The sequence below is a fragment of the Novosphingobium sp. FKTRR1 genome (assembly GCF_020404405.1).
GTDB lineage: Bacteria > Pseudomonadota > Alphaproteobacteria > Sphingomonadales > Sphingomonadaceae > Novosphingobium.
Genome location: NZ_JAIZDA010000001.1, coordinates 115,344 through 173,014, shown reverse-complemented (window position 1 = coordinate 173,014; position 57,671 = coordinate 115,344). Strand labels below are relative to the sequence as shown.

The 57,671-nt window shown below is 64.7% G+C and carries 46 protein-coding genes, 1 tRNA gene and 1 pseudogene (2 of these 48 cut by a window edge); 26 read left to right on the top strand and 22 right to left on the bottom strand.

The window, feature by feature from the left end:
• A protein-coding gene (locus LDN95_RS00720; RefSeq protein WP_226015703.1) for a patatin-like protein crosses the window boundary here: on the bottom strand, positions 1-894 show its 5' portion. It extends 1,431 nt beyond the left edge of the window; 894 of the gene's 2,325 nt are visible here — the first part of the coding sequence; it begins with the start codon at positions 892-894; its stop codon lies off the left edge, out of view.
• A 216-nt stretch (positions 895-1,110) separates the two neighbouring features.
• Between LDN95_RS00720 and LDN95_RS00715 the strand changes: the two genes are divergently transcribed.
• From LDN95_RS00715 to LDN95_RS00695, 6 genes and pseudogenes are all read left to right on the top strand, one after another.
• Positions 1,111-2,496 carry a TIGR03013 family XrtA/PEP-CTERM system glycosyltransferase gene (locus tag LDN95_RS00715; protein ID WP_226015702.1) on the top strand — a complete coding sequence of 462 codons (1,386 nt, stop codon included), beginning with the start codon at positions 1,111-1,113 and terminating at the stop codon, positions 2,494-2,496.
• Between the two features lie 28 nt (positions 2,497-2,524).
• Complete coding sequence (gene prsK, locus LDN95_RS00710) at positions 2,525-4,678, top strand: XrtA/PEP-CTERM system histidine kinase PrsK (RefSeq protein WP_226015701.1); 2,154 nt, start codon at positions 2,525-2,527, stop codon at positions 4,676-4,678.
• 1 nt (position 4,679) lies between these two features.
• Positions 4,680-6,044 (top strand): PEP-CTERM-box response regulator transcription factor, encoded by a 1,365-nt coding sequence (gene prsR / locus LDN95_RS00705; RefSeq protein ID WP_226015700.1) that lies wholly within the window; start codon positions 4,680-4,682, stop codon positions 6,042-6,044.
• Positions 5,938-6,786, top strand: a pseudogene (locus tag LDN95_RS23255) (tetratricopeptide repeat protein); the annotation flags it as partial. The gene prsR and the pseudogene LDN95_RS23255, both read left to right, overlap by 107 nt.
• 42 nt (positions 6,787-6,828) lie before the next feature.
• Positions 6,829-7,623 (top strand): tetratricopeptide repeat protein, encoded by a 795-nt coding sequence (locus tag LDN95_RS23250; protein ID WP_370631633.1) that lies wholly within the window; start codon positions 6,829-6,831, stop codon positions 7,621-7,623.
• A 92-nt stretch (positions 7,624-7,715) separates the two neighbouring features.
• Complete coding sequence (locus LDN95_RS00695; RefSeq protein WP_226015698.1) at positions 7,716-8,783, top strand: CaiB/BaiF CoA-transferase family protein; 1,068 nt, start codon at positions 7,716-7,718, stop codon at positions 8,781-8,783.
• A gap of 25 nt (positions 8,784-8,808) precedes the next feature.
• Here the strand turns inward: LDN95_RS00695 and LDN95_RS00690 are convergent, their stop codons facing one another.
• Positions 8,809-9,876, bottom strand: a complete 1,068-nt coding sequence (locus tag LDN95_RS00690; protein WP_226015697.1) for a DUF475 domain-containing protein — start codon at positions 9,874-9,876, stop codon at positions 8,809-8,811.
• Positions 9,877-9,950: 74 nt separating this feature from the next.
• On the bottom strand, positions 9,951-10,820 hold the full coding sequence (panB, locus tag LDN95_RS00685) for a 3-methyl-2-oxobutanoate hydroxymethyltransferase (RefSeq protein ID WP_226015696.1): 870 nt from the start codon (positions 10,818-10,820) through the stop codon (positions 9,951-9,953).
• 262 nt (positions 10,821-11,082) lie between these two features.
• Between panB and LDN95_RS00680 the strand changes: the two genes are divergently transcribed.
• A complete protein-coding gene (locus LDN95_RS00680) occupies positions 11,083-12,603 on the top strand; it encodes an amino acid permease (RefSeq protein WP_226015907.1) in 1,521 nt (506 codons plus the stop codon).
• An 80-nt stretch (positions 12,604-12,683) separates the two neighbouring features.
• Here LDN95_RS00680 and LDN95_RS00675 read toward each other — a convergent pair whose 3' ends face one another.
• On the bottom strand, positions 12,684-13,166 hold the full coding sequence (locus LDN95_RS00675; protein WP_226015695.1) for a pyridoxamine 5'-phosphate oxidase family protein: 483 nt from the start codon (positions 13,164-13,166) through the stop codon (positions 12,684-12,686).
• Positions 13,167-13,448: 282 nt separating this feature from the next.
• Here LDN95_RS00675 and LDN95_RS00670 point away from each other — a divergent pair, with 282 nt between their 5' ends.
• The 3 genes from LDN95_RS00670 to LDN95_RS00660 are packed head-to-tail and all read left to right on the top strand — an operon-like array spanning position 13,449 to position 19,166.
• On the top strand, positions 13,449-14,282 hold the full coding sequence (locus tag LDN95_RS00670; protein ID WP_226015694.1) for a hypothetical protein: 834 nt from the start codon (positions 13,449-13,451) through the stop codon (positions 14,280-14,282).
• The gene (locus LDN95_RS00665) at positions 14,221-15,750 is read left to right on the top strand and encodes a DNA polymerase Y family protein (RefSeq protein WP_226015906.1); all 1,530 of its coding nucleotides are present in this window, start codon (positions 14,221-14,223) and stop codon (positions 15,748-15,750) included. The genes LDN95_RS00670 and LDN95_RS00665 overlap by 62 nt, the downstream gene beginning before the upstream one ends.
• Positions 15,750-19,166: an error-prone DNA polymerase gene (locus LDN95_RS00660; protein WP_226015693.1), complete on the top strand. Its 3,417-nt coding sequence runs from the start codon at positions 15,750-15,752 to the stop codon at positions 19,164-19,166. Before LDN95_RS00665 ends, LDN95_RS00660 begins: the two co-directional genes overlap by 1 nt.
• Positions 19,167-19,168: 2 nt before the next feature.
• On the opposite strand, the gene LDN95_RS00655 is transcribed toward LDN95_RS00660, so the two are convergent.
• Positions 19,169-21,760: a hypothetical protein gene (locus tag LDN95_RS00655; protein WP_226015692.1), complete on the bottom strand. Its 2,592-nt coding sequence runs from the start codon at positions 21,758-21,760 to the stop codon at positions 19,169-19,171.
• 159 nt (positions 21,761-21,919) lie between these two features.
• Here LDN95_RS00655 and LDN95_RS00650 point away from each other — a divergent pair, with 159 nt between their 5' ends.
• From LDN95_RS00650 to LDN95_RS00635, 4 genes are all read left to right on the top strand, one after another.
• The gene (locus LDN95_RS00650) at positions 21,920-22,135 is read left to right on the top strand and encodes an Hpt domain-containing protein (RefSeq protein ID WP_370631627.1); all 216 of its coding nucleotides are present in this window, start codon (positions 21,920-21,922) and stop codon (positions 22,133-22,135) included.
• A 120-nt stretch (positions 22,136-22,255) separates the two neighbouring features.
• Complete coding sequence (locus LDN95_RS00645; protein ID WP_226015691.1) at positions 22,256-23,494, top strand: hypothetical protein; 1,239 nt, start codon at positions 22,256-22,258, stop codon at positions 23,492-23,494.
• 10 nt (positions 23,495-23,504) lie between these two features.
• Complete coding sequence (locus tag LDN95_RS00640; RefSeq protein WP_226015690.1) at positions 23,505-24,479, top strand: hypothetical protein; 975 nt, start codon at positions 23,505-23,507, stop codon at positions 24,477-24,479.
• A 1-nt stretch (position 24,480) separates the two neighbouring features.
• Positions 24,481-25,839, top strand: a complete 1,359-nt coding sequence (locus LDN95_RS00635) for a sensor histidine kinase KdpD (protein ID WP_226015689.1) — start codon at positions 24,481-24,483, stop codon at positions 25,837-25,839.
• Positions 25,840-25,888: 49 nt separating this feature from the next.
• Here LDN95_RS00635 and LDN95_RS00630 read toward each other — a convergent pair whose 3' ends face one another.
• The 3 genes from LDN95_RS00630 to gltX are packed head-to-tail and all read right to left on the bottom strand — an operon-like array spanning position 25,889 to position 28,908.
• Positions 25,889-26,077, bottom strand: coding sequence for a hypothetical protein (locus LDN95_RS00630; protein ID WP_226015688.1), 189 nt, complete (start codon positions 26,075-26,077; stop codon positions 25,889-25,891).
• A gap of 19 nt (positions 26,078-26,096) precedes the next feature.
• The gene (locus LDN95_RS00625; RefSeq protein ID WP_226015687.1) at positions 26,097-27,383 is read right to left on the bottom strand and encodes a citrate synthase; all 1,287 of its coding nucleotides are present in this window, start codon (positions 27,381-27,383) and stop codon (positions 26,097-26,099) included.
• A gap of 46 nt (positions 27,384-27,429) precedes the next feature.
• Positions 27,430-28,908 carry a glutamate--tRNA ligase gene (gene gltX, locus LDN95_RS00620; RefSeq protein WP_226015686.1) on the bottom strand — a complete coding sequence of 493 codons (1,479 nt, stop codon included), beginning with the start codon at positions 28,906-28,908 and terminating at the stop codon, positions 27,430-27,432.
• Positions 28,909-28,936: 28 nt separating this feature from the next.
• Between gltX and LDN95_RS00615 the strand changes: the two genes are divergently transcribed.
• The gene (locus tag LDN95_RS00615; RefSeq protein ID WP_226015685.1) at positions 28,937-31,237 is read left to right on the top strand and encodes a ComEC/Rec2 family competence protein; all 2,301 of its coding nucleotides are present in this window, start codon (positions 28,937-28,939) and stop codon (positions 31,235-31,237) included.
• Between the two features lie 1,133 nt (positions 31,238-32,370).
• Here the strand turns inward: LDN95_RS00615 and lexA are convergent.
• From lexA to moaC, 3 genes are all read right to left on the bottom strand, one after another.
• A complete protein-coding gene (lexA, locus tag LDN95_RS00610; RefSeq protein ID WP_226015684.1) occupies positions 32,371-33,084 on the bottom strand; it encodes a transcriptional repressor LexA in 714 nt (237 codons plus the stop codon).
• Between the two features lie 89 nt (positions 33,085-33,173).
• Positions 33,174-34,421, bottom strand: a complete 1,248-nt coding sequence (locus LDN95_RS00605) for a molybdopterin molybdotransferase MoeA (RefSeq protein WP_226015683.1) — start codon at positions 34,419-34,421, stop codon at positions 33,174-33,176.
• A complete protein-coding gene (gene moaC, locus LDN95_RS00600) occupies positions 34,402-34,887 on the bottom strand; it encodes a cyclic pyranopterin monophosphate synthase MoaC (protein ID WP_226015682.1) in 486 nt (161 codons plus the stop codon). The genes LDN95_RS00605 and moaC overlap by 20 nt, the downstream gene beginning before the upstream one ends.
• Before the next feature lie 150 nt (positions 34,888-35,037).
• On the opposite strand from moaC, the gene LDN95_RS00595 reads away from it, so the two are divergent.
• Positions 35,038-35,538, top strand: a complete 501-nt coding sequence (locus LDN95_RS00595; protein WP_226015681.1) for a cupin domain-containing protein — start codon at positions 35,038-35,040, stop codon at positions 35,536-35,538.
• 63 nt (positions 35,539-35,601) lie between these two features.
• On the opposite strand, the gene LDN95_RS00590 is transcribed toward LDN95_RS00595, so the two are convergent.
• The 7 genes from LDN95_RS00590 to LDN95_RS00560 all read right to left on the bottom strand — a co-directional run bounded on the left by LDN95_RS00590 (position 35,602) and on the right by LDN95_RS00560 (position 44,452).
• Positions 35,602-37,599 carry an SPFH domain-containing protein gene (locus LDN95_RS00590; protein ID WP_226015680.1) on the bottom strand — a complete coding sequence of 666 codons (1,998 nt, stop codon included), beginning with the start codon at positions 37,597-37,599 and terminating at the stop codon, positions 35,602-35,604.
• A gap of 206 nt (positions 37,600-37,805) precedes the next feature.
• On the bottom strand, positions 37,806-38,507 hold the full coding sequence (locus tag LDN95_RS00585) for an enoyl-CoA hydratase/isomerase family protein (protein WP_226015679.1): 702 nt from the start codon (positions 38,505-38,507) through the stop codon (positions 37,806-37,808).
• Between the two features lie 56 nt (positions 38,508-38,563).
• Positions 38,564-39,352 carry an indole-3-glycerol phosphate synthase TrpC gene (trpC, locus tag LDN95_RS00580; RefSeq protein ID WP_226015678.1) on the bottom strand — a complete coding sequence of 263 codons (789 nt, stop codon included), beginning with the start codon at positions 39,350-39,352 and terminating at the stop codon, positions 38,564-38,566.
• Between the two features lie 68 nt (positions 39,353-39,420).
• Positions 39,421-40,416, bottom strand: coding sequence for an anthranilate phosphoribosyltransferase (gene trpD / locus LDN95_RS00575; RefSeq protein WP_226015677.1), 996 nt, complete (start codon positions 40,414-40,416; stop codon positions 39,421-39,423).
• Complete coding sequence (locus LDN95_RS00570) at positions 40,413-40,997, bottom strand: aminodeoxychorismate/anthranilate synthase component II (RefSeq protein WP_226015676.1); 585 nt, start codon at positions 40,995-40,997, stop codon at positions 40,413-40,415. The genes trpD and LDN95_RS00570 overlap by 4 nt, the downstream gene beginning before the upstream one ends.
• A 6-nt stretch (positions 40,998-41,003) precedes the next feature.
• The gene (locus LDN95_RS00565) at positions 41,004-42,515 is read right to left on the bottom strand and encodes an anthranilate synthase component I family protein (protein ID WP_226015905.1); all 1,512 of its coding nucleotides are present in this window, start codon (positions 42,513-42,515) and stop codon (positions 41,004-41,006) included.
• A 2-nt stretch (positions 42,516-42,517) separates the two neighbouring features.
• A complete protein-coding gene (locus tag LDN95_RS00560; protein WP_226015675.1) occupies positions 42,518-44,452 on the bottom strand; it encodes a peptidylprolyl isomerase in 1,935 nt (644 codons plus the stop codon).
• Positions 44,453-44,698: 246 nt separating this feature from the next.
• Here LDN95_RS00560 and tpiA point away from each other — a divergent pair, with 246 nt between their 5' ends.
• The 3 genes from tpiA (at position 44,699) to LDN95_RS00545 (ending at position 47,868) form a co-directional block, all read left to right on the top strand.
• Positions 44,699-45,469: a triose-phosphate isomerase gene (gene tpiA / locus LDN95_RS00555; protein WP_226015674.1), complete on the top strand. Its 771-nt coding sequence runs from the start codon at positions 44,699-44,701 to the stop codon at positions 45,467-45,469.
• Positions 45,470-45,587: 118 nt separating this feature from the next.
• Positions 45,588-46,010: a preprotein translocase subunit SecG gene (gene secG, locus LDN95_RS00550; protein WP_226015673.1), complete on the top strand. Its 423-nt coding sequence runs from the start codon at positions 45,588-45,590 to the stop codon at positions 46,008-46,010.
• Positions 46,011-46,236: 226 nt separating this feature from the next.
• Positions 46,237-47,868, top strand: coding sequence for a CTP synthase (locus tag LDN95_RS00545; protein WP_226015672.1), 1,632 nt, complete (start codon positions 46,237-46,239; stop codon positions 47,866-47,868).
• Between the two features lie 63 nt (positions 47,869-47,931).
• On the opposite strand, the gene LDN95_RS00540 is transcribed toward LDN95_RS00545, so the two are convergent.
• Entirely contained in the window at positions 47,932-48,396 is a 465-nt protein-coding gene (locus LDN95_RS00540) for an Hsp20 family protein (RefSeq protein ID WP_226015671.1), read from the bottom strand.
• A gap of 151 nt (positions 48,397-48,547) precedes the next feature.
• Here LDN95_RS00540 and grxC point away from each other — a divergent pair, with 151 nt between their 5' ends.
• From grxC to LDN95_RS00520, 4 genes are all read left to right on the top strand, one after another.
• Positions 48,548-48,835, top strand: coding sequence for a glutaredoxin 3 (gene grxC, locus LDN95_RS00535; RefSeq protein WP_226015670.1), 288 nt, complete (start codon positions 48,548-48,550; stop codon positions 48,833-48,835).
• Complete coding sequence (locus LDN95_RS00530) at positions 48,832-49,692, top strand: carbon-nitrogen hydrolase family protein (protein WP_370631626.1); 861 nt, start codon at positions 48,832-48,834, stop codon at positions 49,690-49,692. Before grxC ends, LDN95_RS00530 begins: the two co-directional genes overlap by 4 nt.
• Entirely contained in the window at positions 49,689-50,198 is a 510-nt protein-coding gene (locus tag LDN95_RS00525; RefSeq protein ID WP_226015669.1) for a DUF1178 family protein, read from the top strand. The genes LDN95_RS00530 and LDN95_RS00525 overlap by 4 nt, the downstream gene beginning before the upstream one ends.
• A 75-nt stretch (positions 50,199-50,273) precedes the next feature.
• Positions 50,274-50,350: transfer RNA gene (locus LDN95_RS00520), tRNA-Arg, on the top strand.
• Between the two features lie 109 nt (positions 50,351-50,459).
• Here LDN95_RS00520 and LDN95_RS00515 read toward each other — a convergent pair.
• Positions 50,460-51,461 (bottom strand): TauD/TfdA family dioxygenase, encoded by a 1,002-nt coding sequence (locus LDN95_RS00515; RefSeq protein ID WP_226015668.1) that lies wholly within the window; start codon positions 51,459-51,461, stop codon positions 50,460-50,462.
• Between the two features lie 319 nt (positions 51,462-51,780).
• On the opposite strand from LDN95_RS00515, the gene LDN95_RS00510 reads away from it, so the two are divergent.
• Positions 51,781-52,221: a rhodanese-like domain-containing protein gene (locus LDN95_RS00510; protein ID WP_226015667.1), complete on the top strand. Its 441-nt coding sequence runs from the start codon at positions 51,781-51,783 to the stop codon at positions 52,219-52,221.
• A gap of 84 nt (positions 52,222-52,305) precedes the next feature.
• Positions 52,306-52,767 carry an Rrf2 family transcriptional regulator gene (locus tag LDN95_RS00505; protein ID WP_226015666.1) on the top strand — a complete coding sequence of 154 codons (462 nt, stop codon included), beginning with the start codon at positions 52,306-52,308 and terminating at the stop codon, positions 52,765-52,767.
• A 24-nt stretch (positions 52,768-52,791) separates the two neighbouring features.
• Here the strand turns inward: LDN95_RS00505 and LDN95_RS00500 are convergent, their stop codons facing one another.
• Positions 52,792-53,640: a TauD/TfdA family dioxygenase gene (locus tag LDN95_RS00500; RefSeq protein ID WP_226015665.1), complete on the bottom strand. Its 849-nt coding sequence runs from the start codon at positions 53,638-53,640 to the stop codon at positions 52,792-52,794.
• Positions 53,641-53,722: 82 nt separating this feature from the next.
• Positions 53,723-54,679 carry a TauD/TfdA family dioxygenase gene (locus LDN95_RS00495; RefSeq protein ID WP_226015664.1) on the bottom strand — a complete coding sequence of 319 codons (957 nt, stop codon included), beginning with the start codon at positions 54,677-54,679 and terminating at the stop codon, positions 53,723-53,725.
• Between the two features lie 727 nt (positions 54,680-55,406).
• On the opposite strand from LDN95_RS00495, the gene LDN95_RS00490 reads away from it, so the two are divergent.
• On the top strand, positions 55,407-57,671 hold the 5' portion of the coding sequence (locus LDN95_RS00490) for a TonB-dependent receptor (protein ID WP_226015663.1). 198 nt of this gene lie beyond the right edge of the window; 2,265 of the gene's 2,463 nt are visible here — the first part of the coding sequence; its start codon is at positions 55,407-55,409; its stop codon lies off the right edge, out of view.

Below are 57,671 nucleotides of genomic sequence, written 5' to 3'. Positions count from 1 at the left end.
TGTCGGCCAGTTCTTTTGCCGCTCGGCCACCAGCTGGTCGATCTCGGCCACTTGCAACGGCGGGAAAGCGCCCGGAAAGCTGGCGGTGGCGCGCGCCGCCAGCACCAGCTCGGCATCGGGCGCGATGACCGCAGATTGGCCCGCCACGGCGCGAAAGCCGATGGCGAGGCGGTGCTCGCTCTCTTCGACCACGGGCGGGCTGTTGAGCTGCAATTCCTCGGGGTGGCCGTTGAAATCAGTCGTGGTCACGAGCAGGTCAAGCGGATGGCCGGGTGGCAAAAGCGCCTCACCATCGCTGCCCGCTTGCGCCATCGCGGCCAGCGCATCGGCCAGAAGCCGCGAAAAGCCGATGCCGCTGAACGGCGGAGCAAACCAGCGCGCACGGATCAGGCGCGAAACCTTCAGGCGTACTTCGGCGCGGGTTTCGGCTGGCACGGTGCGCGAGACGACGTTGCCGGGCCGCTTGAGCAGGAACCAGACCAGCGGCTGCGCCCAGATCTTGGCAAAACGGCTCCATGGCTTGGCATCAGGATCGAGCAGCACATCGACATCGGCCTTCTCAAGCCAGAGGCGGGTGAGCGGCTCAAGACTTTGTCCGCTGATCAGGGCTTGCGCCAGGAATACGCCGTTGACGCCACCGGCGCTGGCCCCGGCGATGATGTCGGGCAACAGGCGCAGTTTCAGACCGCGTTCCTGCCCCAGCAGATCGAACAGATGGCGGTAAACGGTTTGCACGCCACAAGCGTCGCCTGCAGCGGTCGGGGGATCGCCCCGGTGCATCGCCCGGCTGGCGCGTGCGGCGTGCCAGATTTCCTTGGTCACGCCGTGCATGTATACCGCGAGGCTGATGCCGCCGTAGCAGACCAGCGCAACGCGCAGTTCCTTCTGCCGCATGGTGGCACCATGGCACCGGCCAGACCTGGCCGCCAGCCCCGTTGGCACAATGATGCATCGGCATCGGTTGTAGCCTGAGTTGCAACTTGGCCTGCTACTTGTCAGAAATACTGACAGGGTATAGGCGGTTTTCTGTCAGATTTACCGACAGTTTACGGCTCGTCGCTAAAGGCTGGGCCATGTGGGCGCTCATCGCCCTGGGGATTGGCTCAAGACATGATCCGCCTGTTCAAGCTTTATATCCCCAATGCGGTGCTGCTTCTGGCGCTGCTCGACTTCGTTTTGCTCGTGACCGCGGGCGAATTGGGCTTTCTGCTGAGGGCCCAGCAGATCGGCATCGATGCGGGCCAGATCTATTCGCGCAAGACCCCGCTGCTGGTGTTCGCGGTGCTGGTGCAAACCGCGATGATCGCGGTCGGGGTCTATGGGTCGGATGCGCTGCGCTCGATGCGCTATGCCACGGCACGGTTGCTGGTGGCGATCAGTCTGGGCATCATCGCGCTTTCGGTGGTCTATTTCCTGCTGCCGGGGCACACCTTGTGGCGCTCAAACCTGTTCTACGCGATGTTCATCGCCATGGCGCTGCTTGTGCTGATCCGGCTGATGCTGGGCGGTTTGCTCGGCTCTGCCGCATTCCGGCGGCGTGTGCTGGTGCTTGGCGCCGGGCGACGTGCCCTGCGGCTAAAGACGCTGGGCGAGCGACCCGAGGCCGGGTTCATGATCGTCGGCTATGTCGGCATGAGCGACAATCCCCCGGTGATCGAAGAAGCGATCAATCGCAAGGCGCTTCACAATCTTACCCGCCATGTCGAAAATCTGGGGGTAAGCGAGGTTGTGCTGGCGCTGGAGGAGCGGCGCAACGCGTTGCCGCTCAAGGATCTGCTGCGGATCAAGACCACCGGCGTCCATGTCAGCGATTTCTCGACGTTTCTGGAGCGCGAGACCGGTCGCGTTGATCTTGATACGGTAAATCCCAGTTGGCTGATCTTTTCGGACGGGTTCTCGTCGGGACGGATGATTTCCAGCGCGGTGAAACGGGTGTTCGATGTCTGCGCAAGCTTGTTGCTGCTGACCCTGACCGCGCCGGTGATCGTGCTGTTCGCGCTTCTGGTGAAGCTCGACAGCCGGGGCCCCGCCTTTTTCCGCCAGACCCGCGTCGGGCTGTACGGCGAGAACTTCAAGCTGATCAAGCTGCGCTCGATGCGGACCGATGCCGAAGCCAATGGCGCACAGTGGGCGGCCAAGGAAGACCCGCGCGTCACCCGCATCGGGCGCCTGATCCGCAAGTTGCGGATCGACGAACTGCCGCAGGCATGGACAGTGCTGCGCGGCGACATGAGCTTCGTCGGCCCACGCCCCGAGCGGCCCGAATTCGTGGCCGATCTGGAAGAGCACCTGCCGTTTTATGCCGAACGCCACATGGTGAAGCCGGGCATCACCGGCTGGGCCCAGATCAACTATCCCTATGGCGCATCGATCGAGGATTCGCGCCACAAGCTGGAATACGACCTCTACTACGCCAAGAACTATTCGCCGTTCCTCGATCTGCTGATCCTGCTGCAGACCTTGCGGGTAGTGCTGTGGAATGAGGGCGCCCGGTGACGAGGCCTGCAGTTCCGCAAGGTGCCGCATGATCGGCTCTTTCGGCTGGGCTGATCTGGGCCACGATGCCTTTCTGGTAGCTGCATTTGCGGCGATGCTGCTCAGCGTCTGGCTGTGGGAGCGGCACCGCCGAGGCGCGCTGTCGAGCCGGGCGGAGGCGCTGGCGCTGGGCATTGCGGCGCTGTGGTGCCTGATGCATGCGGCGCTGGGGCCGAATGCGATCGTCACCCAGCTGGCCGAAGTGCCGCGCAACATCGGCTGGCTGGTGGTGGTCTATTCGCTGTTCCGGCGCGACAACCGGCACGAAACCGTGGCGCCGGTGCGACCGGTACTGCTGGTGCTGGGCTGTGTCGAGCTGTTGCAGGTCGCGCTCGCGGTCCTGCAAGCCCGGCTTGGCTGGCTGCCGCACGCCACGACCACGATTTTTCAGGTTTCGGTACTGTTCCGCCTGTTGCTGGCGACTGGCGCGCTGGTGCTGGTCCACAACCTTTATGCCGGAGCTATGACCGCCCAGCGCGCTGCGGTGCGGCGTACCTGCATGGCGCTGGCACTGATGTGGGGCTTCGATCTGAATTACTACACGATCGCCTATCTGGGTGGCACCTGGCCGGTCGGCATGGTCGCGCTGCGCGGTGTGGCACAAGTGCTGACCGTTGTGCTGGCGGCGTTCGGAACGGCACGCGGAGCCTCGGTGGCGCGGTTCTCGCCTTCACGTTCGGTGGCGTTCCAGTCGCTGTCGCTGCTGGTGATCGGAACGTACCTGATCATCATGGTAGGCGCGGCGCAGTCGCTGGCGTGGATGGGCGGAAACGCCAGCCAGTTGGCGCAACTGGGCTTTGCCTTTGCCACGACCATCGTGATCCTGGCGCTGGTCCCTTCCGGACGATTGCGCGGCTGGATCAACGTGATGGTGGCCAAGCACTTGTTCCAGCATCGTTATGACTACCGCGCTGAATGGCAACGCTTTACCCGCACGATCGGGCGGGCCAATGCCCAGCCATTCCATACCCGCGTGGTGCAGGCGATGGCCGACATCACCGACAGCGCGCGCGGCTTGCTGCTGGTTCCCGGTGAAGGCGGCGATCTGGTGCTGGCGGCCCGCTGGCAATGGCCAACGCTGCAAGTGCCCGCCACCGCGCTGTCCGCTGGTGCCGCGCAGTTCTTTGAGCAGCGTTTTTTCGTGGTCGATCTGGATGAAGCGCGCACCGGCACCGATCATCATGGCGAACTGGCGATCATCCCCAAGTGGCTGATGATCGAGGAGTCGGCGTGGGCACTGGTCCCACTGGTGCATTTCGACCGGCTGGTCGGGCTGGTCGTGCTGGGGCGTCCGCCGCTGGCGCGCAAGCTGGACTGGGAGGACTTCGACCTGCTGCGGGTGGTAGGGCAGCAGCTTGCCAGCTATCTGGCCGAACAAAACGGGCAGGCGGCGCTGCTCGAAGCCAGCCGGTTCGATGAGTTCAACAGGCGCATGGCTTTCGTCATGCACGATATCAAGAATCTGGCCAGCCAACTTGCGCTGCTCTCGCGCAATGCCGAGCGCCATGCCGACAATCCGGAATTCCGCAAGGACATGCTGGTCACTTTGCGCAACTCGGCCGACAAGCTGAACGCGCTGCTGGCTCGCCTGTCCCGCTATGGCGCGGGCAATGTCGAGCGGATCGAGCCGGTCGATGCCGCGCAAGTGATTGCGGCAGTCGCTGCGCGCTATCGTACCGGAACCGAAACTCCGCCGGTCGATGCACTGGCATCGACGCCCTGCGTGGTGATGGCCAACCGCGAGACGTTGGAACAAGTGCTGCTCCATCTCGTGCAGAACGCGCTCGACGCCAGTCTGCCGGGGATGGTGGTGCTGCTCCAGACCCGGATCGAGGCGCTTGGCGGAGTGATCGAGGTCATCGATTCCGGCAGCGGGATGAGCGCCGATTTCGTGCGCACCCGTCTGTTCACTCCGTTCGTTTCGACCAAGGCTGGGGGGTTCGGCATCGGCGCGTTCGAGGCACGCGAACTGGTCCGGGCGATGCGTGGCCGACTGGATGTCGAAAGCCGGGAAGGGCTGGGCAGCCGCTTTGCCATTCGTCTGCCGCTGGCGATCTCGGGGCAGCTTGAGGGGAGCGGCCCCGCCTCAAACTCCGCCAATGCCGCCGGAACACCCACCGAGAATTCCAAGAAGGTTGCCTGACATGACCGATATCCGCCCCAAACTGCTGATCGTGGAAGACGATCCCGGGCTTCAGGCACAGTTGAAGTGGGCCTATGACGACTTCCAGGTGTTCATCGCCGGGGATCGCGCAGCGGCTATCGCGCTGTTGCGGGCGGAGGAACCGCCGGTGGTGACGCTCGATCTGGGCCTGCCGCCCGATCCAGACGGAACGAGCGAGGGTTTTGCCGTCCTGTCCGAGATCATGGCGTTGCGTCCAGAGACCAAGGTTATCGTCGCCTCAGGGCATGGCGCGCGGGAATCGGCACTGCGCGCTATCGCGCTGGGAGCCTACGATTTCTATCAGAAGCCGGTCGACATCGACGCATTGGGGCTGATCGTGCGGCGGGCGCTGCAGCTTTACAAGCTTGAGGTCGAGAACCGCATTCTGGCGCAGCGGGCACCGGCCGACAACCGCGTGCTTGGTCGGATGATCACCGCCGCACCCGAAATGGTCAAGGTTGCCCGCACGATCGAGCGCGTCGCCAACACCCGCGTTTCGGTGATGCTGCTGGGCGCCAGCGGCACCGGCAAGGAACTGTTGGCGCGCGGGCTGCACGATGCCTCGAACCGCGCCAAGGGCAACTTCATCGCCATCAATTGCGCCGCGATCCCTGAAAACCTGCTCGAAAGCGAGTTGTTCGGCCATGAAAAGGGGGCCTTCACCGGTGCGGTAAAGACCACCGAGGGAAAGATCGAGCAAGCCAGCGGCGGCACCCTGTTTCTGGACGAAGTGGGCGACATTCCGATCCAGTTGCAGGTGAAGTTGCTGCGCTTTTTGCAGGAGCGGACGATCGAGCGCATCGGCGGCCGACGCTCGATCGAGGTCGATACCCGCATCGTCTGCGCTACGCACCAGAACCTTGAGGCGATGATCGCCGATGGTCGCTTCCGCGAGGATCTGTACTATCGCCTTGCCGAAATCGTCGTGCGCATTCCGACGCTGGCCGAGCGTCCGGGTGATGCCACGCTGCTCGCCAAAGTGTTCCTGACGCGGTTTGCCGGTGAAATGAACCCGCAGGTCAAGGGCTTCGCGCCCGACGCGCTTGGAGCGATCGATGGCTGGTCGTGGCCGGGCAACGTGCGGGAGCTGGAGAACCGGGTGAAGCGCGCGGTGATCATGGCCGATGGCAAGCTGATCAACGCCGCCGATCTCGATTTGGCCAATGGCGGTGAAGCCGGTGAAGCGCCGCTCAACCTCAAGACCGCGCGCGAAGCGACCGACCGCAAGATCATCCGCCATGCACTGGCGCGCAGCGAAGGCAACATTTCAAGCACCGCGCGGCTGCTGGGGATCAGCCGCCCGACCCTGTATGACCTGCTCAAGCAATACGACCTGCCTTATTAAGCGGCGTGGACGCCTTGGTCTGGCCCTTGTGGCGCTGCTTGTCGGCGTTCCACTGGCGGCGGGCGATGGTCGGGTCGCGAGCTTGCGCAAGCGCGCCGATGCCGCGCTGGACAAGCGCGATCCGATTGCCGCCGAAGTGGCGCTGCGCGCAGGCATCCGCGCGGGGCTGCCCGCGGACGCGGTACGCGCATGGCTGGCGCAGGCGCTGATCGCGCGCGGAGAGCGCGGCGAGGCGCGCCGGGTGCTGGGCGAGGGTGGCTTCACTCCTGATAGCGCGGAACGCGGCTGGCGGGTCCGTGGGCAACTTGAATTGATCGAGGGGCATTTGCCTGCCGCCGCGCAAGCCTTCGATCAGGCGCTCAGGATCGATCCCAAGGACGCCGACTTGTGGGTGCAGATCGCCTCGCTGCGGTTTACCGGCGGCGAACAGGCGCAAGCGATCGAGGCGGCCGAGCGGGCGGTGACGCTCGATCCGGCCAACCCGCGCGCGCTGACGCTGCGCGGGCTGCTGATCCGCGAGCAGTATGGCCTGCAAGCGGCACTGCCGTGGTTCGAGGAAGCGCTGCGGGCCCAGCCGAACGATCCGGCATTGCTGGGCGAATATGCCGCGACGCTTGGCGACATGGGCAAATATCGCGCGATGTTGACGGTGTGTCGCAAACTCGCCGAAGTCGATCCAAAGAACCCCCGTCCGCTGTTTCTGCAGGCTGTGCTGGCCGCGCGGGCCGGACAGACCGACCTTGCGCGCGAGCTTTTGCTGCGGACCGGCAACGCCTTTCGCGACATGCCCGCCGCCATTCTGCTCAACGGTGTACTCGAATACCGCGCGGGCAACGTCAACCTGGCGGTTGAGAACCTTGACCGACTGGTGCGGATGCAGCCCGATAATCTCCAAGCTCGACAACTGCTGGCGCGCGCGCTGGTCCGGCAGGGTGACTGGCTGCGCGTCGCGCGCGATTTCGATGGTGATGCCCGCCAGCCGAATGCCTCTCCCTATCTGCTCACTCTGGTCGGTAAGGCGGCCACGCGGATGGGCGACAGGGCGCGCGGTGCGGCCTATGCCTTGCGCGCGGCGCATCCGGTGCGGCACGGCGCGATCCCGATAGCCGTAGCCACACCGCTGGGCGTGCTGGCGTCGCAATATCAGGACAAGCCGAACTACGCCGCGATGGCGGTTCCTTATGTGCGTGGGCTGCTGCTGGCCGGACAGCGAGAGGACGCGCAAGTCGTCGCCGACCGGCTGCGCGATGCCAATCCGGGCGCGGCCGAGGCCAATCTGCTGGCCGGCGACGTCCGGCTGCTGCGCGGCGATGCACGCGGCGCGCTGATCGATTACGGCAACGGCGCGTCGATCCGTTTCAACGAACCGGTGCTGCGGCGGATGGACGCTGCCTTGCGCGCACTGGGGCGGAACCGTGATGCCGATGCCATGGCCTCGCGCTATCTGGCGCAGAACCCCGGCAGCGTCTTGGCGATGAAGCTGCTGGCGGCAAGCTGGGCCGGACCGCCAGCCAACCCGGCGCGCGCGGCGCTGGTAAAGGCGCTTGGCGCCAGAGGTCAGCAGGCGCCGCAGCGATAGCGCGCTTTTCGCCGACGATGCTCTGGACAGCGGCGGCTCGAACAGGCAAACCCCCGATTCAATCGATCGATTAAATTGGTGGAGGGGATACGATGCCGGGTGCGCTCGAAGGTTTGACCGTGATCGAATTTGCCGGGATCGGCCCGGGGCCGTTTGCCTGCATGATGCTGGCCGATCACGGCGCGCGGGTGATCCGGATCGAGCGACCGGGCCGTCCGGGCCGTTTTGGCGACAACGGCAACACCGATATCCTCAACCGCAACCGCCTTGTCGTCGAACTCGACATGAAGGATCCCGCCGCCATCGCGCGCGTGCGCGAACTGGTCAGGGAAGCCGACGCCATCGTCGAAGGCTATCGGCCCGGCGTGATGGAGCGGCTCGGGATCGGGCCCGAGGTGCTGCTGGCTGACAATCCACGGCTGGTCTACGGCCGGATGACCGGGTGGGGACAGGATGGGCCGATGGCGCCGCTGGCAGGCCACGACATAAACTATATCGCGCTGTCCGGGGCCTTGCACACGTATGGTCAGGCCGGTGGCAAGCCGCAGTTTCCGGTGAACGCGGTCGGTGATTTCGGTGGTGGCGGCATGTTGCTGGCCTTTGGCGTGATGGCGGCGGTGTTCAGCGCGCAACGCACCGGCAAGGGGCAGGTAGTCGACGCGGCGATGACCGATGGCGCTGCGATCCTTTCGGCCATGACCTGGAGCTTCTATGGCAACGGCACGTGGAAGGACGAGCGCGGCGTCAACCTGCTCGACGGCGGCACGCACTTCTATGACACGTACGAAACCGCTGACGGCAAGTGGATCTCGCTAGGGTCGATCGAGCCGCAGTTCTATGCCCAGCTTCTCGACAAGACCGGGCTGAAGGGCGATCCCGAGTTCGCCCGGCAGATGGACCCGTCGGCTTGGGGGCCGCTGAAGGAAAAGGTCACCGCGCTGATCCTCACCAAGACCCGCGATGAATGGTGCGCGATCATGGATGGCACCGACATCTGTTTTGCACCCGTGCTCAGTCTGGCCGAGGCTCCGTCGCACCCGCACAACGCGGCACGCGGCACCTTCCTGACAGAGGGCGGCATGGTCATGCCGGGGCCAGCCCCGCGCTTTTCAGGGACGCCGGCGCCGGTGCCTAAGCTGGCATCCAAGCCGCTGGACTGACCGGGCTGGCAACTGCGTCAGGACTTCAATCGCCCCGGATCGCGCCTTCGTGGTCGCGGTCCGGCAGGCGGTTGCGGTGGCGCACCGACCACCACAGCGACAGGCCGATCAGCACTGCGCCGATCAGGCCGGTGACCGTCTCGGGAACCTCGTAGCGGGCCGAGGCCAGCATGATCCCGCCAAGCGCGAGGATCGCCCAGAAGGCGCCGTGTTCAAGGAACCGATATTCGGCGAGCGTGCCATTGCGGACGAGCAGCATCGTCAACGAGCGGACGAACATCGCGCCGATCGACAGGCCCAACGCGATGATCACCATGCTGTTCGATAGGGCGAAGGCTCCGATGACCCCGTCAAAACTGAACGAGGCGTCGAGCACGTTGAGATAGAGGAAGCCACCAAGCCCGGAGCGGACTATCGCTCCTGCTGCCTGCTGGGCGGCCTCGCGCTGTTCAAGGATGGTGCCGATCGCCTCCACCGCGATGAAGGCCACGATGCCAAGCAGGCCCGCACCCAGGAACGTCAGCGCCTCAGCCGGGGCGAGCAGGCGCGAGATCGCGTAAAGCACCACCAGCAGGACCGCGATCTCGGCCGCTTTGACGCTCGAGGCGCGGGCAAGCTGGACTTCGATCCAGCGCAACCAGTGGACGTCCTTTTCCTCGTCGAAGAAGAAGCCGAGCCCGACCATCGCAAGGAATGCCCCGCCGAACCCGGCAATGCCCACGTGCGCGCTGCTGACGATGGCTTCATAGCGGGCCGGGTCTTGCAAAGACAGGCGCAGCGCCTCGACCGGGCCGATCCCCGCCGCAATAGCCACGATGGCGAGCGGAAACACGATGCGCATGCCGAACACCGCGATCAGCATGCCCCATGTCAGAAAGCGGTTCTGCCAGACCTCGTCCATCTCGCCCAGCACCGCCGCGTTGACCACGGCGTTGTCGAACGACAGCGAGATTTCCAGCACCGACAGCACCAGCACGATCCACACCATGCCGGCGATGGCGGACGCCGATCCACCCTGCGACCAGCCATAGGCCACGGTCAGCGCAAGGCACAGCAAGGCAAACAACAAAGATCCGGCAAACTGACGCAGCACGGCTATATCCTGAAAAGACGGTCCGCCTCTGCCATAGCTTGCGTCCGGAGTGGTGCAAGCTTCGTATCGGCGCCTTACTTCGGCTGATAGGTCTGCGCTTGTTCCGGAAACGCTCGGGTGCGGACGTCAGCGGCAAACTGGGCGGCAGTTTGTGCGATCGTGTCGCCAAGATTGGCGTAGACTTTCACGAAGCGTGGCACCCGCTCGAACATGCCGAGCATGTCCTCGGTCACCAGCACTTGCCCGTCGCATTGGGCCGAAGCACCGATGCCGATGACCGGGCAGGGAACGGCGCGGGTAACCGCGACGGCGATCGGTTCGACCACGCCTTCGACCACGATGGCAAAAGCCCCGGCATCGGCAAGGGCGCGCGCATCGCTCAGGATCTTGTCGGCTTCCTCGGCACTGCGGCCGCGTGCGTTGTAGCCGCCCAGCACGTTGACCGCCTGCGGGGTCAGTCCGACATGGCCCATCACCGGGATGCCCCTCGCGATCAGGAAGGCCACGGTTTCGGCCATCGCCGCGCCGCCTTCCAGCTTCACGGCATCGCAGCCGGTTTCCTTGAGCAGCCGCGCCGCGCTGGCAAAGGCCTGTTCCTTCGATGCTTCATAGCTGCCGAACGGCATGTCGACGATCACTGCCGCATGGTACGATCCGCGCACCACCGCCGCACCATGGGCGACCATCAGATCAAGCGTGACCGGAATGCTGGACGGCAAGCCATAGATCACTTGCCCCAGCGAATCTCCCACCAGCAGCAGATCGCAATGGGCATCGAGCAACTGCGCCTGCCGCGCGGTGTAGGCGGTCAGCATCACCACCGGCTGGGCGGTCACCCCATCGATCTTGCGCTGGCGCACGGCCGGTATGGTTAGCCGCTTCATCGGCGCGGGCGTCGGATGGGCGCGGCTGGTCGCGGTATCAAGCTGGAACGTGGTGGACACGGTGTCTCCCTTCCGTGGCTTTTTGCCCGGCCGTGCGTAGGTGCGCAGCCGGGGAGGGGCTTTGTAGCGCAAGCGGCCCCTACGGCAAGTGCCCGGCAGAGGGGATGGGGAGTGGCGTCGGGATGGAGGACACGATGTGGGGCTGGCAAAAAGCGCTTTGCCATGTCGCAATGCGCCGCTAGCGTCTGCGGTCACAACCTGGTTACCGGTGCAACTGTGGCTCGCCCAAGACCATGCACCGAACCTCGGTCAGGAGAAATCAATGTTCGGTCGCGTCAAACCACTCGACGCCATTCTTGCCACCGCCGAAAAGAAGTCGTTGCATCGATCGCTCGGCGCGTTCCAGTTGACCATGCTCGGTGTCGGCGCGGTGATCGGCACCGGCATCTTCGTGCTGACGGCTGAAGCCGCGCAGAAGGCCGGGCCGGGCATGATGATAAGCTTCATCATCGCTGGCTTTGTCTGCGCCGTGGCGGCTCTTTGCTATGCCGAAATGGCCGCAATGGTCCCGGTTTCGGGCTCAGCCTATACCTACAGCTATGCCGTCATGGGTGAACTGGTTGCGTGGATGGTGGGCTGGGCGCTGATTCTGGAATATGCCGTCGCGGCAGGGGCGGTCAGCGTCGGCTGGTCTGGTTATGTTGTTGGATTGCTCGAAAATCTGCTGCATATCGATATCCCTGACTTACTTGTTCGCGGTCCTTTTGATGGCGGACTCGTGAATTTGCCAGCCATGCTGATCGCAGGTCTGGTCACATGGCTGCTGGTGATCGGCACCAAGGAAAGCGCTTCGGTCAACGCGGTGCTCGTCTCGATCAAGATTTCTGCGCTCACGCTGTTCATCATCCTGGCGGTGCCCGTGATGAAAAGCACCAACTTCCATCCTTTTGCCCCGTTCGGTTTCGGCGGCATCGGCGCGGCGGCGGCTTCGATCTTTTTTGCCTATGTCGGGTTCGATGCGGTTTCCACCGCTGCCGAAGAAACCAAGAACCCGCAGCGCAATATGCCGATTGGCCTGATCGGAAGCTTGGCGATCTGCACGGTGTTCTATCTGCTTGTTGCCGCAGGGGTCATCGGGTCCGTGGGCGCAAACCCGGTGGTTGATGTGCACGGGATCGGGCTTGAGCCGGGCAGCCCTGAATTGGCGCATCAATGCGCGGCGATCGGGGATCAGGCCGTGGTCTGTTCCAAGGAGGCGCTGGCATGGACCCTGCGTCAGATCGGCTGGCCGATGATCGGTAACCTTATCGGGCTTGCAGCGGGGCTTGCGCTGCCTTCGGTCATCCTGATGATGATGTTCGGCCAGACCCGCATCTTCTTTGTGATGAGCCGTGATGGCCTGCTGCCTGCCTCATTTTCCAAGATTCACCCGGTTTATAACACTCCGCATGTCATCACGATCATCACGGGCGTGTTCGTGGCGCTGTTCGCGGCGTTCTTCCCAGTCGGATTGCTGGCGAATATTTCGAATTCGGGCACGTTGTTCGCTTTTGCGGCAGTGTCGATCGCGGTCATCGTGATCCGCCGAACCGAACCGAATCGGCATCGTCCATTCCGCACGCCGGCGATCTATGTCACGGCGCCTCTCTCGCTGCTCGGTTGTTTGTATTTGTTTTATAAGCTGGATGTGAAGAGCCAGCTTCTTTTCGTGGTGTGGGCGGTGATCGGCTTGGTGGTCTATTACGCTTATAGCCGCAGCCGCAGCCATGTCGGTCGCGGACTGGTCGAAGTGCATGAAGCGGACGCGGACATTCCGCCGCAGCCGGTGCCGCCGCTCGCCTGATCCAGATAGGCCTTACATAATGAAAAGGGCCGCTTCCCGGTGGGGAGGCGGCCCTTTTCATGGTTCGCGCGCGTACGGTGTCAGAGCGCCGTTTCGGTATAGCTGCCCTTCACCTGATCGGTGACGTTGAGGCCCAGCGCCATGCGCACATAGTCGAGCGCCCCCACTTTCCCTGACCAGATCGCCGCATCGCCAAGGTTCATGCGCAGCAGCAGCAGGTTGGGGTCATCCTTGCCGCCCGGGAACCATGCCGCGACCGCGGGGTTCCACAGGTCATCGAGCCGGGTGCGGTCGGTTTCGGTTGTCAGCACGCCGGTGATCCGCGCGAACACGTCGTGGCCCTTTGAGGCAAAGGTGGCGGTCGCTGGCCCGACTGCGGCAAAGCGGCTGTTTTTGGAGGTGAGAAACCAGACGGTGTGATGAGCGTGGGCGTCAAGCTGCACGACCATCGGCGCGGCAGAGGCGGCGTCATCATCAAGCTGAAGCAGCACGATTGGCGAGGATTCCAGCGCTTTCCAGAATGTTTCGCGCAGTTCCTCGGGCTTGCCCTGTTGATATTCCATGGGAATGTCCTTCCTTGTTGGCGGTCACTGCGGGTGAAACCGATGGATGTGGCGCAGGGTTCCACCCGGTTGCGGCAGAGTGCACGACAGCACCGACCGGTGGGTGTTCGGGCGTGGATGTGGACAAGTCGGTGGATGGGGCTGGGGCCTGCCTGTGGACAGGTCTGGGGACAGGTCGGGCTTATGCGGTGTGGTGCGTATGCAAGCCCGGTTGCACTCGCTTCGGTTGGAACATAATAAGAACATATGTCCATGCCGCGATTCGCCCCTCGTCCTGCCCTGATGCCCGAACCCTCGGCCGTTTCTTCAGTTGAGGATCTTCCGGCTCTGGTCGACCTTGCTCCGGGGGTGACGCGCGGCCTTGGCAGCGTGACGCACGGCGCGCGTTGGCGGCCGGGGCTGACCACCGGCTGCCGCCATACCGAACTGTTCGCCTCGGCCACGCAGGCCAGCGGTGCCGGGCTGGCGCTGGCTCTGGCGCGCGATGCCTTGCGCAGTGCCCGGCCCGATCCCGTTGCCGACACACCCGATGAACGCGGCTGGCTGTGGGTGCAGGACAAGGCGGCGCAGCGGTTATCGGGCAGGCCATGCTACGCCGGTCTGCCGCGCGAACTGGCGCACCGCTTGATCCATGTCGCCGCGCAAACGCCCGAGGATGCGCTGTTCGCGATCGAGGAGGGGTTGCGCTGCCGCGATCTGGCTTTCGTCATCGGCGAAATTGCAGGCAATCCGCGCGCGCTCGATTTCACCGCCTCTCGCCGGTTGAGTCTGGCTGCGGAACGGCATGGCGTGCCGCTGTGGTTGGTGCGGATCGATGCGCGGCGCGATCTTGGCTCGGCGCGCATGCGCTGGGAGGTGGACAGCGCGCCGTCCACCGTGCCGCGCTGGAACCCGCAGGCGCCCGGCCAACCGGCGTGGCGTGCCGACCTGTTTCGCTCGCATACTTTTCCCCCCGGACAATGGACCTTGCGCGATGACGGCCAGCGCCTCCTCGCCGACAGCCCCGACGCTCTCGAACAGCCCCTCTCCACCCGCGCCGGTCGGCCGCCGCATCTTGGCGATCTGGTGCGCGCATCTCGCCATCGACCGCTGGCGGCTGGCGCAGTCGGATCGTGATGCTGCAGACGCGCAAGCTTTCGCGCTGATCGCCGAGACTGCGCACGGGCCCCGCATCGCCGCGCTCAACGATGCGGGGCTTGAGGCTGGCACGCACGAGGGACAGTTGCTGGCCGATGCTCGTGCGCTCGCCCCGCACCTGCAAGTGGCCCCGTCCGATCCGGCGGGCGATCTGGCCTTTCTGGAGGCGCTGGCGCTATGGGCGCAGCGCTGGGGACCGTGGAGCGCGATCGACGCGCCCGACGGGGTGATCGTCGATGCCACCGGCGTGGCGCACCTGTTCGGCGGAGAGGCCGCGCTGCTGGCCGATGCGCAAGCGCTGCTGGCGCGGCGCGGGCTGGCCGTGCGCGTGGCGCTGGCGCCGACGGCGGGCGCGGCGTGGGCGCTGGCGCATCACGGCGCTTCGGCGGCCATCGCCACAGCCGGCCCCGGATTGCATGACCGGCTGGCGGGTCTGCCGGTCGCGGCGCTGCGGCTTGATCCGGCGGTGCAGCTCTTGCTCGGGCGGCTGGGGCTCAAGCGCATCGGCGATCTGATGGGGATCGACCGCCCCGCGCTGGCCCGGCGTTTCCGCAACCGTCGCTCGCCAGCGGCCAACCCCCTGCTGCGGCTCGACCAGTTGCTGGGGCAGGTGCCCGAACCGATGCTGCCGGTGATCGGCGTGGCGGCACCGCTGGTGCAGCGGCGGCTGGTCGAGCCGATCCGCCACCGCGAATTGCTCGATCGCGTGGTGGCCGACCTGGCGCAGGACATGGCGCGCCTGCTCGAAGCCGAAGGCAAGGGGGCGCGGCGGCTGGAACTGGGCCTGTGGAAAGTGGATGGCGAACTGCTGGTGCGGCATCTCGAAATGGCCGAGGCTACGCGCGATCCGGCGCATGTCGTCCGGCTGTTTGCCCACCGGCTCGACGGGCTGGATGCGGGCTTCGGCATCGAACTGGTCCGGCTGCGCGCCGCCTGGACCGAGCCGCTGGGGCTGGCGCAAGTCGATCTCGATGACGCGGCCGAGCGTCATGGCACCAGCCTTGCGGCCTGCATCGACCGGCTGAGCGTGCGTCTGGGCCTCGATGCCGTGCGCCGCCCGGTGCCTCATGGCAGCCACTTGCCCGAACGCGCGCAACGCTGGCGTCCGCCGCTCGAAGCGCGCGCTGGCGAGCAGCCCGGCCTTGCCCTGCATGCCCGTCCGCTCAAGCTGCTCGACCGACCCGAACCGATCGCGGTGCTTTATGAGGCTCCCGATGGACTGCCTCGCCGTTTCCGCTGGCGTGAGCGGGTGTACGAGATCCTCCGCGCCGAGGGGCCGGAACGGATCGCGCCCGAATGGTGGCGCGAACGGTCGACCACCCGGCTGCGCGACTATTACCGGATCGAGGATGCCCAAGGCGCGCGCTACTGGATCTATCGCGCCGGTCTGCCCGGCGACGGGCGCGGCGGCGCGCCGGCGTGGTTCCTGCACGGCCTGTTCGCCTGATGCCCGACGCCCCGCTCACGCCGATACGACGTCATGTCGACCCCGAGATCGCGCCAACCGTGCCGGAACCGGCCACCTTTGTCGAACTGGGACTGGCGACCTGCTTTTCATTCCTGCGCGGGGCGTCCGACGCGGTCGATCTGGCGCTGGCTGCCCGCGCGCTGGGTTATGACGCGATCGGCATCGCCGATGTCAATTCGCTGGCCGGGGTGGTGCGACTGCATGGTGAGGCGCGGGCGCTGCAACTGCGGCCGGTGATCGGCTGCCGCATCGAAACGGTCGAGGGGCTGTCCTTCCTCGCCTATCCACAGGACCGCGCCGCCTATGGCCGGTTGTGCCGCCTGATCTCGGCCGGGCGCATGGCGACGCTTGACGGCGATTGGCAGGCCAAGGGCGTGTGCGAGATCGATCTGGCGTTGCTTGCCACCCATGCCGACGGGCTGCATCTGGTGCTGCTCCCGCCCGATGATCTGGACGCTCCGCTGACCATCGCGGTGGCAAGCAACGTGGTGGCACTGGGCGAGGTGGCCGAACCGCCGCGCACGGTACCGTTTTCCGCACCCTTTGCCGCGCTTGTCCCCCATCTTGTCCACAGGTTGCCGGGAATGCGCCATCTTGCGGCGAGCTACCTTTACCGGGGCGATGACGTGGCGCGGATCGAGCGGCTCGATGCCATGGCGCGCGCGCACGGCCTCGCGCTGCTGGCGACCAACGACGTGCTCTACCATGCGCCCGAGCGGCGGCCGCTGCACGACGTGATGACCGCCATCCGCCACAAGGTGACCGTGGCCGAGGCGGGGCTGCTGCTGAACCCCAATGCCGAGCGGCACCTCAAATCGCCGCAGGAGATGGAGCGCCTGTTCGCGCGCTGGCCGCACGCCATCGCCGCCGCGCGGGCGCTGGCCGATGCCGCGCGCTTCAGTCTGGACGAGTTGCGCTATGAATACCCCGAGGAGATCTGCCCGCCCGGCCGCGATCCACAAGGCTGGCTGGAGGAGCAGACATGGGCGGGTGCGGCATGGCGCTATCCCGAAGGGGTGCCCGATGCGGTTGCCGATACGCTGGCCCGCGAACTGGCGCTGATCGGCAAGCTGGCGCTGGCTACCTACTTCCTGACGATCAAGGACATCATCGACTTCGCGCGCGGTTGCGATCCGCCGATCTTGTGTCAGGGCCGCGGCTCTGCGGCCAATTCGGCGGTGTGCTATTGCCTCGGGATCACCGCGGTCGATCCGGCGCGCCACGCCTTGCTGTTCGACCGCTTCATTTCCGAGGAGCGCAAGGAGCCGCCCGATATCGACGTCGATTTCGAGCACGAGCGGCGCGAGGAAGTGATCCAGTACATCTACCGCCGCTTTGGCCGCCAGCGCGCAGGGCTCTGCGCCACGGTGATCCACTACCGTCCGCGTATGGCCATCCGCGAAGTGGGCAAGGTGATGGGGCTGTCCGAGGACGTGACCGGCGCGCTGGCGCGCAGCGTGTGGGGCGGTTGGGGCACCGAGATGGCCGAGGCCAACGTGGCGCAGGCCGGGCTTGACCCCACCGACCCGCACTTGCGCCGGGTGCTGCGGCTGACCGAGCAGATGATCGGCATGCCGCGCCACCTGTCGCAACATGTCGGCGGCTTCATTCTGACGCAGGGACCGCTGATCGAGACGGTTCCGGTGGGCAATGGTGCCATGCCCGAGCGCAGCTTCATCGAATGGGACAAGGACGACATCGACGCGCTGGGCATCCTGAAAGTCGACGTGCTGGCGCTGGGCATGCTCACCTGCATCCGCAAGTGCCTGGATCTGCTGGGCGAACACCACGGTCGCACCCTGACGCTTGCCAGCGTCCCGCGTGAGGATCCGGCGGTGTACGACATGCTGTGCCGGGGCGATTCGCTGGGAGTTTTTCAGGTGGAAAGCCGCGCCCAGATGAACATGTTGCCGCGTCTGCGCCCGCGCCGGTTCTATGATCTGGTGGTGCAGGTGGCGATCGTCCGCCCCGGACCGATCCAGGGTGACATGGTCCACCCCTATCTCAAGCGGCGGCGCGGGGCAGAGGCGGTGGTGATCCCCGCGCCCGATCCCGCGCACGGACCGCCCGACGAACTCACCGCCATTCTGGGGCGCACTTATGGCGTGCCGATCTTTCAGGAGCAGGCGATGAAGATCGCGCTCGATGCGGCGAAGTTTTCAGGACTTGAGGCCAACCGGCTGCGCAAGGCGATGGCCACCTTCCGCAGCCGGGGCATGGTCCATGAATTGCAGGAAATGATGGTCGGCCGGATGATCGCGCGCGGCTATGACCCCGACTTTGCCGAGCGTTGCTTCAACCAGATCAAGGGCTTCGGTGAATACGGCTTTCCCGAAAGCCACGCCGCCAGCTTTGCCCATCTGGTCTATGTCTCATCGTGGCTGAAGTGCCATTATCCGGCGGCATTCGCCTGCGCATTGCTCAATTCGCAGCCGATGGGCTTTTACGCCCCGGCGCAGATCGTGCGTGACGCCGCCGAACACGGTGTCACCGTGCTGCCGGTCGACGTGAACCACTCGCATTGGGATTGCACGCTGGAACTGGTCGAGGACAAGCGGATCGCGCTGCGGCTGGGGTTGCGCCAGATCGATGGACTGGCCGAGCATCTGGCCGCCGCACTGGTCGGCGCGCGCGAGGAGCATGGACCTTTTGCCGATCTGCCAGCGATCAAGGAGCGCGCCGGGCTGTCGCCGCCGGTGATCGAGCGACTGGCCGCTGCCGATGCCTGTGGCTCGCTCGGCCTGTCGCGCAGGCAGGCATTGTGGCAGGCGCGCAGCTTGATCGCACCCGCCGAATTGCCGCTGTTTGCCGCCATGGCCGCGCGCGGGGAGGGGGAGGAGCGCCGCCGCACCGTCCTGCCCGTGATGCCGCTGGGCGAGGAAGTGGTGGCCGACTACCAGACCCAGCGCCTGTCGCTGAAGGCGCATCCGCTGGCGTTCCTGCGGCCTATGCTGGCCGAGCGTGGCTTCGTGCGCGCCTGCGACTTGCGGGCGCGCACGGTGCGCTCGATGGTCCATGTTGCGGGCGTGGTGCTGGTGCGTCAGCAGCCGGGCAGCGCCAAGGGCGTGTGCTTCATCACGCTGGAGGATGAAACCGGGGTGATCAATCTGGTGATCTGGCCCGATCTGAAGGAAAAGCAGCGCAAGGTGGTGATGGGCGCGCGGCTGATGGAAGTGCGCGGCCGGGTGGAATACGACGACGAGGTCATCCACGTTATCGCCGCGCATCTCACCGATGCCAGCGCCGAACTGTCGCGTTTGTCCGACATTCCGCTCGAACCGGCCATGGCCCGCGCCGATGAGGTGAACCGCCCGCTGCCACATCGAGCGCTACCGGCTTCACGTGGTCACCCAAGAAACACCCGCATCATACCGAAATCACGGGATTTTCATTGATCTCAGGTGCGCAAGCGCTCGATCCCCTGCGCCAGCGCGACATAGAGCTTGCCCATGTCGGACGACAACAGTGTCACGCCCAGTGCATTGCCATCGCGGGTGGACAGCAATTGGCGCAACATGCCTTCAAAATCATGGATATAACGGTTGACGTGATCACGGAACATGAGGTCGGTTTCATAGTGCTGTTGCACGATCTTGACCTCGCCATTGTCGAGCAGCGACACCGCGCGGCGGGTGAAGATGCCCCGATCCCCGCGCAAGTAGGATGCCCATGCGGTTTCAGACACGTCGGCTGACAGTACCTTGGCGATGTCGATCGCGGTGGAATTGAGGCTTTCGGTGATCAGCGCGGTGCGGCGGGCAAGATCATTGTCGACTTGTTCCTCGGCACGTTCGCGGGCGCGGTTGACCCGGCTTTCAAGGTTTCCGGCCAGTTCATCGACTTTGGTAAGCTGGTCACGCATCAACAGCGCGGTGTCGCGACTGGCAGCAGCAGCGCTGTCGATGGCCTGCTCCAGCCGTGCCACCAGCTCCGCGCCGCGGCCCTGAAGCACGCGAACGATCGCACTCTGCGCGCTGTCACCCAAGCGTTGCGACAGGCTCTCGATCTCGGCTGCGGTCGCTTCGCCCAGATGATTGCGCACCACGTCGCTCAAGCCTTCGCTTTCGCTGCGGGCACTCGCCAAGGCCTGTCGCAACGTGTCGAGCTGGATCTGCTGCTGCGCCGCGCGCGTAACAAACGCTTCATGCAGGATCGCCATGTCGCTCAGCGTCACGCCAAGATCGGTCTTGCCGGCCGCGATCCGCTCGGACAGCGCGCGGCCACTCTCGCCCGCCTCGCGCAGCGTGTCGCGCAGGCCGACCACCCGGTCCTCGATCCGGGCGAGCCCGGCCTCGCTGCTGCGCAGGGCCTCGGGCAACTGGGTGCGGGTGTGATCGGCGCTCGATTGGATCAGTTCGAGCAGCCGGACGGCACCATCGGTCAGCGCCACAATGTCGCGGTCCGTGCTGGCCAATGCCTCTCGCGATTCGCCCAGTCGCGCACCCAACAGCGCCAGCGAACGATCGACCGCCTCTGCCGTCCGAGTGCCCTGACCGACCGATGCTTCCAGCGTAAGCGCCAGCGCCGCCACACGGGTCTCGACCGCGCTGCAGCGGGCAGCCAGCGCCTCGGCGGCGGCGGCTTGCCGATTGCGCGCAGCCTCGATCTCGGCATCCAGCCCGCCAAGTCGCATTTCCAGCGCCGATATCGCTTCGGCGGCCTGTGCGGCCATGGCGGCGCGGCGTTGGCCGATGCCGTGGTCGATCTCGCCCAGCCTTTGCGCCAGCAAGCCAGCCTGCGCGTTGAGTTCGGCTTCGAGCCGCTCGCGGCGGGCCTGCACCTCGCCGTCGAGCGATCCGGCCTCATCGACCAGTCGCCGGGTCAGCGCGGCGGCACTGTCCTCGAATGCCGACAGGCGCTGCCGCGATCCGGCCAGCAGGCCATCGTGATCACGGCCCAGTTCCTCGATCGCGCGGCGCAAAGTCTCGATCGTGCGATTGCCATCATCGCGCAGCAACGCGACCCGGCCCGACAAGGCGTGGAGCGCATCCTCTTCGGCGCGCGAAACTACCTCGCGCTGGTCGGCGATCTCGTGCGCCAATGCCTCGACGCGCGCACGCAGCGCTTCGATTGCGGCGCGCTCGCTGGCGTCGATGCGCGCGCGGTGTTCCTCAACGGTCGATGCAAAGGCATCGAAGCGTTCGTGGGCAACGGTCCCGATCTCTTCGGACGCGGCGCTGAACGCCACCAGCGCCGCATCGACGCGGTCGCGGACCTGGCCGACTTGCCGTTCGCTGGCGACGCCGAATTCGTTGAGCCGCTGGAACCCGACAGCAAGATCTTCGAGTTGAAGGTGCGCCGCGCGGCCAGCATTGCCGATGGAGTTGGTCACGTCCTTGGCCGCATTGGCAATGACCGGCAATTGTCCGCGCAGCTTTTCCATGTTGTCGAGCGCTGTGCCCGAAACTGCCCCGATCCGGTCTACTTGCTCACCATTGCCGACGATGAGTTCCTGAAGCCGCGCCGCATTGCCCGAAATGCGCTCCACCGCGACACGGCCCAGCGATTCCAGATCGCGTGATTGAGCGGCGATGAAATCGCGGGCGAGCGCCAGCTCGGTGTTGGTGGCGACAAGCCGCGCTTCGAGCTTTTCGGATTCGCGCGCCAGCGCCTGCGCGGCATCGACGAACCGCCCCGCCTCACGCTTGCTCAGCCGCAGAGCCAACAACAGGCCGACCAGTATCAGCAGAACTGGCGTGGCCCATGCGGCGATCCAGCCGCTCCAGCGCTGGGCATCGGCACCGTCACGTATCGCCGGCCAATTGGCTAGCACGAAGAACGCCGTCCAGCCGACCGCCAGCAAACCGCCCAGCAAAGGTGGCCACCATGATCCGATGCCCGATCGCGCCGGGGCCAAAGCCTCATCGGCAGCAAACGGATCGTCGTCTGTGACCTCATCGCCGCGCATGGCCAGCCCGGACGACGCCGGTTCGGCTTCCTGATCCGACAACGCGGATTCGATGGCGATGATCCTTGGTCCCCCGTTCATGACCCAATCCTATCACGTAAACCCGGCGTTATGTAACCCTGCCTTGATCCGGTTAGCATAGCCTGCAGGCATGGCATACTTGGGTGAGGCAATCGATGCACACTAGGCGGCGGCCGTGGGGACGATCCGCAGCTGATTCTGGAATTGCGCGCGGCTTTCTTGAACAGTGCTCGTCGCCAGCTTGATCTGATGGCGCGGGCGCGGTGTGACGGCAATTGGACGATCGCCGCGTTGCGCCTCAAGGGGATGGCGGTTTCGTTCCATTCCGCCGAGCTTGCGGTGCTGGCCGATGAGGCGCTGGACGGAGCGCCGGGCGATCCTGCCGTACAGCGTCGACTGCTGACGCTATTGAATTGCCTCGAATTCGGAGCTTGATTCAGGCACGTTGGCGCCGGTCTGTTCGGAATTCCCCAACAAGGCGGGCGCTTGGGACGCATCGGCTGCTTGGCAAGGGCGGGCGTGCAGCCTACCATGACCCGATAGGAGGCATTGCCGTTGCGGGTCGCATTGTTGTCGCTGATCGAGGCTGCGGCCGGAGAGCCTCAGGCCCTGCGCGGGTATCTGCCGATCGGTGGCCGCTCGATTGCGCGCCACCAGATCGGCGTGGCGCTGGCGTTGGGCTGCACTCGGGTCGTCGTGCTGGCCGATGCGCTTACCGGTGAACTGGTGTCGCTACAGCACACTGCCGAACAGGCCGGAGCCCGGTTCCACGTGATCGCGGCACAGCGCGCTCTGATTCCGCTGGTGGCACCCGATGACGAACTCTTCGTGTTTTCCGATGGCTTGTTGCCGATGCCAGCCGACGCGCTGCGCCTGCTGGGGCAAGGGCCGGTCATCCTGACCCAGCCAGTTGAAACCGGGCTGGGTGCGGGGTTCGAGCGGATCGACATCAACGATGCCAATGCCGGGGCGATGTGCCTGCCGGGGCGGATCGTCGCCAATCTGGGCGAACTGCCGTCGGACTGGAATCCGGTTTCGGCGCTGTTGCGGATTGCAGTGCAGGGGCGGGTGCCGCAGCGCCGGGTTCCGCCCGCTTTGGTCGAACAAGGGCGCTGGCGCCTCATCCGCAACGAGGCCGAAGCCTTGCGGGCCGAGCCCGAATGGCTGCAACTGCATACCGTCAGCAATCATCCGCGCAGTCCCGGTGAGTGGCTGGCGGCGCGTAGCATCCAGCTTGTCGGCCCAGCGCTGCTCCATGCCGGTACCCGGCCATACGTGATTGGCCTTGCCGCGTTGATCACGGCGCTGCTCGGCATCGGCCTCGGCTGGTTCGGGTGGATTACCGCCGGGTTTGCACTGCTTGGGTTTGCGTGGTTGCAGGTCGAAGTCGCCGGACTGCTGGTGCGGATTGAACAGGCGTCGTTGCTGGCTGGATCAAGCCGGATACCCGCGGCGGCGCTGGCCCGCTACGGACTGGATATCGCCATCGTGGCACTCGCGGCCTGGCGAACCGAGATCCCTGCCGTGGCGGGCGTGCCGGTCGGCATTGCCTGGTTTGCCGCTGCCGTCCTTGTTCTGCTGCTGCATTTGCTGCCGCGCGTTTTGCCGGACCGCGCATGGCTCTGGTACCTGAAGGACCGCTTCCTTTGTGCAGGGGTACTGGCGGTGACCAGCGCGGTGCTGCCGTTCGACTTGATGGTACGGAGTTACGTGCTGGGGCTGGTCATTGCCGCGCTTGTGGCAAGCCCGGCGCGCCCGGATTCGTCTAACGCGGAATTAACCGGACCGGACTAAGGCGTTGGTCATGGCTCAACCTGCCTCCACCGGCAGCGCCTCGGGCGCATTCGAAGCGGTGCTGCGCGAGGATCTCGCCAGCGCCGACCGAGCGCTTGCCAATGCCGCGCCGATCATGCGGCATCTGCTGCGGGCAGAAGATGGCGGGATATTCAACGATCAGGTGCTTGCCCGGGTGCGCGGCCTGTTTGCCGATCTTGCCGGACAACTGGTCATCGCCCTGTCGGAGGCAGCCGGACATGCCGACGTTCAGGCATGGGCGCAACGCGCGAACACCGAGCTGGCCGACGTGCTTACCGACAGCGCACCGCTGCTGTCGCATTTCCACGCGCTGGCCATCGAATGGCAACTGGCAGAGCGGTTGCACCAGCGCGGCATTCTCGATCCGGTGTTGTCGCCTTTGCTGAGCGCCCGGCTCGGCGCGGCCGATCCCGCGCAGGCCGCAACCGCGAACGCCTTGCTGGCTGCGCAAGCGCGGTTCGTCCAGTCGGTGCGCCGGATGCAATTGCCCTTGTCCGAACTGCCCGGCGACTTGTGCCATATCGCGCTGATGACGATGCGCGCTTATGTCGGCGATGAAGCCGGGGCCGATGGTTACGCGCTGATTGCCGAACGGACGCTGCGCAGCCGCCTGGACGAGCGTGCCGGGCGTCTGGCCTTGCAAGCGCGCCTGCTCGACGGGCTGGGCGGTAGCGTGGCGACGGCGCTGGGGATCGGGGATGCCGGCGTCGGCCTGTTCGCCACGGCTTTGGCCCGCGGTTCGGGGCTGACGCGTGAGGCGGCGACCATGGCGCTGACCGATGCGCAGCGGCCGCGTCTGGGCCTTGCTTTGCGGGCTTGCGGACTGCCACCGTCGGCGATTGCCGAACAGTTTGCCGTGCTTCACCCCGATGGCGCCCTTCCGGCGGGGCTTGACGAACTGTCCCCCGCACGGGCCGCCGCGCTGCTTGCCGCGCATGCGGGCACGGTCGCAGCACCGTACTGACATGCATCCGGCCACCCTCATCCGCGCCCGTTGCGATGCCGCTGACCGCCTGATCGAGGCGGAGGAGCCGTTGGCCGGGTTGCAGCTGCGTTGCGGCGGCGAGATGCCCGGACCGGTGGCGATCCCGGCGCTGCTGGCGCTGGTGCGCAAGGCACGACGGACCCGGCAAGTGCAGACGCGCACGATCGTTGCGCTTGATGACAATCAGCCCATTTCCGCGTTTGTCCGAGTGGTTCCTGATAGTGACGGCACGGTTCTGGAACTGTCGCAGTGGCAAGGTGCCGGGGATCGGGTGACCGACAGTCCGCCCTCGCTCGACTTGTTGCAGCATCTGGCCGAGGGGCATGTCCTGCTGGATGCCAACCAGTGTGTGCTGGCGGCCAATCTACAGGCCGAGGATCTTGGTGGCCTTGCAGCAATGCTGGCAGAGGGACGCGGCCGTCCGTGGACCGACTTCGTCTCGCTGGACATTGCCGGGCATCGCCAGCCACTCCACTGGCGCCTGCTCGACGATGCCCGATTCGGCGTAAAAGGATCGCCGCGCAAATGGCGCGCGCGGTATGTCCCGCGAATCGGTGGCGGATTTGAGCTGTTGCTGGTGCCCGAAACGATCGAGCGTCTGCCGCAGACGGGTGCTGCTCCGGCGCGGGGACGGCTGGCCTGGAACAGTCTGCTCGGGCGCGATCTGGCCCCGGCGCTGCGCCAACCGATTGCGCGGATCATCGCCAATGCCGAAACGATCCGCACGCGACTGGCCGGGCCCTTGGCCGAGGAATATGCCACTTACGCCGCAGACATCGCCGAAGCCGGACGCCATCTGATGGGGTTGGTCGAGGATCTGGCCGATCTTGAGGCGGTTGAGGATCCCGGCTTCCACCCGGCGCCGGACAAAATCGATCTAGCCGATTGCGCCCGCCGTGCGGCCGGTATCCTGTCGGTCCGCGCGCAGGAGCGCGGCATCAGCGTGCGGGTGCCGGATGAGGGGGAACACGCTCCGGCCATCGGCGAGTTCCGCCGGGTGCTGCAAGTGCTCATCAATCTGCTCAGCAACGCCATCCGCTATACGCCCGCCGAAACCACGGTGGTGCTCGGCTGTGGCGTGACTGGCGCGACCGCATGGATTTCGGTTGCGGATGAAGGCGAAGGCCTGACCCAGGAACAGGCAGATCGCGTGTTCGACAAGTTCGAGCGGCTTGGCCGGGCCGGAGACGGCGGCAGTGGTCTCGGGCTTTATATCTCGCGGCGTCTTGCGCGCGCGATGGGTGGCGAACTGAACGTTGCCAGCACGCCCGGTGCAGGGGCCTGCTTCGTGCTGAGCCTTCCGGCCGACATTGCGGTCAGCCATGCGGTAGGCGGGTAGGACAGGGAAGCCGCGCGTTTTCGACGCGGCATCCTTGCCTATGCAAACCTTAGCGGCGCGATGATCGCCACACCGCGGCGGCGCCGAGCAGCGCCAGCCCCGAGCCCCAAAGCATCCACTGCTTTTGCGCCAGCATGAAGCTGGACGCGGGCCACATGATCAGGCCGGCACCTTGGCCAACCCACAGCAACCCCATGAGGATGGCGGCGATGCCGATGATCCGCAGGAAAATCCTCATCGCCGTATCCTTTTTTCTATCAGCGTTGATCGAGCGGGGTATAATCGCGCGCCGCGGGGCCGGTGTAAAGCTGGCGCGGACGACCGATCTTCTGGCCTGGGTCAGAGATCATTTCGTTCCATTGCGCGACCCAGCCGACCGTGCGGGCGAGCGCGAACAGCACCGTGAACATCGTGGTCGGGAAGCCGATCGCCGACAGGATGATGCCCGAATAGAAGTCAACGTTGGGGAACAGCTTCTTTTCGACGAAGTAGGGATCGTTGAGCGCGATCTCCTCAAGCCGCAAGGCGGTTTCGAACAGGGGATCGGAAACCTTCAGCGCGTCGAACACTTCGCGCACGGTCTTTTGCATGACCGTGGCGCGCGGGTCGTAGTTTTTGTAGACGCGGTGGCCGAAGCCCATCAACCGGAACGGATCGTTCTTGTCCTTGGCGCGGGCGATATACTCGGGGATCTTGTCGGGAGTGCCGATTTCCTTGAGCATGTTCAGCGCCGCTTCGTTCGCGCCGCCATGTGCCGGACCCCACAGGCAGGCGATGCCGGCCGCGATGCAGGCAAACGGATTGGCGCCCGATGAACCGGCCAGACGAACGGTCGAGGTCGAGGCGTTCTGTTCATGGTCGGCGTGCAGGATGAAGATGCGATCCATCGCGCGCTCAACCGCCGGAACCACTTCGTATTCCTCGGCGGGAACGCCGAAGGTCATGCGCAGGAAGTTGCCGGTGTAGGACAGATCGTTGCGCGGATAGACGAAGGGCTGGCCGACCGAATACTTGTAAGCCATCGCCGCGATCGTCGGGATCTTGGCGATCAGGCGGTGTGAGCTGATCTTGCGGTGCTCGGGATCGGCAACGTCGGTCGAGTCGTGATAAAACGCCGAGAGTGCGCCAACCACGCCGCACATGATCGCCATCGGGTGCGCGTCACGGCGGAACCCGCTGAAAAAGCTCGAAAGCTGTTCATGCACCATGGTGTGGCGCGTGATCGTGTGGCTGAACGTGTCAAGCTGGGCCGGGCTCGGCAGCTCGCCATTCAGCAGCAGGTAGCTGACTTCCATGAACGTCGAATGTTCGGCCAGTTGGCCGATGGGATAGCCACGGTGCAGCAGCACGCCTTCCTCACCATCGATATAGGTGATGGCGCTGTCGCAGCTGGCAGTGCTGGTGAAGCCCGGATCATAGGTGAACAACCCGGTCTGACCGTAAAGCTTGCGGATGTCGATCACATCCGGCCCGATCGTGCCGCTACGGACGGGCATTTCGATGGATTTGCCGTCTGCGGTCAAACTCGCCTGATTGTCGCTCACGCTACGCCCTCCTTATGGTGCCGAATGCTAGTGATCTGCCTGCCGTTCACGCTGCCTGGTCACGGATACGAGCGAGCGACTCGTCCTTGCCCAGTAGCGTCAGTACGTCGAATATACCCGGGGAGGTAGTCTGTCCGGTAAGGCTGGCCCGAAGTGGTTGAGCAAGCTTTCCCAAACCAAGGCCAAGCCCTTCAGCCAGCCCCTTTAGACTGGCTTCGAGTACCTCGTTTGTCCAGTCGATTTCCGCGTCAAGCCGATCCGCGATCTGGCCGAGCAATGCCCGCGCGTCATCGGTCAGCAGCGCCTGTGCCTTGGCATCGGGCGCGAGTGGCCGCGCGGCGAACAGGAACACGGCTCCTGCGGCAAGGTCATTGAGGTCGGCCGCGCGCACCTTGAGAACGGGCAGAGTCCGGACCAGCAGGTCGCGCTGGTCGGCGGTCAGCTCGCCCAGTTTCGGGGCGACCAGTTCCGCCAGCCGCCTCTCGTCTGCCTCACGCAGATAGTGGCCGTTGAGGTTCAGCAGCTTCTTGATGTCAAAACGCGAGGCACCCCGGTTGACGTCGACAATGTCGAACCAGCTCACCGCCTGATCGCGGCTGATGATTTCCTCGTCACCGTGTCCCCAGCCGAGACGAAGCAGGTAATTGAACACCGCTTCGGGCAGCAGGCCCAGCTCATCGCGATAGGCATCGACCCCCAGCGCTCCATGTCGCTTCGAGAGCTTTGCGCCATCGGCGCCATGGATCAACGGAATGTGGCCATAAGCCGGATCGGGCCAGCCCGGCCCGCCTGCGCTCTGTTCAATCGTATGCATGGCGCGGATGATGACAAGCTGGCGGAAGGCGTTGTTGATATGGTCGTCGCCGCGGATCACATGGGTCACGCCCATGTCGTGATCGTCGACCACCACCGCCAGCATGTACGTCGGCGTGCCATCGCTGCGCAGGACGATGAAATCATCGAGTTCGCTGTTCTGGACGGTGATCTTGCCCTGAACCAGGTCGTCGATGACGGTTTCACCCGTGCGCGGTGCCTTCATGCGCACCACATAGGGCTTGTCCGCGGGCCAGGTTGCCGGGTCGGCGTCGCGCCATTCGCTGTCGATACGAAAAGGGCGCCGTTCGGCTTGCGCTTGCTCGCGGCGCGCCGCCAGCTCTTCCTGCGTCAGATAGCAGCGATAGGCGTGCCCGGCTTCCAGCAACTGGTGCGCAATGGCCGCATGGCGATCCGAACGGGCGAACTGAAACACCGGCTCGGCATCGCCGCCAAGCCCGAGCCAGTTCAGACCATCGAAGATCGCGTCGATTGCCGCATCGGTGGAGCGAGCGCGATCGGTATCCTCGATCCGCAGCAGATAAGTGCCGCCGTGGTGGCGGGCATAGAGCCAGTTGAAAAGTGCGGTCCGTGCGCCGCCGATATGCAGGAACCCGGTGGGCGAGGGCGCAAAACGGGTGACAACGGGACGCTGCGACTGGTCAGTCCCCTCGGCCGATAGTGCAAGATCGGTACCAGTCGCACTTGCCATCGCTGGCATAATCCTTCCTACTTCCGCCATGGCAAGCGCAGCCACGGACCATTGCGAACCGACCGCTCAACCCGAGCGTGCGTCCGACACATCGCTGTCGGATCAAGCCGCGCCGCATTGGGACAGAATGTCGCGCTTGTCCAGTGTGCACCGCACCATCGACCGATTCCTGGCCGACCGTCCGTTCGAGCGCGGACCGTGGCTGGTGGTGGCGTTTGGCGTTGGAATTGCGGCATGGGCGATCCTCCCGGACGTCTGGGAGTGGCTCGCCTTGCTTTGCTTGTGCAGCGCGGCAGTCCTCCTTGCCCGCCTCACGCCAGCCGACAGCGCAACGCCATGGGTGCCGCTGGCGATTCAGGGCTGCGCGCTGATGGCTGCGGCGGGATGCGCAACGATCTGGACCAAATCATCGCTGGTCGGCGCACCGCCGATTGCCCGTTCGATGGTCGTCACGGTTGCAGGCACCTTGCTTGACCGGCAGGATGAGGGCGCGCTTGGCCGGATCCGACTGGTCATGGCAACGCGCGTAGCCCCATCCGAACGACCGATCCGTATCCGCCTCAATCTGGATGCGCGTGATGACCTCCCCGGCCTGCAACCCGGTGCGGTTGCACTGATGCGGGTGCGTCTGGTGCCACCCGCGCCGCCAATGCTGCCCGGCGCCTATGACTTTGCGCGTGCCGCATGGTTTCAGGGGTTGGCAGCCACGGGGTCGGTGCTTGGCAAGCCCAGGGTTTTGCAGGCAGCGCAAACCACGCCCTCGCTGCTGTCGGTCCGCGAAGCGCTTGCTGCACATGTCCGCGCTAACTTGGCAGGATCGCCCGGTGCAATTGCCGCCGCTTTTGCCAGCGGCGATCGCGGGGCGATCACGCCGGCGGATGAACAGGCGATGCGCGATGCGGGATTGACGCATTTGCTGTCGATCAGCGGCCTGCATGTCAGTGCGGTGATTGCTGGCTTCTACTTATTGGCGATCCGGGTGCTTGCCCTGCTGCCATGGATCGCCTTGCGGGTGCGCCTGCCGGTGGTCGCCGCTTCGGTCGGCGCTCTTGCCGGCATCGCCTATGCCCTGATCACCGGTGCCGAAGTGCCGACCGTGCGATCGGTCGTCGGCGCACTGCTGGTGCTTGGCGCGCTGGCACTTGGGCGCGATCCGTTGTCCTTGCGCATGACCGCGATCGCAGCGCTGTTCGTGATGATTTTCTGGCCCGAGTCGGTGCTGGGGCCAAGCTTTCAGATGAGCTTTGCATCGGTCATCGCCATCGTCGCGATGCACCAGTCTGCGCCGGTGCGTGCGTTCATCGCCCATCGGGAAAGCGATGGCAGGGCGCTGGGCTTGCTTCGGCACCTCGCACTGCTCCTGGCAACAGGGGTGGTGATCGAGCTGTCTTTGCTGCCGATCGCACTGTTCCACTTCCATCGCGCAGGCGTTTACGGCGCCTTTGCCAATGTGATTGCGATCCCCCTGACCACCTTTCTGACGATGCCGCTGCTCGGGTTGGCGCTCGTGCTCGATGTTGCCGGACTGGGTGCCCCAGCGTGGTGGGCCGTGGGCAAGTCGCTCGACGCACTGATCGGCTTGGCCCACATGACCGCGGCGCTTCCCGGTGCGGTCACACTGCTGCCGACGATGCCGCGCTGGGTGTTCGGTTTATGGCTGGCGGGGTTGCTGTGGCTGGCCTTGTGGACGCGGACAGTGCGGTTTTATGGCCTGCTGCCGATCACGATTGCAGCCACGATCTACGCGCTGGAACGGACGCCCGATATTCTGGTTTCGGGCGATGGACACTATGTCGGTATCACGGGCGAAGGCCCCAATCTGATTGTCCTGCGGCCCATGCGCGGGGATTATGCGCGGTCGAACCTGCTTGAAATGGCTGGTATGCAGGGCGACGTCGTCACCATGGACGACTGGGCCAAAGCGAAGTGCAACGTCGACTTTTGCGCCGTCACACTCGATCGCCAGCCTAGCCGATTTCGCGTGTTGCTGGCGCGCGGAACGGTCGTGATCGACGAACTGGCGCTTGCCGCCGCTTGCGAGCGGTCCGATCTTGTCATCGCCGACCGGCGCCTGCCGCAAAGCTGTCGTCCGCGACTGCTGCGCATTGACCGATCGGTCTTGGAACATACCGGTGGGCTGACGGTCGATTTGAAGAGCCTCCGAGTTACCACGGTCGCGCAGACCATGGGCCATCAAGGCTGGTATCCCTGGTTTGAACCAAGAGCCGCGCCCATTCATTCGGTACCTGTTGAACCAGATCACTCCGGCTCGCCTAGAGCAGCCCGAACTGTGACCAGCAAGGGCCTTGATCAACACGGACGAAAATGACCCAGCAACAGGCTGAGTAATTGCGAGCCGACCGAGACCGAACCGACTGAGCCCAACCCGATGAAGGTCCGCCGATAAAACCTTCAAGGGCATGGCTCGGACCGGTTTCACCGCAGCCGACAGAAGCGCGGTCAGCGCCGTCGTATGGGGCAATATTCCGGCCAGCGAAAATTCACCCGACCGATGAATTGTGCGGCAACGGTGCGGTGATCAGGGCTGATCTGAACGCGAAGCGATGTGATGAACGCCACTAGGCGGCGTGGACAAAATTGCACGAGGCCACGGCTGGGAGTCAAAAGCCTTCAATTCGAGCAGGTGAGGTGAAGGCTTATGCCGGGTTCCGAGCTGAACCGACGCGGAAGTGGCGGCTTTTGGCCCAGCCCCTGCGGGGTTGCTCTGTAACCGGCCCCTGCGGGGTTGCCATGTAAGGGGCCCCAGCAGCGTTGCTCAGCCTTGAAAGAGGGCCAATTTCCCAGCGGCTTCGCGCCTCACTGGGGCCCCCTACAGGGCAACCGTGGTCACGCGGGAATTGTCCACGCCGCCTCGAACAAAACCCAGCCATCAGCATCCCATGCAGCCTAGCCGTAGCCAAGTCGGCGGGTGAACCCGATCACTAGGTCGTAAACTCATAAATCGCGCCATCGAGGTTTGAAGCAAAACGGCTCAGTGCAAGGAGGGAAGGCGCAGGGATATATCGATATCTCAAGCCTTTCCGACGCTGCAATAGGCCGTTTTGGTCAAATCCCGAAGGGACACCCGAACGGCTTCGATCTCGAACGGAAGCAACCTTGGAAAGGCAACCAGCCTTCCCGGCGGTCGCTTCCGTCCGATATCTTCGCCGTTCGGGTGCCTCGATGGCGCGATTTATGAGTTTACGACCTAGTCAAAGGCCGACTGGTGACCGGGCATGACAGTCTTGCCGAGGCTTGAGCCGAAGTTCGGGCCAAGGTTCGGGCCAAGGTTCGGGCATGCGTACGCCATTCCCTTGCCGTCAAACTGTTCCCGAGCGGGTACTGGCAGCAGATAAACCAACCATGCCGCTGCCGATTCCAGCCGTCAGTCGTGCGGCCATATCAGCGCCAATCCCATACGTGCGGTCCCAAGCAGCAATGGCTCATTCAACACGGGCTCGTTCAGTGATACCGCCGCAGCAAGCCCGCCAGTTTGCCCTGGACCTGCACTTCGTCAGACCGGTAGAACTGCGGATCATAGGCGGCATTGGCGGGATCGAGCCGGATCATGCCCTTTTCGCGGCGCAGGTATTTGAGTGTGGCTTCTTCGCCGCGCACCAGTGCAACCACGATTTCGCCATCGCGCGCGGTGTCGGTACGGCGCACCAACGCATAATCGCCATCGAGGATGCCAGCCTCGACCATGGAGTCGCCGGACACTTCCAGCGCGTAATGTTCGCCAGCGCCAAGCAAGGCGGCCGGAACCGGCAGCGTGGACGCCCCTTCCAACGCTTCGATCGGCGCGCCGGCGGCAATGCGCCCGTGCAGCGGCAATTCAATCACGTCGTTGGCGGGAGCCGCAGGCTTGGAGGTCTTTCCGCCCAACACCACTGACGCGCTCGACGCAGCGTCATTCACAGCGGCGGGCAGCGGATTGCTCTTGGGCTTGCGCGTGACACTTGTCTCAGGCTCGCGTATCACTTCGAGCGCGCGGGCGCGGTTGGGCAAACGGCGGATAAATCCGCGCTCCTCAAGCGCCGAAATCAGGCGATGCACACCCGATTTGGATTTGAGATCCAGCGCCTCCTTCATTTCCTCGAACGAAGGCGAGATGCCCGATTCCTCAAGACGTAGCTGGATGAAGGTCAGCAGTTCGTGCTGCTTACGCGTCAGCATTGCGGGCACTCCCGTAGTGAACGAATGCGGAACGAATAGGTAACCAAATGGAACACGTCAAGCGCTTCTGCCGCGCAAACCCCCGCGATTCAGCCGAAATCGAGCAAATAAACCGGCACTTCCCCGCCAGCGGGGACAGCGGGTGAGCGCGCATCGCGCACGACCAGCGCGTTGGCGCGGGCAAGCGGCCCCAGCGCGCCCGAGTCCTGCAAGGAATCCAGCGTCACCAGCCTGCCGTCCCAGTGGGCGCGCAAGAACTCCTGACGGCTTCCACCCGCAGTCATCGGCTCTGCCAATAGCGCGGTGGTCGTCCGGGGAAGCGGCTCAGCAGCGCCGAGACTTGCACGCATGAGCGGCAGCATGAACAGGAAACCCGTGACGAACGACGCCGCCGGGTTACCAGGAAGCCCGAGGATCAATTGCGCACCCCGCCGTGCCACCATCAAAGGTTTGCCAGGCTTTATGCCGACCCGCCAGAAATCGATGGTCGCGCCTGCAGCTTCGAGGGCGGGGCGCAGCAAGTCGTGGTCACCGACCGAGGCTCCGCCACTGGTGACGATTAGATCCGCGCCGGCCGCTTGCGCGAAGGCATCCGTCAGCGCGTCGAGGCGGTCGGGCACAGGGCCGATGCGGCGGATTCGGACGGGTTGCGAAGCGGCCATGGCTGCCAGCATCGGGCCATTGCTGGCCGGGATCTGATGCGGAAGGAGCGACGTTCCCGGTACGGCGAGTTCGTCTCCGCTGTCGATTACGACCAGATCGAGGGCGCGGCGCACCGTCAACGTCTCATGGCCTGCTGCAATGGCTAGCGCGATCTGTGCGGGGCCTAGCCGCGTTCCGGCCGACAACAGCAATTTGTGTTGTCCAAAATCCATGCCGCGCGGGCGGATATGGCGCTCGGTCGGGTCGGGAGCCATCCCGGTCAGGTGGACGCGGACACCCTCAACGGTCGCGTCTTCCTTGATCAGCACCATGTCCGCATCGGGCGGGACGACCGCGCCTGTGCTGATACGAACCGCTTCGCCGGTGCCAAGCGATCGATCAAAGGGGCGTCCGGCGGCGCTCTCGCCGACGATGCACCATGGCCCCGGTAGATCGCCAGAGCGCAAGGCAAAGCCATCCATAGCAGAAAGCGGCGCGGCGGGCTGGGTGCGCCGCGCCGTCAGATCGTGGCAGAGGTAATAGCCCCGGCAGTCATCGACTGGACGCTGCTCGGTCGGCACCAAAGGGGCAAGCGCAAGCAACCTTGCCTGCGCCTCAGGCAGCGACAGCGGCGGGGTGTGCGCAGCCTTGAGAACAGCCGGATCGGTCGCCACGTCAGCCCCCGGTCTGGTCAACCGCGAACCAGTCGCCCGATTTGCCGCCGCGCTTTTCGATCAGGCGGACGTGTTCGATGATCATACCCTTGTCCACCGCCTTGGCCATGTCGTAGATTGTCAGCAGTGCCAGCGAGGCGGCGGTAAGCGCCTCCATTTCGACGCCGGTACGCCCGGTCAGCGAGGCGCTTGCGGTCACTTCGACACCGGTCTCGGTAAGCCTGAAATCGACCGTCACGCTGTCGAGCGCCAGCGGATGGCACAGCGGGATCAGGTCGCCGGTCCGTTTGGCGGCCATGATACCCGCAATGCGTGCGGTTGCGAGCACGTCGCCCTTTGGCACGGTGCCGTCGCGGATCGCGGCCAGCGCCTGTGCGCTCATGCGGATCGCGCCACGTGCCACCGCAAGGCGTTGCGTCTGCGGCTTTCCGCCGACATCGACCATGCGCGCATGGCCCTGCGAATCAAGATGGGTCAACCCTGTCATCGCGCCGTCATGTCAGAGCCGAACCGGGCTGCACAGGGGGCTGGTTTCCACTGACCGGGGCGTAAAGGCACGAAAACCGCCTTTGGGCGCAACAAGCGGGACGCAACGTGTGCGGAGCGACGCCAAAGTGCGTGGCGAAGGAGTTCACGCATGCCATCACGCAGCACAGCATTTGTTGCCGGGGTCGCCTTGGTCCTGTTGGCCGGTCTGGCCAGCAACGCCAACGCCAACGCCCATGCCGACCTGACGGAGCAACCCGCAGCCTGGACTCTCGACGCCATCGCCTGGCAGACAAAGGCCGCCAACGGAACCCGCTATGCCCTGCTCGAAGGGGATAGAGGCACTGGTAACGCCCCGTTTTCCTATGCGTTCTCGATCCCGGCCGGGGTGTTCGACGCGCCGCATCGGCATAGCGCGACAGCCCGCGTGTTCGTGGCCAAAGGGGTGCTGGAAATCGGGTTTGGCGACAGGTTCGATCCGGCTGCCTTGCACGCCTATCCGGCCGGAAGCTACGTGATCGTGCCGGCCAACATGGTTCACTTCGACGGGTCGCATGTCGATACCGTGATCATCGGCACGGCAACCGGCCCATGGTCGACGGCCTATCTCGACGGGTCGCAGCCCGTATCAGCCGGAACGCCGGTGCACTGACGGGTCCGTTTCAACCGGATCATGTGCCCCGGACGCAGCCTGCGGCCACGTCCGGGGCATAGTTCAGCGTGACTGTGTGGCCGCGCCATCATCCTTGTTCAGCAGTGCTTCGCCCTTTTCCGACAAGAGCAGCGCCAACAGGCCTTGCAGCGGGCCACCGGCACCGTTGCCGTCGCCCGCACCGCCGCCGCTGATCTGGATACGCGGGACGATGTCCACCCCCGACTTTTCCAGCGCTTCGGCCAGACGTTCGACCACCTGACGGGTCAACTGATAGCGGGCGCCGCCGGAAGCTTCTGCCTGCCGTTCGATCGTCTCGGCGGTGGCAAGGCCGGTCTTGGTGATGCGTTCGGCATCGGCGCTGGCCAGTGCCACCATCCGCGCGGCTTCACCTTCACCGACGATGCGTGCGCGGTCCGCTTCGGCCTTGGCCAGAGTGCGGGTCTGTTCGGCCTGTTGCGTCGCCAGCTTGAGCTGGGCCTTGCCCTCGTTCTCGCGCACGGTGATCGACAGTTCGGATTGGGTGATCGCGGTTTGCTGGTTGGCGCGCGCTTCGGCCTCGCGCAGGGTGCGTTCGCCTTCGGCAGCAATGCGCTGCTTTTCGTATGTGGTCACCCGCTCCTCGGCGACCTGACGTTCGCGCAACTGCTGCAGCACTTTCTCGATCTGATCATTGCTGCCCGAGGCGCGCGGGGTGCCGATCAGCACTTCTTGCAGTTCCAGATTGTAGGCGACAAAGCGTTCGCGCATCTGCTCGCCCGCAATCTGCTGAATGTCGGCGCGCTCCTGCAACAGTTCGATCAGCGTCTTTTTCTGGGCGACGTTCTTGAAATAGGCCGAGACCATCGGATCGAGCGTCTGTTCGACCAGTTTCTTGATGTCGCCAAAGCGCTGCACCACCAGCGGCGCCTTGCGGTAATCGATGTGGACCACGACCGACAGCGGCAGAGTCGGTTCGAACGCATCGCGCGTGATCAGCGAGACTTCGGCGAGGTTCTCGTCATACCGATGGGTGCCGACGGCCTCCTCCTCCCACTTCAGGATGAAGTTGGTGGTCGGAACGATCAGGATCTTGCCCGCATAAGTGTTGAACGCATATTTGCCGGGCAGCAGCGGTTCGCTCCACACGCCGCGTGATCCTCGGGCAACCAGCTCGCCGTGGCGGTAATCGTCGCCTGACATGTCGGCGGTATCGGTGCCGGTGTAGCTGATCACCACGCCGACATTGCCGACCTCGATCACGGTCTTGGCGACCATCTCGATCGTGGCGAACAGGCGGTTGATGAAATAGCTGCCTTCGACCAGCACCTGCAACTGCCGCCCACGACGGCCGCCAGCCGCGATGAACTTCTCGGGGTCCTGGAACGAGTTGTGGAAGGTGGCGGCGTCCGCCTGCTCGGTGCCAACTTCGGGGGCGATGATGTGGTCGGCGGTCAGCGCCGGGCCATCGTGAACGGTAACGATGCCGATCATGTCATCGGCGTTTTTGATGACCACCGCTTCGAAGCCCGAACGCCCGGCGATCAGGTCGTGGGTCTGCTGAAACAGCGCGGCGTCGTTGCGTTCCAGCATCAGGCCGTGGATCTGGTCGCGCGTGATGATCACGAACTGCGCCAGATTGATGGCGTAGGTACCTTCACGCAGGATCGCGCGCTGAGGCCCCTTTTGCCCGCCGTTGGTCAGGAAGCTGCGCACATCGAGAAACTCGGCGGTACGGGCATTGCTGGCCAGCGTCTGGGTGGGTTCCAGCGCGGCGCCGTCGCGCGCGAAGACATAGCCGACCTGACCCTGCGGAATGGTGACCAGCGGCTGGGGGTGGATGCGGTACTGAAAGGGAAAGAAAAAGTGGAAGCCGCCGCGCAGCACTTCGGGCTGGAAACCCGCTTCGCCGCCCAGTGCGATCAGGCCGCCAGCGATCGAACCACCGCCGCTCCACAGTTTCTCGACAATGGCGACGCGGCTGTTGCCGACATAACGGATCATGCCGGAAAGCACGATCAACAGCAGCACAAGCACCGCTGCCACACCGGCACCGGCGCCCCAAACCAACAAGTCTGACATGGGAAAGGACATCCTCAATGGGATCTCGCAAGGTCGGCAACCATTGCCGACGCGAACGACATTAGCGGTTCGCGCTGACGGCTTGAAGCGAAACTGCGGTCGCTACGGCATCAATTGCGTATTGCGCCTTGCGGTTTTGTCATCGGCCCGGTTCGGCGCTGCGTCAGGCAAGCGTGTCAACAACCCGCCGGGGCTCGCCCAAATGTTCAACCAAACGCCAGCAGGAACGGATCATTGCCGTTGTCCGCACGGTCCTGCACGCTACAGGCAAGGTCGCCCCGGACCTGCCGTTTGACCGTGCGGAAGCCGGGTTGTTCCGCCATCACCGCCGCCTTGTCGACCGCGCGGGACAGCAGCACATCTGACGGACAGGCTTCATCGGCGATGCGCAAGTCGAGCATCGTGTTCGCGTCGAGCAGGGTGCTGGTCAGGGTCAGGCGCCGGGCAAGGCCGGGACCAAGCTCTGCCTTCAGGATGTCGAGCAGGCCAGCGGCCAGCGGCTCACCGGTCAGCGCGCCGTTCATGCCGAAGCGCGCTCCGGGAGCGTCGGTCAGCAGGCGATAGTCCGAACCCAGCGCCAGAACGAAGCCTGTACCCGTGGCCGTGCCGTTGATGGCCGCCACCACAGGCACCGGAATGGCCAGCAGCCGCGCAGTCATTCGGGTGATGGCGCGCACCAGTTCTCCGCGCAGATCGCGGCCATGGCTTGCAAACAGGGCGGGATCGACCCCGGCGCAGAACGTTTCGCCGATGCCGGTAATGACCATGCCGCGTTCGGGAGGAGAATGGATGGCCAGATCGAAATAGCGCTCCAGCAGCAGCACTGCATCCAGATCGAGCGCATTACCGGGTGGACGCAGCAGCGTCAGCACCAGCACTCCATCCTGATATGCGGTCGTAACGGACACATGCGCCTCCAAGCCACAACCGGTGTGACTTGGAGCGCAAACGACTGTCAACGCTGTTAACCTTGAATAAGCGCCCGCGTTGCGGCTTCAACGTCGATTTGCCTCATCAGGCTTTCACCAACAAGGAAGGTGCGCGCCCCGCAATGGGACAACCGTTCCAGATCGGCACGGCTGTTGATGCCGCTCTCGCTGACCAGCAAGGTGCCTTTGGGCGCGAGGGGCGCGAGTCGTTCGGTCGTGGCGATATCGGTCACGAACCGCTTGAGATCGCGGTTGTTGACCCCGATCAGCCGGGACTGCAGCCGCGCGGCGCGTTCCATTTCCGCCTCGTTGTGTACTTCGACCAGCACGTCCATGCCCTGATCGCGCGCCGCAGCCTCGATCTCGGCCATCGCGACGTCATCCAGCGCGGCCACGATGATCAGGATGGCGTCGGCCCCGAATGCGCGCGCTTCGGCGCATTGCCAGGGATCGACCATGAAATCCTTGCGGATCACCGGCAGAGTGCAGGCCGCGCGCGCGGCAACGAGATAGTCCTCGTGCCCCTGAAAGTACGGCGCATCGGTCAGCACCGACAGGCAGGCAGCGCCACCGCGCTCGTAGGCGAGCGCATGTTCGGCCGGTTGAAAGTCGGCGCGGATCAGGCCCTTGGATGGCGATGCCTTCTTGATCTCGGCGATCAGCGCATAGCCGGTGGCCGCACGCGCGCGCAAAGCGGCCTCGAACCCGCGAGGGCCAGATTGCGCGGCGGCCTGCGCGGCCAGATCGGCGAGGCTGGTGGCGGCCTTGCGCGCGGCGACTTCAATGCGCTTGGTCGCGCAGATTTGGGTGAGTTTGTCGGTCATCGTGGTGCCCGCATGCCTTTGGCGTTGGGGTTTGTCGAGAGGCTAGGCGTGCGTGTGCCTCACAGGCTTCAGCGCAAGGCCGCGATCCAGCAATCGAGCAAGGTATTGGCCAACCCTTTGTCGAGCGCTTCTGCAGCTTCATCCACGCCTGCGTGCCAGTCATCGACTTCGCCCGCCACGATCAGTGCGGCAGCGGCGTTGAACAACACCGCATCGCGGTAGGGGCCGCGCTGGCCTTGCAAGAGCGCGCGCAGGGCGGCGGCATTGTAGGCGGCGTCGCCTCCGCGCAAAGCGTCGACCGGTGCGGTCGGCAGGCCGGCATCGCCGGGCGCGACGCGGCGCATGGCCAGATGGTCGACCTTGATCTCGGCCAGTTCGTTGCCCCCGGCGAGGCTCAGTTCGTCCAACCCCTCATCGCCCGACACGACCATGGCGTGGTCCGAACCGAGGCGGAGCAATGCATCTGCATAGATCGGGACATAAGCCGGGCGGGCGATGCCGACGAGTTGCCGCCGAACACCCGCAGGATTGGCCAGCGGCCCCATCAGGTTGAAGATCGTGCGGCGGCCCAGCGCCTTGCGGATCGGCATGATCCGGCCCATCGCCGGGTGATGCAGGCCGGCAAACAGGAAGCCTATACCCAGATCGTGCAGCGTCTGCTCGGCGGTCTGCGCGGCGCGGTCGAGGTTGAGACCCAGTGCTTCGAGGGTGTCGGCGGCACCCGCCTTCGAGCTTGCCGCCCGATTGCCGTGCTTGGCCACCGGCACACCGCAGGCCGCGACGACGAGGCTGACCGCGGTCGATACGTTGAGCGTGTGGAAGCCGTCACCGCCGGTGCCGCAGACGTCGATGGCGTTGGCCGGGGCTGATACCGGAATCAATCGCGCGCGCATCGCTCGCGCCGCTCCGGCGATTTCGGCAGAGGTCTCGCCCCGATCGGACAGCGCCACAAGAAACGATGCAACGGCATCATCCGCGACTTTGCCATCGAGGATCGCGCCAAAAGCGGCCTCAGCCTCGTCCTCGTGCAGCGGCAGTTCGGCGACGTCGGGCAGCGCGGTCATGCCGTTTCTTGCACATTGACCCCGCACAGGCGCAGGAAGTTGGCGATCATCGCGTGGCCGTGTTCGGTGGCGATGCTTTCGGGATGGAACTGCACGCCGTGGATCGGCAGCGTGGCATGGCGGAAACCCATCACGTGGCCGTCGTCCGAGCGCGCATTGACCACCAGATCGGCCGGAATGTCCTCGACGATCAGCGAGTGATAGCGCGTGGCGGTGAAGGGCGAGGGCAACCCTGCGAACACCCCGGTGCCATCGTGCGTCACCGGGCTGGTCTTGCCGTGCATCAATCCGCCGCGCACGACTTTGCCGCCGAAGTGCTGGCCGATCGACTGGTGCCCGAGACATACGCCGAGCAAGGGCAACCCGGCCTCAGCCGCCGCGCCGACCAGTTCAAGGCTGATCCCCGCCTCATTGGGCGTGCAGGGGCCGGGCGAGAGCAGAAAGCCCTGCGCGCCACTGGAAATCGCCTGCCCCGCCGACATGGCATCGTTGCGCACCACCTCAACCTGCGCTCCCAGCTCCATCAGATAATGGACAAGGTTCCAGGTAAAGCTGTCGTAGTTGTCGATGACGAGGATCATGGCGTTCTATTGCCCGTATTGTGGTTCGCTCGCCACCCTGATGGCTTCGCGGGCGGCGGCGAAAAGTGCGCCGGACTTGGCTTCGCATTCGCGTTGTTCGTAGATCGGGTCGCTGTCGGCGACGATCCCGGCACCGGCCTGCACGTGGAGCACGCCGTCCTTCAGGATGCCGGTGCGCAGGACGATGCAGCTGTCGACCGAGCCGTCGGGAGCGAAGTAGCCGACGCCGCCAGCATAAGCTCCGCGCGTTTCGGGCTCCAGTTCGGCAATGATCTCGCAAGCGCGAACCTTGGGCGCGCCGCTGACGGTGCCTGCCGGGAACCCGGCGAACAGCGCGTCGACGCTGTCGGCGCGCTTGGTGTCCAACTGGCCGACCACGTTGCTGACGATGTGCATGACGTGGCTGTAGCGCTCGACGGTATAGCTTTCGGTGACCTTCACGGTGCCAGCTTGTGCCACGCGGCCCACGTCGTTGCGGCCAAGGTCGAGCAGCATCAGGTGCTCGGCACGTTCCTTGGGATCGGCGAGCAGGCTGGCTTCGTTGGCGCGGTCCTCGTCCGGCGTGGCGCCGCGCGGGCGCGTGCCCGCGATCGGCCGGATGGTGACTTCGCCATCGCGGATGCGCACGAGAATTTCGGGCGACGAGCCAACCAGCGCGAAGCCCGGCAGATCGAGGAAATAGAGGAAGGGCGAGGGGTTGATCCGCCGCAGCGCGCGATAGAGCGCCGAAGCGGGCAGCGGGAAGGGCGCGGTGAAGCGTTGCGCCAACACCACCTGAAAGATGTCGCCCGCCTCAATGTAGTCCTTGGCGCGCGCAACCATGCGGCCGTACTCGCCATCGGCCATCTGCGGCGTGCGCTCGATGGCAAGCGGCGCTTCGAGCCGGGCTTCGGCAGGCAAAGGCCCCGACAAGCGGGCCAGCGCCGCGTCGATCCGGTCGAACGCCATATCGATGGCCGCCTTTGCCGCGCCACCTTCGGCCCAGACCGGCGCGACTGCGTACAGCTCGTCTGACAGGCGGTCGAATACAAGCAGAACCGTGGGACGCACGAACAGCATGTCGGGCAGATCCAGCGCGCTGTCGGGCGCACGTGGCAGCTTTTCGACAAGGCCGATCGTCTCGTACCCGAAATAGCCGACCAGACAGGCCAGGACCGGCGGCAGGCCCTCAGGCACGTCGATGCGGCAGGCCTCTACCAGCGAACGCAATTCGCTCAGGCTGTCGGCGGGCAAGGGCGCAAACGCGGCGCGATCATGGCGCCAGATGCGGTTGATCTCGGCATGAGTGCCCTTGGCGCGGAACACCAGATCGGGATCGAGCCCGAGCAGGCTGTAGCGCCCGCGCACTTCGCCGCCTTGTACCGATTCGAGCAGGAAATCGCCGCGCGCCGGTTCGATCAGCTTGAGCGCAGCCCCGACCGGCGTTTCGGTATCGAGTATCAGCCGCCGCCAGACGAGCGCGGGTTTGCCCGCGTCGAGCAGCGCGACTGCCGCGTCACACCCGCCATCCTGCGTCATGCTCACTGACCGCCGCCCAGCGTACCACGCAGCGTCCGGATATTGCCCTCGTTGCGCTTCACGCCCACTTCGGCACGGAAGGCGGCGCGCAGTTCCTCGGCATATTCCTTGCCGACAAGCCGCCCAAACTCGCCGGAAGCGGCGCTGATCACCGGATCGTTGGGTGCGATCTGGCCGGGCACGACATCCTTCAACTGCACCACGACCCAGCCTGCGCCATTGGGTGCTTCAAGCCGCTTGGCGCCGCCCTTGACCATGGTGAACATCAGCGCGATCGGTGCCGGAATCTTGGGCTGCATCGCGTTGACCTGCTCGCGGGTCAGCGTCACATCGTCGACCTTGGGCAGTGTCACGCCAAGCGCCTTTGCCGCATCGGCCAAGGGTTGCTTGCGGGCTACCGCGGCAAGCACCTTGTCAGCAGCCGCCTTGGCTGCAGCCGACCCTTGCTGGAGGGCATAGTCGCGCGCCACCTGGGTCTTGACTTCGGCCAGCGGCGGTGCGGCAGCCGGAGCGATCTGCGCTACGTCGAACAGGGCAAAGCGCGCGCCCTGTTCAAGCGGGGCAACTTGCGCCTGACCTTCGCGGTCCATGCCGAACGCTGCCTGGATCAGCGGCGTAACGTCGGTCGGTGCAGCGGTTCCGGGCTTGGCATAGAGCGTGCCGTCAGCCAGCACCGGCTCGGCAGTGACAAGGGTCAGGCCAAGCGTCTTTGCCACGTCGGCAAGACTGGTGCCATTCTCGAACTGCTCTTCGGCGCGGGTGGAGATATCGACCAGAGCGGCTTTGCGCTTGTCGGCGGTAAGCGCGGTCACGATCTCGGCCCGCGCCTGTTCAAGCGACTTGCCGGGTTTGGTGGTGACGGCATCGACACGCGCCACGGTCCAGCCAAGGCTGCCCTTGGCCGGGGTGATGAACTTGCCCTTGGCCGTAGCGAACACGGCGTCGGCCACAGCCTTGGAGGTTTGCGCCGCAAGCGCATCGCGCGCCTTGTCGGCGACTTTGCTGGCCGACAGGCCCTTGGCAGCGGCGGCAGCCTCGATCGCCTTGCCTCCTGCCACTTCGGCGGCAAGCGCCTTGGCCGCCGCCTCGGTCGGCACGATCACCTGGGTTATCGAACGCAGTTCGCTGGCAGCGTAAAGCGCGGCATTGGCCTTGTAACGCTGCTGGATCTCTGCCTCGCTGGGGGCCACCACCGCCTTGAGCGACTTGTCGTCAAGCAGCGCATAGCGGATCGTGCGATGCTCGGGCCGCTGATAGCGCGCGGTGTTGCCCTGATAGAAGGCCGCCAGTTGCTGATCGGACGCAGGCACCTTGGGCGCGAACGGATCGGACGGGATGAACAGGATCGAGCCGGTCCGCTTTTCCTTGAGCAGCGCGGCAAAGCGCATCGTCGCCTCGCGCGGCATCGTGCCGCCAAGCTCTGCGGGTGAGAGCAACTGGCGGGCAAGCAGGCCCTTGGTCAGGTCGTCGCGCACGATCTTGTCGGAAAGACCGCGCTGGGCCAGCAACTGATCATAGGCGGCCTGGCTGAACTTGCCGTCCGGCCCCTGAAACGCGGGCAGCTTGGCAATCTCGCTGTCGACGAGCCGCGAACTGGCTCCGATCCCGTAAGCCTTGCCCCACTCCTCCACCGCGGCACGATCGATCAGACCGCGCAGGACTTCGTCGAACGCGCCCTCGGCAAGGAACTGCTTGAGTGTAAGCGTGGGGTTCTGCTGGCGCTCGTTGTCATAAGCGCTGCGGATCGTGCGGTCGAGTTCGCTGCCGGACAGGCCCGCATGACCGATGGTAGCGACCGCATCGCCGCCCAACAGGTTGCCGGTCCGCAGGCCGGTAACGTCGGCACCGGCAAAGGCCAGCGCGATCAACAGCAGAAACACGACGCCGATGATGGCACCGAAGCGGGATTGGATCATCGAGCGGAAAAAAGCGAGCATTGGGGCCGTTCGCACAAAAGTTTGGTGTTGCGCGATGCCTTAGGAGCCAATCGCGCCCGCCGCAATGCCCAGAACGGTGCTTTCCGGTACGACGCTTTGGGTCGGAGCTTTGGCGCTTTCACTACGGCGTATACGCAGCTATCCCCATATCGGGGTCGGGCATGTTTTGCATTCCGGCCCGGCATTTGATAGCCGCCCCACCAGCAATTGGGGAATCGGACCAGTCATTAGGGAGCAGACCAGCCGATGGCGCATCGACCTTATATCGTGGGCAACTGGAAGATGAACGGTTCGCGCACCATGCTGGCAGAGGCGCGCGCGATCGACCGCGCGGCGTTGCGCTATCCCGACGTTCAGATCGCACTTGCTCCGCCGTTCCCGTTCGTCGGGCTGCTGCGCGAAGCCGTCAATGCCATCGGCATCGGCGGGCAGGATTGCCACACCGCCGCAAAGGGCGCGCATACCGGTGACGTTTCAGCCGCAATGTTGGCCGATATCGGGGCTGATTTCGTCATCCTGGGCCACAGCGAGCGGCGGCGTGACCATCACGAATCCGATTCGTTGATCCGCGCCAAAGCCGATGCCGCGCTCGCCGCCGGCCTGGGCATCATCGTCTGCGTCGGCGAAACGCTGCACGAGCGCGATGCGGGGCAGGCTGAAGCGGTGGTCTCGGCCCAGGTCGATGGCTCGCTTCCGCTGGGTGATGCCGCGCTCGAAGCGGCGCAGGCCTACAAGCTTGCCGTCGCCTATGAGCCGGTCTGGGCCATCGGTACGGGCCGCGTGGCTGCGGTGGAAGATGTGGTCGCGATGCATGCTGCGGTGCGTGAACGACTGACCGCAGCCTATGGCGATGCTGGCGCGAAAGTGCGCATCCTGTATGGCGGCTCGGTCAACGCCGAGAACGCGGCAGGTTTGCTTGCCGCGCAAGGAGTTGGCGGTGCACTGGTCGGCGGGGCGAGCCTGACGGCCGATGCCTTCCTGCCGATCGTGGCGGCGGCCGGGCAGGGCGAGGGCTGAGGCTCTCTCAGCGTCTCGGGATAGGGCAAACGCGAACAGCCGCTTGCGCCGGGCGGCTGCGTTCCCTAGATGCGGCTGCACAAATCGGGTCCGCATGGACCATTTCAGGCAGAACACGATGTCGTTTTTCATTTTCCTCACCGTGGTGCAGGCACTGGTCGCTGCCGCACTGGTCGGGGTCATCCTGATCCAGAAGTCCGAAGGCGGCGGGCTTGGCGTTGGCGGTAACCCGTCGGGCTTCATGTCGGCGCGCGGCGCGGCTGACTTCCTGACCCGCGCCACTACGGTACTGGCCGCGCTGTTCGTGGCGCTTTCGGTGGCTTTGGCGGCGCTCGCCGTTGGTGCGACGGGCGGTCACAAGATCGACACCTCGCTCAACCGGAGCCTTCCGGTGCAGCAGGCGCCAGCCGATCCGCTCGCCCCGGCGCAAGGTGTCCCGGCACCGGGCGCGGCGCAGACCAACCCGGCTGCGGCTCCGGCCGCGCCCGCTCCGGCAACTTCGGCTCCGGCCGATCCGCTGGGCAATGCCGCGAAGAAGTAACAGTCTGCCAGCATGAGGGCGCCAAGCCGGGAGCTTTGCTTTCCGGCGGCGCTCGTTAAACGTTTTCGGCGACCAGCCATGCCCCGCACATTCGGGTTGTGGCTCAGGTCGCCTGTTGGCGTGTTCGTTCTGCGGTTTCGTTTTGTAGATGCTTGTGGATTGCCGCAACGATTTTTGCGGCAACCGCTTGCGTGTGTGCAACCACTATCGTTAAGGCTCGTCTCCCATGGCGCGGTATATTTTCATCACCGGCGGCGTGGTCTCCTCGCTCGGCAAAGGTCTCATGGCGGCAAGCCTCGCGGCATTGCTGCAGGCGCGCGGATATCGCGTGCGGATCCGCAAGTTCGATCCCTATCTCAACGTCGATCCGGGCACGATGAGCCCCTATCAGCACGGTGAGGTCTATGTGACCGACGACGGAGCCGAGACCGACCTCGATCTTGGCCACTACGAACGGTTCACCGGCGTTTCGGCGCGGCAGGCGGACAATATTACGTCGGGCCGTATCTATCGCGACATCATCGCCAAGGAGCGCCGCGGCGCCTATCTTGGCGCTACCGTGCAGGTGATCCCGCACGTGACCGACGCGATCAAGGACTTCGCGCAAGCCGAAACCGAGGATCTCGACTTCGTGCTGTGCGAGATTGGCGGGACGGTGGGTGACATCGAGGGGCTGCCCTTCATCGAAGCGCTGCGCCAGTTGCACAACGAGCTTGAGCGCGAGCAGACCTGTTTCGTCCACGTCACGCTGGTTCCCTATATCGCGGCGGCCGGTGAGTTGAAGACCAAGCCGACGCAGCATTCGGTGCGCGAATTGACCGGGCTTGGCATCCAGCCCGACATCCTGCTGTGCCGCTGCGAAAAGCCGCTGCCCGAAGGCGAGCGCGCCAAGATCGCGCAGTTCTGCAACGTGCGCAAATCAGCGGTGATCCCCGCGCTCGATGCGCCAAGCATCTATTCCGTTCCCCTGCAGTATCACGCCGAAGGGCTCGACAACGAAGTGCTGCGTCATTTCGGCCTGACCGCGCCCGAACCCGATCTTTCGACGTGGGTCGATATCGTCGACCGCTATCAGAACCCTGAAGGCGAAGTGACCATCGGCGTTGTCGGCAAGTACGTCGGCCTGCAGGATGCCTACAAGTCGCTGAACGAGGCGTTGGCGCACGGTGGCATGGCCAACCGCGTCAAGGTCCATGTCCGCTGGATCGACGCCGAACTGTTCGAGAAGGAGGACGGCGAGATCGCCGCGCACCTCGAACCGATGCACGGCATTCTGGTTCCGGGTGGCTTTGGCGAACGCGGCACCGAAGGCAAGATCGCCAGCGTGCGCTTTGCCCGCGAGCGTGCAGTGCCGTTCTTCGGCATATGCCTTGGCATGCAGATGGCCTGCATCGAAGGGGCGCGCAATACCGCCGGCATTCCTGACGCGAGTTCCACCGAGTTTGGTCCGACCGACCAGCCTGTCGTCGGTATCATCACCGAGTGGATGACGCCCGAGGGCCTCGAAACCCGCGCCGAAGGCGGCGATCTGGGCGGCACGATGCGGCTCGGCGCCTATGAGGCCAAGCTCGATGGCAACAGCCATGTCGCCAGCATCTATGGCGCGACGACGATCAGCGAGCGCCATCGCCACCGCTACGAAGTCAACGGCGCCTATCGCGAAGCGCTGGAAAAGGGCGGGTTGGTGTTCTCGGGCATGTCACCCGATGGCTTGCTGCCCGAAATCGTCGAGCGGCCAGACCATCCCTGGTTCGTCGGCGTGCAGTTCCACCCGGAACTCAAGAGCCGCCCGTTCGATCCGCATCCGCTGTTCCGCGAATTCATCGCGGCTGCTGTCAAGCAGGCGCGCCTGGTCTGACATAACGAAACGGGGGCGAGCCATTGCGGTTCGCCCCCGTCGTTCAATCGGTCAACCAAACGTTCAGGCGGCGTTGGCGCTGCCTTCGATCACCGACAACGGGACATTGGCCTGCGCGCCGATTAGCACCTTCTTGGGCTTCATCGCCTCGGGCACTTCGCGTACAAGGTCGATGGTCAGCAGGCCGTCGGCCAGATCGGCCGCTTCCACGCGCACGAAGTCGGCGAGTTCGAAGCGCCGTTCAAAGCCACGGTTGGCAATGCCCACGTGGAGGAACTGGCGTTCGTCCGCCTCGGCCTTGTTGCCCTTCACCACCAGCAGGTTCTGCTGGGCGGTGATGTCGATGTCGTCGGGCTTGAAACCGGCCACGGCCAGCGTGATGCGATAGCTGTCATCGCCCCGGCGCTCGATGTTGAAGGGCGGGTAGTTGTCGCTGGCGTTGGCGCGGGCCTGCCGTTCAAGCAGATCGAACAGCCGGTCGAAACCGACGGTGGTGCGACGATAGGGAGTGAAATCGAAACGGTTCATGGCAATATCCTCAAGGTTTGAGCAATCTGCATTGCCGCTGACGGACCCATGTGGCGTCCGGGCGGCGCTTCGTTTGTGGCCATGCCCGCCCTTGCGGCGCATGACACAAAACACCATGTGTGTTAGGCGAAGCCGTTTTCAAGAGGTCACGATGAGCGAACCTGCATCAGCCCAGACAACCACCCCGAAGGTCGAGATCTACACCAAGTGGGGTTGCCCCTATTGCTATCGCGCCAAGGCCTTGCTCGAGAGCAAGGGTGTGGCGATCGAGGAATACGACATCACCATGGGTGGTCCCAAGCGCGTCGAAATGCTTGAACGAGCCCCCGGTGCCAGCACGGTGCCGCAAGTGTTCATCGGTGGCCAACTGATCGGTGGGTCCGATGATCTGGCCGCGCTCAACGCTCGCGGTGGCCTCGATCCCTTGCTCGGCCTGTGATCGACAACGTGGCGCAGGGGGCGGTGAAGGTCGCGCTGCTGCAGATGACCAGCGGCATCGATCCGCTTGAAAACGCACGAACCATTGCCGATGCGGTCGCCCGTGCTGCCGACGCTGGCGCAGCGATGTTGTTCACCCCCGAAATGTCGGGCCTGATCGACCGCGATCGCGCCCGCGCGACCTCGCATATCGTTGCCGAGGAGGACAACCCGGTGCTCGATGTGGTCCGGCAAGCTGCGGCCAAGGCGGGTATCTGGGCGCACATCGGCTCGCTGGGGGTAAAGGCATCGAGCGACGGCGCGGACCGGCGCTGGGCCAACCGCGCCTTCGTGATCGATGCAGCCGGGTCCATCGTCGCGCGCTATGACAAGATCCACATGTTCGATGTGGATCTGGCGACGGGGGAAAGCTGGCGGGAATCTGCCGCGTTTCGCCCCGGCGACGCGGTGGTGACGGTCGACACGCCAGTCGGCCGGCTGGGTCTGGCGATCTGCTATGACATCCGCTTCCCTGCATTGTTCGAGGAGCTTGGCCGCCGCCAGTGCGACGCGATTGCCGTTCCCGCCGCGTTCACCGTCCCGACCGGGCAAGCACATTGGCACCTGATGCAACGCGCCCGTGCGGTTGAAGCGAGCGCCTTTGTCATCAGCGCCGCACAAGTCGGCCAGCATCAGGACGGGCGCGAGACATATGGCCACAGCCTCGTCGTCGATCCGTGGGGTGATGTTCTGCTCGATATGGGGGGCGGCGCCGGTCTTGGGTTCGCGACGATCGACCCGGCCCGTTTGGCGGCCGTACGTCGCCAGTTGCCAAGCCTTGCCAACAAGCAATCCATCCCCAATTACAGCGCATCATGATCGTATTTGACCTTGAATGCCGCGCAAGTGCGCACCGTTTCGAAGGCTGGTTCGGTTCATCGGCCGAGTTTGAGCAGCAACGTGAACGCGGGTTGGTGACATGTCCGGTGTGCGGCTCGGGTGATGTGGCCAAGGCGGTGATGGCGCCGCATGTCGGCCGCAAAGGCAACCAGTCCATGGCGCAGGCAACACCTGAGGTACCCGCAGCGGCGCCAGCTTTGGCGCAAGCTGTCGCCTTAGAGCCCGCCGCAGCAGCGCCATCATTGCCTCCGCAAGCGGTCGCCGCGTTGCGAGCCTTCGCCCTGGCACAAGCCGAGGCACTCAAGGCGTCAACCTGGGTTGGCGACAAGTTCGCCAATGATGTGCGCGCCATGCACTATGGCGACAAGGCCGAAGCGCAAGTCCACGGCCGCACCAGCCCCGAAGAAGCGCGAGCGCTGATCGACGAAGGCATCGACATCGCCCCCGTCATCGTGCCGTTCGCCCCGCCGGGCGAAGTGAACTGAGCCACATGCCGCAGCGCCAGGGCTCACGCTCAGGCGGTTGCATGAAGCCTCCCGCTCCCTTAAGGAAAACGCGGGGCGCCCGTAGCTCAGCCGGATAGAGCACCAGATTCCTAATCTGGGGGCCATGGGTTCGAATCCCGTCGGGCGCACCATCCACCCAAAGTATTCGACGTTCGCGCAACCGCGCGGCCTTGGGCTCTCCCGTCTTTCTTCTGTCGGGTCGGCGACGGTCAGGTTGTCCGCCGCCGACCCGCCAAGGCGTCAGTCAAGCGTATAGAACGGTTCGCCAACGATCTGGCGCGAGCGGAAGCCGGTGGGACCGGTGGTGTATTCCGGGTCCACCGTCGTGCGACGGACGATGCGCTCTGCGGCAAAGTGGATCTCGTCGAGCGGACCCCAGTGCGATGTATTGCGATTGTCCCACACCACGATGTCGTTGGTGCGCCATTGCACGCGCACTTGTAGGTCGATCCGGCCAGCCTGTTCTTCAAACAGGTAATCGAGCAGCGCTGCGCCTTCGGCGTCGGTCAGGTCGGGGATGTACTTCAGGAACACCGGGTTGACGAACAGTGACTTGCGGCCCGTTTCCGGGTGGATGCGCACCAGCGCGTGTTCGGACAGGAACGGACCGGTCGTGCGCCCGTCGTCGCGCGGCTGCGGCGTGTAACCGATGCGGGCATCATCGCGCCCGTGCACGGCAGTCAGCCCGTCGACCAGTTGCTGGAATGCGGGTGACAGCGCCGCATAGAGCGCTTCCAGATCGACCCATGCGGTGTCGCCAGCGCCATCGGGAATTTCCAATCCGCGCAAGATCGTGACGCTGGTCGGGTTGGCGACAAACGTGATGTCGGTGTGCCAGCCCCGCAGGCGGCGGCCCTTGCTGTTGGCACGCAGCTGCTGGCGCGCGACGGCATCGAGCTCGTTGACGCGGCTGGTCATAACGCTCTTCACGTTTTGCATGATTGCCGGTTGGTCGGGCAGGCCGTTGGTGATCGGATGGGCTGGCGTCACCTTGCCGAAGATGCGCGAGAAGCGGATCTGCTCGTCATCGGTCAAAGGCTGGTCGCGGAACACCAGTACCTTGTGCGCCAGCAACGCTTCGCGCACCCGTACCGCGGTTTGCGCGTCAAGTTCCTGTCGCAAGTCGATGCCGCCGACTTCGGCGCCGAGGATCGGGGTGAGCGGCTTGACCGTCAGTGCAGCAGCCTGCGACGAAGGGGTGGTGGTGCTGGGCGAGGGTTTTTCGACGAGGTCGACCGACATGGCGCCAAATCCTGTATGAGGGTGGATGGAAGGGACGATAACCTTGTCCGATCATAGCATTCAATTCATACTGTGACAGTAGGATTTGAATGCTCAAGTTGCTCTTGGGTAACGTTTAAATATCTGTTTTATAATAAAAATATTGATATATTTCCATAACTCATATGGAGATGAGAACTGCTGTGCAGTCCAATGCCCCGGCGCGAGGCGCGTTCAACCCGCTTGAGCGGGTGGCTCCGTTGGAGTAGCCCGAAGGTTCAGACTGCGCCGTCCGTCACGTTCGGCGCATGGCCAGGGTCTGACCGGACGAGACAACACCATGCCCGATTTCGACGACTTCAAGCGCCTTGTTCAGGTCGCGCGCACCGAGGTCGAGGAAATAGACGCCGACGACATGCGCCGCCGCGTTGCGGAAGGTGCCGTTCTGGTCGATGTTCGCGATGAGAGCGAGTTGCGCCGCAACCCCCCATTGGCGCGTGCCGTCCATCTTTCGCGCGGACAGCTCGAATACACGATCACCGATGCAGTGGACGACAAGGATACGTCGATCGTGCTCTATTGCGCGGCGGGGATGCGCAGCGTGCTGGCGGCAAGGACATTGCAATCACTGGGCTATCGCCATGTCGCGGTGCTGCGCGATGGATTGCAGGCGCTGCGGCTGGCAGCGGGGCAACCATGGTATCCGCTCTACCCTCCGGCCACCGATACCGGGGAGGCTGACGACCCGGACGCGGGCGACGACGAGCAGACCGCTTCCTGAGCCGACTTCACCCGGCCGCCATGCCGCAAACCTTCGCCATCCACCTGCTCACCCTTGCAGCGACCACAGGAAACCGGATCACGCATGCTCTCGCAACGCGCCCGTTACGCCCTCAAGGCTTTGCTTGCCATTGCCCGTGGAGATGGCTCGCCGCAGCAGGTCTCGGCCATCGCCGAGCAGGAGAGCATCCCCCGCAAGTTCCTCGAAACGATCATGAGCGACTTGCGTCGGGCCGGAATCGTCACCAGCACCCGCGGCAATGCGGGGGGGTACAGGCTGGCACGTCCGGCCGACCTGATCAGCTTTGCCGACATCCTGCGCGCGACCGACGGGCCCATTGCCATGCTGCCTTGCGTGAGCCGCAATTTCTATGAGCGGTGCGAGGATTGCACCAGTGAAGCACGCTGCGCGTTGCGCAAGGTGTTTTCCGAAGTGCGCGATGCGGCCAACACGATCCTTGAAAACCGCACGCTGGCATCAGCGATCGCGCCCCACGACGATGCGCCCCACACCGAAGCGTCCGATCAGGTTCCGACCGAAGCCTGAACCGCTCAGGCCGGAATCGTCAACTCAGTGCAGCGCTTCGCCTTCGATGGTGATGCGGTGCATTTCGCGGCGGTGCCCGTGGTAATCGTTGTGCGCGAAATGCCAGGTTGCCCGGTTGTCCCATAGCGCGATCGAACCCGGTTGCCATTCGAACACCGAATGGAAGGCAGGGTTCACGCAATGGGCATAGAGTTCGAGCAACAGGGCGGTCGATTCCTCGGCGGGCAGACCAACGATGCCGATGGTGAAGCCGGGGTTCACGTAAAGCGCGCGCTTGCCGCTGAGCGGGTGGGTGATGACCACCGGGTGAATCACATCTTCGAGCACGTCGGCGGCCGCAGAATTGCCGATCCGCCCGCCGCGCGTGTCTTGAGTCGAGGCATAGGCTGTCGGCTTGCTGCCGAACACATGCTTCGCCGAATGCACCGCGCTGGCCCCGTCGATCCGCGCTCTCAAGTGGTCGGGCAGTGCGTCATAGGCTGCATACATCGAGGCGAAGCTGGTGGCGCCGCCTTCGGGGGGCAGTTCGCGCGCGACCAGGATCGACCCGAGCGCAGGCTCCGCGTCATACGAATGGTCGGTGTGCCAGCCACCGCCGATGTTGTCTTTTTGGTCCGGTTCCTTGACCACCAGCGCGATCTCGGGAAAGTCGGGATGGGCGGCAAAGAAGCGGTTGATGTTGATCTGCCCGATTTGCCGGGCAAAGGCGATGTGCTGCTGCTCGGTCAGCGTCTGATCGCGAAAAAACACCACGCCATGATCGGCAAATACCGAGCGGACGAGCGCAACCGCTTCGTCATCGAGCCCCTCGGCAAGGTCGATGCCGAGTATTTCCGCACCCACCCGGCCATGCGGGCGCACTTCGATTGCCATCTCGCGATCCTCTTCTTTGCGGCGATTTGAGCGCCGTCCCGATCGATGGTGCCACTGACCGGGACGGCGTGTCCAGTGCAGATCAAGCCGAAGCCGCTGCGGTTTCCTTGCGCACGGTGCGGCTGTGGCGTCCGTCGATGCTGACCGGCACGTCGCCATTCACGGTTGCGCGGCGCAAGGTGCGGCGCTGCAGGCCGAAGTCTGCGATGGCGCGGTGCTGCGTGCTGCGGTTGTCCCAGAACGCCACGTCGCCCGCTTGCCAGCGCCAGCGCACGGTGTTTTCGGGACGGGTGATGTGGTCCTGCAGGATCTGGAACAGCCGCTGTGAATCCGCCTCGTTGAGCCCGACAAAGCGCTTCACGAAATGGCCCAGAAGCAGGCTGCGCTCGCCCGAAACCGGGTGGACGCGCACCACCGGGTGCTCGGTTTCATAGACGGTCGCGGCAAACACGCTGCGATGATAGGCCGTGCGCTGGCGACCTTCGTCCGAATCCTTGCCGCCGGGTACGTTGGCGAGCAGCGCAGCGTAGTCGTAATCGTTGCTGTGCACCGCCCACAAGGTGTTGACAAGCTGACGCAGCGGTTCGGGCAAGCCGTCATAAGCCGTCTCGCCATTGGCCCACAACGTATCGCCACCAGCTTCGGGAATGGTCAGCGCGCGCAGGATCGAGCCCTTGGGATAGGCATCGACGAAGGTCACGTCGGTGTGCCAGCTCGAAGCGGCATAGCCTTCCTTGCTGTCGAGTTCGAGCAGGTAGCGGCTGCCTTCGGCCACGGGCACGGTCGGATGCGCCACCGGATCGCCGAAACGTGCGGCAAATGCCTCGTGCGCGGCATCGGTCAGGCCGGTCTGATTGCGGAAGAATACCACCTTGTGACGGACAACGGCCGCATCGATCGCTGCGATCGTCGCATCGTCGAGGTCATCGGCAAGGTTGACGCCGTTGATCACCGCACCGATGCGGCCGGCAACCGGCTGTATGTCGAGCGGCGAGTTGGAATCCTTGGCATTGGGATAAGTCGCGACAATGCTGGCCATGGCTGACTCCTGAAGTGGGTTCGGCCGGGACGGATCGCGGCCAGTGCAGGGGAAACGTTTGGGTTGAATGACGCTTGCAGTGGGCAGGGGCTGCGCTGCGATGTGATCGAGCGGCGGCACTTGCGCTTGCATACCTGGCGTGGTCGCCCCGGCACCGACTTGCGAGGAGGCAAAGGAAGCTTCCCGACAGGTCTGATCCATTTCCTATTAAAGTGATAGGAATATGTCCAGCCAATCCATGCTTGCCAATGCGATACAAATGTTTTGCCGGAGATATGCAGCAGCGCCGGTTCTCCGGATTGGCGGCAATGCAGGGGCGGGCGGCCGACCGAGGCATAAGGATTACCGGCCTTTCCTTTGTTTGGCGGTGCACTCTGAAGGGCAGTCGGACTTTCGCCCTCGAAAGAAATCCTACTCATGCAGAGGGATTTGGTGCCGACCACCCGATTGACGCGACATTCTCAACTAAATAGGTGGAGGTTGTCAGCGCGAACCGCAGCCGAGAAGGCTTGGCGCGCCGATATGCGAAGCCGGGGCGACCACGCCAGGCCTCGGCCCGCGATGATGCGAATGACACGGCCGGGTTTTGCGGATGGAGGTCCGCGCCGGGGCGCCTGTGTGCATGGCGTAGTCGCTGCAGGCCGAGGGCACCGGCCAGCCATGGTTCGCCAGTCTCGGTCCGTCAGGCCTCGCGCCCCACGATTTCAGGTTCAGGGACACAACCGACATGCGTTTCGCACTTTCTTCAACGTCATCCGTCGCGCTTGGCGCGTCACTCTTTGCCGCATCGCTGTTTGCATCGGCCGTCGCCACTCCGGCCCTCGCTGCCGACGCCGCAGCCCCCGCAACGGAGGCTCCCGCTGTGGATGCCCCTGACGCCGGTATTGGCGTTGAGACGATCACCGTCACCGCCCGCCGTCGCGACGAAAAGCTGCAGGATGTGCCGCTGGCCATCAGCACGGTCAGCGGGCTCGAACTCGCCGCGCAACACCTCGACCGCGTGGCCGACTACGCGCTCAAGGTGCCGAACTTCAGCGCTCTTCAGCAGAACACCCGCGTGTCGGGCCTGTTCATCCGAGGCCTTGGCGGCAATGCCAGCAACGATGGTGCCGAAGGCGGCGTTGGCCTGATCGTCGACAACGTGTTCTTCACGCACGTCGGGTTCAGTTGGCTGGACTTCGTCGACCTTGAAGGCATCGAAGTGGTGCGCGGCCCGCAGGGCACGCTGCTGGGCAAGAACACCACGATCGGCGCGGTGATCGTCAAGACCGCCAAGCCCAGCTTCGACCCCTCGCTGAAGGTCAGCGCATCGTATGGCGAGAACAACGCCTGGCAGGTGCGCGCCAACGCCACCGGGGCGCTGGTCGATGACAAACTGGCCGCCCGCCTGACGTTTGCCACCAGCCAGGGCGGTGGCTGGATCCCCAACAAGGTCGATGGGGTCAAATACCTCAACAACAACCGCTGGTCGGTGCGTGGGCAACTGCTGTTCACGCCCAGCCCGTCGGTGTCGAGCCGGTTGATCGCCGAGCACTACGAAACCCACGAATACAACAACTTCTATCCGCCCGCAGGCGATGTGAACTTCAACCTCAAGACCGATGGTTCGGTGTTTTCCACCGCCGCCAACCCCACTGGCGCGCGCGCGGGAAGCTGGACCAACAAGCTCATCGCAAGGTTCGGCTACAACCCCAGCTTCGCGGTGCCCTACAACGCCAACCTCGACAACCAGCAGCGTCTGACCAGCCGCACCGATGGCTTGTCGAACGAGGTCAACGCCGATCTGGGCGGGGCCGAACTGACCGCCGTGACGGCGTGGCGCCGCCTGTACTTCCGCCCGTACAACGACAGTGACTACACCCCGCTGGCGATCCTGCGCGGCGGCTATGACGTTGACGTCGATCAGTATTCGCAGGAAGTGCGGTTGGCATCGAAGGGCACCCGCAAGGTCGATTGGACCGTGGGCGCGTACTTCCTGCACGAGGATTTGCGCAGCAACCTGCGCACGATCCTGTTCAAGGATGCCTCGACATTCCTCGTTGCACCGGGGGTGCCTTCGGCGGTGCTGAACGGCGTCGAATATGACCGCGATGGCAAGCTCAAGGTCGACAGCCTCGCCGGGTTCGGTCAGGCGACCTGGCACGTGAACGACGCTTTCTCGATCACCGGTGGCGTGCGGTACACGCATGAAACCAAGCGGGCCAATGTCGCCGGGTACAGCATCGGCGGCGCGACGCTGGCGCTCCCGGTGCTGGCGGGAACCCGCGCAGCGGTGCTGGCAAGCCTCGGCGGCACGCCCGCAGCGCTCGGCGGTGTCTATGCGATCGGCGACCGTTCGAGCCGCGGCTCGGTGGCGTGGCTGGTCAACCCGTCGTTCAAGGTGAATGACAACATCCTGCTCTATGCCTCTGCCAGCTATGGTGAAAAGTCTGGCGCAGCCAACACCGCGGCGACGCTTTCGCAGGCGGCGGTGGTTCTGACCCAGCCCGAAAAGTCGCTGGACTTCGAAGGCGGGATCAAGACGACCTGGGCAGGCGGCAAGCTGACCGCCAACCTCAACCTCTACAACAACACCATCAAGGGCTATCAGGACACCCAGATCGACCAGACCAATCCCAGCTTCGGCGCCTATCTGGGCAACGTCGGCAAGGTGCGGCTGCGCGGGTTCGAGTTTGAGGTGGCCGGTCGTCCGACCGCAGGCGTGACGGTCTATGCCAACGCCGCGTACAACGATGCCAAGTACCTCAGCTACGACAACTCGCCAGCACCCCTTGAATTTCAGGCCTATCTGGCGACGCAACAAGGTGTTGCCGCCGCGGCGACCACGCTCAGCCTGACCGGATACCAGTTGCGCAATGCACCCAAGTGGACGTTGCAGGGCGGGGTCGACCTCGACACGCCGGTGAACGACGCGATCGCGCTGACCGGCTATGCCAACACCACGTGGAAGTCGCGCATCGCCTATATCAATCCGCGCTCGGTGTATGGTTGG

Excerpts from the sequence above, each read along its gene's own strand:
- LDN95_RS00715 (WP_226015702.1), top strand. The coding sequence starts at position 1,111 with ATGATCCGCCTGTTCAAGCTTTATATCCCCAATGCGGTGCTGCTTCTG.
- prsK (WP_226015701.1), top strand. The coding sequence starts at position 2,525 with ATGATCGGCTCTTTCGGCTGGGCTGATCTGGGCCACGATGCCTTTCTG.
- prsR (WP_226015700.1), top strand. The coding sequence starts at position 4,680 with ATGACCGATATCCGCCCCAAACTGCTGATCGTGGAAGACGATCCCGGG.
- LDN95_RS23250 (WP_370631633.1), top strand. The coding sequence starts at position 6,829 with ATGCCCGCCGCCATTCTGCTCAACGGTGTACTCGAATACCGCGCGGGC.
- LDN95_RS00695 (WP_226015698.1), top strand. The coding sequence starts at position 7,716 with ATGCCGGGTGCGCTCGAAGGTTTGACCGTGATCGAATTTGCCGGGATC.
- LDN95_RS00680 (WP_226015907.1), top strand. The coding sequence starts at position 11,083 with ATGTTCGGTCGCGTCAAACCACTCGACGCCATTCTTGCCACCGCCGAA.
- LDN95_RS00675 (WP_226015695.1), bottom strand. The coding sequence starts at position 13,166 with ATGGAATATCAACAGGGCAAGCCCGAGGAACTGCGCGAAACATTCTGG.
- LDN95_RS00670 (WP_226015694.1), top strand. The coding sequence starts at position 13,449 with ATGCCCGAACCCTCGGCCGTTTCTTCAGTTGAGGATCTTCCGGCTCTG.
- LDN95_RS00660 (WP_226015693.1), top strand. The coding sequence starts at position 15,750 with ATGCCCGACGCCCCGCTCACGCCGATACGACGTCATGTCGACCCCGAG.
- LDN95_RS00655 (WP_226015692.1), bottom strand. The coding sequence starts at position 21,760 with ATGAACGGGGGACCAAGGATCATCGCCATCGAATCCGCGTTGTCGGAT.
- LDN95_RS00640 (WP_226015690.1), top strand. The coding sequence starts at position 23,505 with ATGGCTCAACCTGCCTCCACCGGCAGCGCCTCGGGCGCATTCGAAGCG.
- LDN95_RS00635 (WP_226015689.1), top strand. The coding sequence starts at position 24,481 with ATGCATCCGGCCACCCTCATCCGCGCCCGTTGCGATGCCGCTGACCGC.
- LDN95_RS00630 (WP_226015688.1), bottom strand. The coding sequence starts at position 26,077 with ATGAGGATTTTCCTGCGGATCATCGGCATCGCCGCCATCCTCATGGGG.
- gltX (WP_226015686.1), bottom strand. The coding sequence starts at position 28,908 with ATGGCAAGTGCGACTGGTACCGATCTTGCACTATCGGCCGAGGGGACT.
- LDN95_RS00615 (WP_226015685.1), top strand. The coding sequence starts at position 28,937 with ATGGCAAGCGCAGCCACGGACCATTGCGAACCGACCGCTCAACCCGAG.
- lexA (WP_226015684.1), bottom strand. The coding sequence starts at position 33,084 with ATGCTGACGCGTAAGCAGCACGAACTGCTGACCTTCATCCAGCTACGT.
- moaC (WP_226015682.1), bottom strand. The coding sequence starts at position 34,887 with ATGACAGGGTTGACCCATCTTGATTCGCAGGGCCATGCGCGCATGGTC.
- LDN95_RS00595 (WP_226015681.1), top strand. The coding sequence starts at position 35,038 with ATGCCATCACGCAGCACAGCATTTGTTGCCGGGGTCGCCTTGGTCCTG.
- LDN95_RS00590 (WP_226015680.1), bottom strand. The coding sequence starts at position 37,599 with ATGTCAGACTTGTTGGTTTGGGGCGCCGGTGCCGGTGTGGCAGCGGTG.
- trpC (WP_226015678.1), bottom strand. The coding sequence starts at position 39,352 with ATGACCGACAAACTCACCCAAATCTGCGCGACCAAGCGCATTGAAGTC.
- trpD (WP_226015677.1), bottom strand. The coding sequence starts at position 40,416 with ATGACCGCGCTGCCCGACGTCGCCGAACTGCCGCTGCACGAGGACGAG.
- LDN95_RS00570 (WP_226015676.1), bottom strand. The coding sequence starts at position 40,997 with ATGATCCTCGTCATCGACAACTACGACAGCTTTACCTGGAACCTTGTC.
- LDN95_RS00565 (WP_226015905.1), bottom strand. The coding sequence starts at position 42,515 with ATGACGCAGGATGGCGGGTGTGACGCGGCAGTCGCGCTGCTCGACGCG.
- LDN95_RS00560 (WP_226015675.1), bottom strand. The coding sequence starts at position 44,452 with ATGCTCGCTTTTTTCCGCTCGATGATCCAATCCCGCTTCGGTGCCATC.
- tpiA (WP_226015674.1), top strand. The coding sequence starts at position 44,699 with ATGGCGCATCGACCTTATATCGTGGGCAACTGGAAGATGAACGGTTCG.
- secG (WP_226015673.1), top strand. The coding sequence starts at position 45,588 with ATGTCGTTTTTCATTTTCCTCACCGTGGTGCAGGCACTGGTCGCTGCC.
- LDN95_RS00545 (WP_226015672.1), top strand. The coding sequence starts at position 46,237 with ATGGCGCGGTATATTTTCATCACCGGCGGCGTGGTCTCCTCGCTCGGC.
- LDN95_RS00540 (WP_226015671.1), bottom strand. The coding sequence starts at position 48,396 with ATGAACCGTTTCGATTTCACTCCCTATCGTCGCACCACCGTCGGTTTC.
- grxC (WP_226015670.1), top strand. The coding sequence starts at position 48,548 with ATGAGCGAACCTGCATCAGCCCAGACAACCACCCCGAAGGTCGAGATC.
- LDN95_RS00525 (WP_226015669.1), top strand. The coding sequence starts at position 49,689 with ATGATCGTATTTGACCTTGAATGCCGCGCAAGTGCGCACCGTTTCGAA.
- LDN95_RS00515 (WP_226015668.1), bottom strand. The coding sequence starts at position 51,461 with ATGTCGGTCGACCTCGTCGAAAAACCCTCGCCCAGCACCACCACCCCT.
- LDN95_RS00510 (WP_226015667.1), top strand. The coding sequence starts at position 51,781 with ATGCCCGATTTCGACGACTTCAAGCGCCTTGTTCAGGTCGCGCGCACC.
- LDN95_RS00505 (WP_226015666.1), top strand. The coding sequence starts at position 52,306 with ATGCTCTCGCAACGCGCCCGTTACGCCCTCAAGGCTTTGCTTGCCATT.
- LDN95_RS00500 (WP_226015665.1), bottom strand. The coding sequence starts at position 53,640 with ATGGCAATCGAAGTGCGCCCGCATGGCCGGGTGGGTGCGGAAATACTC.
- LDN95_RS00495 (WP_226015664.1), bottom strand. The coding sequence starts at position 54,679 with ATGGCCAGCATTGTCGCGACTTATCCCAATGCCAAGGATTCCAACTCG.